Source organism: Pseudomonas sp. FW305-25 (genome assembly GCF_017351415.1).
Lineage (GTDB): Bacteria > Pseudomonadota > Gammaproteobacteria > Pseudomonadales > Pseudomonadaceae > Aquipseudomonas > Aquipseudomonas chlororaphis.
In genome coordinates this window covers 1-57,671 of the sequence record NZ_JACNDE010000042.1, presented here as the reverse complement: position 1 = coordinate 57,671, position 57,671 = coordinate 1, and the positions used below count along the sequence as shown (strand labels likewise).

The window sequence follows — 57,671 nt, the reverse complement described above, 5'->3', positions numbered from 1 at the left end:
GTCACCGCTGCGTGACAGTGCTAAGGTTCGGCCCTAGCTTTTGCATTTTCCAAGGAAGCCCTTATGCCGGACGCCACGTCCCTCAGCGCTGGTTTTATGGTGGTTCACGGTAACCGCCTGGACGAGTTGCGCAGCCTGGTGGTCAGCTGGATGCGGCGTTACCCCTTGGCGCCGCTGGAGAATGAGATCGCCCTGGTCCAGAGCAACGGCATCGCCCAATGGCTGAAGCTGGCCCTGGCTGAGGACTCCGAGGATGACGACATGGGCGGCTGTGGCATCGCTGCTGCCATCGATGTGCAGCTCCCCGGCAGTTTCATGTGGCAGCTTTATCGCATGGTGCTGGGACGCGATGAGATCCCGCCCAAATCCCTGCTGGATAAAGCGCCGCTGACCTGGCGCCTGATGCGGCTTTTGCCCGAACTGATCGATCAGCCGCACTTCGAGCCCCTACGCCGTTTCCTTACTCACGACACGGATCTGCGCAAGCGCTATCAATTGGCCGAGCGCCTGGCTGACCTGTTCGACCAATATCAGGTTTATCGCGCCGACTGGCTGGAAGACTGGGCTGCAGGCAGGCATCAACTACGCAGCGCTCGAGGTGAGCCCAAGACCCTGACCCCCGCCAACTGCTGGCAGGCCGAACTGTGGCGGGCGTTGTTGCTGGATGTGGGGGAGGAGGGCATGGCGCAAAGTCGCGCCGGCGTTCACCAACGTTTCATCGAACGAATCCTCAACCTGGAAAAGGCGCCACAAGGGTTGCCCTCACGAGTGATCGTTTTCGGGATTTCCTCTTTGCCGGCGCAAGCCCTGGAAGCCCTGGCCGGACTGGCCCGCTTCAGCCAGGTCCTGCTGTGTGTACACAACCCTTGTCGTCACCATTGGGCGGATATCGTCGCCGACAAGGACCTGCTGCGCCATCAATACAAACGTCAGGCGCGCAAGGCGGGAATGCCCGCGGTGCTCGACCCGCAGACCCTGCATCAACATGCCCACCCGCTGCTCGCCGCCTGGGGTAAACAGGGCCGTGACTACATCAACCTGCTCGACAGCTATGACGATCCCAACAGCTATCGCTCGGCCTTTCGCGACGGCCGTATCGACCTGTTCAGCGAGAGTCAGCCGCAGACCCTGCTGAATCAGCTGCAGGACGATATCCTCGAATTGCGCCCGCTGGAGGAGACCCGCCAGTTGTGGCCGGCGGTCGATCTGCACCAGGACAAGTCGATCCGTTTTCACATTGCCCACAGTGCCCAGCGCGAAGTGGAAATTCTCCATGACCAGCTGCTTGCGCGCTTTAGTGAGGACCCTGAATTGCGTCCGCGGGATGTGATCGTGATGGTTCCGGATATCGACAGTTACGCACCGCATATTCGCGCGGTCTTCGGCCAGTTGGAGCGTGACGATCGGCGTTTTATTCCGTTCACCCTGACGGACCAGGGCCAACGTGGCCGCGACCCACTGTTGATTGCCGTGGAGCATCTGCTCAAGCTGCCGGACAGCCGGTTCCCCGTCAGCGAAATCCTCGACCTGCTGGATGTTCCGGCATTACGCGCACGTTTTGGCGTTGATGAGGCCGATCTGCCGACCTTGCATCGCTGGATCGAAGGCGCCGGCATCCGCTGGGGCATGAATGCCGAACAACGGGCCGACCTGGGATTGCCCGAGGAACTGGAGCAGAACAGCTGGCGTTTCGGCCTGCGCCGCATGTTGCTGGGTTACGCCGTGGGACGTTCCGATGCCTGCGAGGGGATCGAGCCTTACGATGAGATCGGCGGCCTGGATGCGGCCCTGATCGGGCCGCTGGTGGCTCTGCTCGATGCCCTGGAGATGGCGTATCAGAACCTCACTTTGCCGGCTTCGCCGCCACAGTGGGGCGAGCGCCTGCAAGCACTCACGCAGCAGTTCTTCCTGGCCAGTACCGAGCATGACGACTACCTGCTGAGCCAACTCGAAGACTTGCGCGAAACCTGGCTGGAAACCTGCGAGTCGGTTGGCCTGCATGATGAGCTGCCGCTGACCGTGGTCCGCGAAGCCTGGCTGGCTGGCCTGGACCAGGGCCGCTTGTCCCAGCGTTTCCTGGCCGGTGCGGTGAACTTCTGCACACTGATGCCGATGCGCGCGATTCCCTTCAAGCTGGTATGCCTGCTGGGGATGAACGACGGCGACTACCCGCGGGCGCAGCCGCCGCTGGATTTCGACCTGATGGGCAGCGACTACCGGCCCGGTGACCGTTCGCGGCGCGAAGACGACCGTTACCTGCTGCTGGAGGCGCTGCTTTCGGCGCGGGATCAGCTGTACGTCAGTTGGGTCGGTCGCAGCATTCGCGACAACAGCGAGCGCCCGGCCTCGGTGCTGATCGGCCAGTTGCGCGATCACCTGGCCAGTGGCTGGAAGCTGGCGAATGACCAGGACAATCCGCTCGACGCCATGACCCAGGAGCATCCACTGCAACCGTTCAGTGCCCGCTACTTCCATGAAGGCCATGGGCTGTTCAGCTATGCCCGAGAGTGGCAGCTGTTGCACCAGACCCAAGCGGCCGCTCAAGCGCTTGAGCCTCTGGCGCCCTATGTCCAGGAGGAACCGTTGAGCCTGGGGCAGTTGCAGGACTTCCTGCGCAACCCGGTGCGACATTTCTTCAGTCAGCGCCTCAAGGTGTTCTTCGAGGCGGCCGACGCGCCATTGGCCGACGAGGAACCCTTTGTACTCGACGCGCTGCAACGCTACAGCCTGAGCGACAGCCTGCTGGAGGCGGCGTTGAACTGCGCCGATGATCCGGACCAGGCCCTGCAGGCCCAGGCGCAACGGCTACAGGCCAGCGGCTTGTTACCCATGGCCGGTTTTGGCGAGAGCCTGCAACGAGAGCTGATCGAGCCCTTGCCGGATCTTTTGATGCGCTATCGGCAATTGCTGGAGTTATGGCCTGCGCCGGTCACCAGCGCCTTGCCGATTACCCTTGAACTCAAGGACGTGAAGCTCGAAGGCTGGCTGAGCGGCCTGCACCAACGTAGCGACGGCGGGCTGCTGTCGGTCACCACCATCCCCAACAGCATTGGCTCACCCAAGACCCGCAAATGGCACCGCCTGACCCGGCCCTGGGTCAATCATCTGGTGGCCTGTGCCAGCGGCTATACCTTGACCACCGCGCTGGTGGCCAGCGACGACACCTTGTTGCTGCCGCCTTTGGACCGCGAATCGGCGCTGCAAAGCCTGGGCGATCTGTTGTTGGCCTGGCAGGCGGGCATGTGCCAGCCGTTGCCGGTAGCCGTGAAAACCGCTTTTGCCTGGTTGGGCCAGAGCGATCCGGGCAAGGCCGAAGCGGCGGCGCGCAAAGCTTATGAAGGCGACGGCCAGACCAGCGATGGCGAGCGTCGGGAAAGCCCGGCCCTGGCGCGCCAGTACCCGGACTACAACGCGTTGATCGCCGACGAAACCTTCAGCGGCTGGGTTGATGCGTTGTATCGCCCACTCTTACAGGCGCCCTGGCGCTCCGCGGCCAATGGGGAGGCTGACACATGACCCGGCAAGCACCTTTGGCCCTGGCGTTCCCGCTGCGGGGCAGCCAACTGATCGAAGCCAGCGCCGGTACGGGCAAGACCTTTACCATTTCGGCGCTTTACCTGCGCCTGGTGCTGGGGCACGGCGGCGAGCCGGCCGGGTTCGGTCGCGAGTTGCTGCCACCGCAGATTCTGGTGGTGACCTTCACTGATGCGGCGACCAAGGAACTGCGCGAGCGGATCCGCACCCGCCTGGCTGAAGCCGCACGCTTCTTCCGCGATGAAACCGCCGCGCCCGACGCGCTGATTGCCGAGCTGCGCGATCAGTTCGCTGCCGAGCAATGGCCGGGTTGCGCCAGCCGCCTGGACATCGCCGCGCAATGGATGGACGAGGCCGCGGTCTCGACCATCCACAGTTGGTGCCAGCGCATGCTGCGCGAGCATGCGTTCGACAGTGGCAGCCTGTTTACCCAGACCCTGGAAACCGACCACAGCGATCTGCTGGGCGAAGTGCTGCGCGACTACTGGCGGCTGTTTTGCTACCCGATGCAGGGTGATGCGCTGAACTGGGTGCGGGCCAACTGGGGTGGGCCCGCGGCCTTGCTGCCCAGGGTGCGCGCGCTGTTTGGCAGCGAGCGAGAAGTGGACGCGGAGCAGACGCCGGCGCAGTTGATCGAAGCCTGTTTGCTGGAGCGTCGCGCGGCGTTGGTGCAGCTCAAGGCGCCTTGGCGGCAATGGGCTGAGCAACTGCGGGAGATCTGCTTGCAAGGCGTCGCCAGCAAGACGGTCGATGGCCGCAAGATGCAGGCGCGTTACTTCGAGCCCTGGTTCGAAAAGATCACCGCCTGGGCCGAAGACGAGTCCATAGAACAACTGGATATCGGTACCGGCTTCAGCCGCCTGACCCCCGAAGGCATGGCCGAGGCCTGGAAAGGCGATGCGCCGGATCATCCCGCGCTGGACGCCATGGCCGGGCTCAAGGTCGCGCTCGATGCCCTGCCGAGCCCCGACGCTGCGGTGCTGCAACACGCCGCGCGTTGGGTCGGCGCGCGCTTCGAGGAGGAGAAGCGCCGCCGTGCCGAGATGGGCTTCGACGACATGCTGCTGCGCCTCGACGCCGCGTTGCAGGCCGAGGGTGGCGAGCGTCTGGTGACGCTGATTCGCGAGCAGTTCCCGGTGGCCCTGATCGACGAATTCCAGGACACCGACCCGGTGCAGTACCGGATCTTCGAAAGCATCTACCGCATCGAGGACAACAACCCCGAGACCGGGCTGTTCCTGATCGGCGACCCCAAGCAGGCGATCTACGCCTTCCGTGGGGCGGACATTTACACCTACCTGCGCGCTCGCCAGGCCACCAACGGCCGCCTGCATACCCTGGGCACCAACTTCCGTTCCAGCCACGCCATGGTCAAGGCGGTGAACCACGTATTCGAGCGTGCCGAGTCCCGTGAACAGGGACGCGGCGCGTTCCTGTTCCGGGAAAAGAACGGAGAGAACCCGGTGCCGTTCCTGTCGGTGGCCTCCCAGGGGCGCAAGGAGCAGCTACACAGAGACGGGCAGGTGGTGCCGGCGCTGAATATCTGGCACCTGTCCACGGAGCAAGCCATTTCCGGTGCGCTGTATCGGCAGCAACTGGCGGCGGCCTGCGCCAGCGAAATTGTCGCCTTGCTCAACGGCGGACAGCAGGCCAGCGCCGGCTTCGCCCGTGACGGCCAGCCCTTCAAGGGCCTGCTGCCGGCGGACATCGCCATCCTGGTGCGCGATGGCAAGGAGGCCCAGGCCGTGCGCGGCGAACTGGCCGCGCGCGGGGTGCGCAGCGTGTACCTGTCGGACAAGGACTCGGTGTTCGCCGCCCAGGAGGCCCACGACCTGCTGGCCTGGCTCAAGGCCTGTGCCGAACCGGATATCGAGCGTCCACTACGCGCCGCGCTGGCCTCCATCACCCTGAACCTGCCACTGGTTGAGCTGGAGCGCCTGAACCAGGACGAGCTGGCCTGGGAGAGCCGGGTCATGCAGTTTCGCGGTTATCGCCTGATCTGGCGTACCCAGGGTGTGCTGCCGATGTTGCGGCGCCTGCTGCATGACTTCCAGTTGCCCCAGGCCCTGATCGCCCGCAGCGATGGCGAACGGGTGCTGACCAACCTGCTGCACCTGTCCGAACTGTTGCAGCAGGCGGCCGCCGAGCTGGACGGCGAACAAGCGCTGATCCGCCACCTGGCCGAGCACCTGGCCTTGTCCGGGCAGGCTGGCGAAGAACAGATCCTGCGTCTGGAAAGCGACGAACAACTGGTCAAGGTGGTAACCATCCACAAATCCAAGGGCCTGGAGTACCCGCTGGTGTTCCTGCCGTTCATCTGTTCGGCCAAGCCGGTGGATGGCAGTCGCCTGCCGCTGCACTACCACGACGAGTCGGGCAAGGCCCAGGTGACGCTACGGCCAACCCCGGAGCTGATTGCCCAGGCCGACGACGAACGTCTGGCCGAAGACCTGCGCTTGCTCTATGTGGCGCTGACCCGTGCCCAGCATGCCTGCTGGCTGGGTGTCGCCGACCTCAAGCGCGGCAACCACAACAGCTCGGTGCTGCACCTCTCGGCCCTGGGCTACCTGTTGGGCGGCGGTGCGTTGTTGAACGAGTCCAGCGGCCTGGCGCGCTGGCTGCAAGACCAGCAGCAAGGCTGCGAGGCCATGAGTGTCAGCGAAATGCCCAGCGCCACCGACAGCCGTTTCCATCCACCGCGCAACGACGCCACCCTGTTGGCGCCCCTGGCTCCCAAGCGGCGCGCCGCGGAGAACTGGTGGATCGCGTCCTATAGTGCCCTGCGTATCAGCGACAGCCTGGGTGCCGGCAGTACCGAGGCGCCGGAAAGCCCGCAGGCGCAGAAACTCTTCGACGATGAACGCCTCGACCCCGATGCCCCGCGTGAAGTCGTGGCCAGCGGCGCGGACATCCATCGTTTCCCCCGTGGGCCGAACCCGGGGACCTTCCTCCACGGCCTGCTGGAGTGGGCCGGTGACGAGGGGTTCGCCGCCGACCCCGTCGCCATTGAGGACGCCATCGCTCGGCGCTGTAATCGCCGCGGTTGGCAAGGCTGGATCAAGACCCTGAGCGACTGGTTGCGGAATCTGTTGCAACTGCCTTTGCCAGCCGGGGCGGGGCGACCGCCGGTGGTGCTCGCGCAGTTGAGCCAATACCGGGTCGAGATGGAGTTCTGGTTCGCCAGCCACAAGGTCGATGTGCTCAAGCTCGACGAGCTGGTGCGCCAGTACACCCATCAAAGCGTGCCTCGGGTGACCGCCGAACCGGTACTGCTCAATGGCATGTTCAAGGGCTTCATCGACCTGACCTTCGAGCATCAAGGGCGCTATTACGTGGCCGACTACAAATCCAACTGGCTGGGCGTGGATGACGCCGCCTATACCGAGCAGGCCATGGAACAATCGATTCTCGACAACCGTTACGACCTGCAATACGTGCTGTACCTGCTGGCCCTGCATCGCCAGTTGCGGGCGCGCCTGGCGGACTACGATTACGACCGGCACATGGGCGGTGCCCTGTACCTGTTCTTGCGCGGCACGGGCTCGGCCAGCCGCGGCGTGTTTTTCACCCGGCCACCCCGTGAGCTGATCGAACGCCTGGACCGCTTGTTCCAGGGCAAACCCGAGCAGCCCAGGGCCGAGCCGGCGTGGGAACAGGGAGTATTGCTGTGATCGAGGATCTGCTGACGCCGCTGGAACCCCAGCCCGACCTGGCGCCCCTGGTTCGGGCCGGCGATTTGCTGCTGTTGCTCGATCGTTGGGTCGAGCGCGGATGGTTGCGCGCGCTGGACAAGGCTTTCGTAGGCTTCCTCCATGAACTGGAGTCACAAGGCGATCCACTGGTGCTGATGGCCGCGGCGCTGACCAGCCATCAACTGGGCCACGGGCATGTCTGCCTGGACCTGTTCGAAACCCTCAAGGAGCCGGACTTCGCCCTGTCCCTGCCGCCGGAAGGCGACCTGCAAAGCACGGCGGCGGTACTGCCGTCGCAGGTGCTGGCGACGCTGGACGGCGCGCACTGGTGCAAGGCCCTGGCGGCCAGTCGCCTGGTGGCGTTGGCGGCCGACCAGAGCGAGCAGGCCCGCCAGCGGCCGCTGGTGTTGTCGGGCAAGCGCCTGTATCTGCGCCGTTACTGGGCCTATGAGCGGCGCATCGACAATGCCTTGCGCCAGCGCCTGGCGGTGCAGGAGGAAACTCCCGCGGATTTGGCCGAGCGCCTCGGCGGCCTGTTCGGCGCGGCCAAGGCGGCGGGGCCGGTGGACTGGCAGAAGCTTGCCTGTGCGCTGGCCACCCGAGGTGCCTTCAGCATCATCACTGGTGGACCGGGAACCGGTAAAACCACCACCGTGGTGCGCCTGCTGGCCTTGCTCCAGGCCCCGGCTGTCGAAGCCGGCAAGCCTTTGCGCATCCGCCTCGCCGCGCCCACTGGCAAGGCGGCGGCGCGCCTCACCGAATCCATCAGCCTGCAAGTGCGCTCCCTGTCGGTCGACGACAGTGTGCGCGAGAAGATCCCCAGCGACGTGACCACGGTGCACCGGCTGCTGGGCAATCGTCCGGGCACCCGGCACTTCCGCCATCACGCCGGTAACCGCTTGCCGCTGGATGTGCTGGTGGTCGACGAAGCCTCGATGATCGATCTGGAGATGATGGCCAATCTGCTCGATGCGCTGCCGGTACACGCGCGCCTGGTGTTGCTCGGGGACAAGGATCAACTGGCCTCGGTGGAAGCCGGCGCGGTGCTTGGCGACCTGTGCCGCGATGCCGAGGCCGGCTGGTACAGCCCGCAGACCCGCAGCTGGCTCGAGGCCGTCAGCGGTGAACAACTGGCGGACAGCGGACTGCAGGAAGACAATGCCGGCACTCACCCGCTGGCCCAGCAGGTGGTGATGCTGCGCCACTCCCGGCGCTTCGGCGAAGGCAGCGGTATCGGCCAGCTGGCGCGCTGGGTCAACCAGCAGCAGGCCGAGGAAGCGCGCCGCCTGCTGGCCGCTCGCAGCCATGCCGACCTGTATGGCCTGAGCCTCAAGGGCGAGCAGGACCGCGCCCTGGAGCGCTTGCTGCTGGAAGGCCACGGCGACGGGCCGCAGGGTTACCGGCATTACCTGAGCCTGTTGCGCGGCCAGCGCCCGCCTGCCGATACAGCGCTGGAAGATCCGCGCTGGACCGCCTGGGCCCGCGATGTGCTGCTGGCCTTCGACCAGTTCCAGTTGCTCTGCGCGGTGCGCAAGGGGCCTTGGGGTGTCGAGGGGTTGAACCAGCGGATCACCGCCGCCCTGTTCAAGGCGCGGCTGATCGAAAGCGATCAACAGTGGTACGAAGGTCGTCCGGTGCTGATGACCCGCAACGATTACGGCCTGGGCTTGATGAACGGCGATATCGGCATTGCCTTGAAGTTGCCCGAGCACGAAGGCACGCAAGACGGACGCCTGGTGCTGCGGGTGGCCTTCCCGCGCAACGACGGCCAGGGTGGCGTGCGTTTCGTGTTGCCGAGCCGGCTCAACGATGTAGAAACCGTGTACGCCATGACCGTGCACAAATCCCAGGGCTCGGAATTCGCCCACACCGCGCTGATCCTGCCCGAGGCGCTGAACCCGGTGCTGACCAAGGAACTGATCTACACCGGTATCACCCGGGCCAAGGACTGGTTCAGCCTGATCGAGCCGCGGGCCGGGGTGTTCGAAGAGGCGGTGCGGCGCAAGGTCAAGCGCCTGAGCGGCTTGATGCTCGACCTGGGTTGAACGCCGGGTCGCTGGCGTTCGGCACTCGATCAGAGCGCCGCCGCCAGTGCCGTCGCGCTTGGCTGCTCCAGCCCCATGAAGCGTCTGACCCGTTCCCCCGCCGCTGCTTCGCGGATTGCTTGCGGGCTGGCGTCCAGCTGGATATTGCCGCCCTCCATGAAGATCACCCGATCGGAAATCGACAGGGCGAAGTCCATCTCGTGGGTGACGATCAACATGGTCATGCCCTCTCGGGCCAGGTCGCGGATCACATTCAACACATCGCCCACCAGCTCGGGATCGAGGGCCGAGGTCGGCTCGTCGAAAAGCATGATCTGCGGCTCCATCGCCAGGGCCCGGGCAATCGCCACGCGCTGCTGCTGGCCGCCGGACAGCTGGTGCGGGTACTTGTGGGCGTGGGCCAGCAGGCCGACCTTGTCCAGCAAGGCGTAGGCCTGCTGCTCGCTTAGGGCCTTGCTGCTGCCGTGGTAACGCGGCGCCAGGCAGATGTTGTCGAGGATGTTGCGATGGGGGAACAGGTTGAAGTTCTGAAAGACCATGCCGATGTGCCGCACCCCCTCGCGCACCTGCGGGCTGTTGAGGTTGTCGCCAGCGCTGATGAAGCTGTTGCCGAACAGCACGATCTCGCCCTGGTCGATGCGCTCCAGGCCGTTGATGGTGCGGATCAGCGAGGTCTTGCCCGAGCCGGACGGACCGATGATGGAAATCACCTGGCCACTGGCGACGTTCAGGTCGACGCCCTTGAGCACCTGATGATCGCCGTAGCGCTTGTGGATGTTTTGCAGTTGCAGGGCTGGGGCGCTGCCGGCTACCGGTCGTGGGCGAGGGCGGCTGTGCTGCGGTTGTGCCTGTTGCCGGAGCCGCTCGGTGCCGGCGTCATCCAGGGTTTGCGGGGTGCGCAGGTTCAGGTCCAGGTGGCGCTCCAGGCGCTGCAGCAGCCAGGCGAACAGGGTGACGATCAGCACGTAGTACACCGCCACCGCGGCCAGGGTCTCCATCACCAGGAAGTTCTGCGCATACAGGCGCTGGCCGACGGTGAGCAGTTCGGTCAGGGAGATCACCGAGATCAGAGAGGTCAGCTTGACCACGGTGATGTACTCGTTGATCAGGGTCGGCAGGGAAATGCGGAAGGCCTGGGGGATGACGATCAGCCGTTGCAGACCGATCAGGCCGATGCCCAGCGCGCGGCCGGCTTCCTTCTGCCCCTTGGCCACCGAGATCAGCCCGCCGCGATGGATTTCCGCCATGTACGCCGCTTCGGTCACCACCAGGGCGAGCAGCCCCGAGTAGAAGGGGTTGGACAGCACCGAACCGGTGGCCGGAAACAGCTGGGGCAGGTTGTAGACGAAGACCACCAGCACCAGCAGCGGAATGCTGCGAAAGAACCAGATGTACAGCGCTGCCGGGGTTCTGATCCAGGCGGCCGTGGAGAGTTTGGCCGAGGCCAGGAGAAAGCCCAGCAGCATGCCGATGAACCAGGCCAGCGCGCTGAGCTGGACCACGGTGACGCAGGCGTGCCAGAAGCTGGGCAGGGAGAACAGGGAGATGAAGTAGGACCAGTCAAATTGCATAAACACCTCGGGCGGCTTCGGATCGCAGGCATCAGGACGGGCGCTGCGCGCTCGATCGGGGGCCGGTCACGGGCGCATCCCTGCGCCGCAGTGGCTTGTCAGTCAGTCACCGGTTCCAGGTTGTATTTGCCGAGGATCGCGGCGTACTCGCCGTTCTTGCGGCTCTCGGCGAAGGCTTCCTGCAGCGCCTTGTAGGTGGCGTCGTTGCCTTTCTTGACGAAGATGCCGAGGGTTTGCTGATAGATCAGGTGCTGGCTGGTGACCACCACCCGACCCTGGGTGCGTTCGGCGATCATCTTCGCCGCGCCGGCGATTTCCACCTGGGCCTGGATGTTCTTCGACAGCAGGGCCTGGGTCACCTCAGGTGCCGAGGGGTATTCGCTGACACTGATCGCGCCCTTGTTGTTCGGCACGCAGTAGTCGCTGGAGAGCTTCTGCAACTGGCTGACCCAGGTGGTGCCCTGTTCCAGCCCGACCTTCAGGCCGCACAGGTCTTCAGGGGTTTGCGGATTCAGGCCGCTGTCCTTGGACGTCATGATCGCCGCGCCGGTTTTCGCATAGGCGATGGTCATGGCTTGGGTCTGCCGTTCCGGAGTGATGTACATGCCGGAAATGATCGCGTCGTAGCGACCGGCGTTGAGGCCGAGGATCAGGCTGGGAAACTTGGTGTCGACGAACTCGGCCTTGGCGTTCATGTGCCTGGCCAGGGCATGGGCCAGTTCCGGGTCGGAGCCGACCACGTTCTTCTCGCTGTCATAGGACTCGAACGGTGGGTAGGTGATTTCCATGCCGATCTTCAGCTGTCCGGGTGTCGCGGTCGAGGCCAGGCCGGCGGTGGCGCACAACAGGCCGGCGGTGAGCAGGGTCAGGCGAGCAACGTTGTTTTTGTTAAGCATCGTGGGTCTCTCCAGGGGATGGAAGCAAAGGGCAAAAGGGTGGTCAGGACGCTTGCGACTGGTGTTTCAGGTGTCCGAAGCTCGAAGGCTTGCGGGCCTTTTCCGGCAGGCGGATCTCGCCGTTCTCCACGCGCTTGCGCAGGTACTGGTAGGTCTGCAGGGCCTGGCCATACATGTGCTCGCCGATGGTGATCTGCTCATAGTCGTCCGAGGCCTTGGCGAACTGTGGCAAAGGCTTGATCTGGGTATGGAAGTCGCAGGCGTAGAACAGCGGGAACGAGTAGCGCTCCTCGCTGACGCTGCGCACCCGGTGGGCGGTGGCGACAAAGGCGCCGGCGGTCATCACCTCCAGCATGTCGCCGATGTTCACCACGAAGGCGTCGGCAATGGGCGGGGCGTCGATCCACTGGCCCAGGTTGTTCATCACCTCCAGGCCCGGCTTGTCGGCCAGCAGGATGGTGAAGCACTCGTAGTCGGTGTGGGCGCCGATGCCGGGGGCATCCTGGGCCACGTCGTCGAACGGGTAGTGAATCAGGCGCAGCTTGGAAGGCGGGCGGGTGACCAGGGCGTCGAAATAGTTTTCCTCCAGGCCCAGGGCCAGGGCGAACCCGCCGAACAGGCGCCTGCCGAGGGCGAAGACGGCCGCGTAATAGGCTTGCACCGCCTCCTTGAAGCCGGGCAGTTCTGGCCACTCGTTCGGCCCCAGCAGCGGCGTGTTGGCCAGGACCAGAGGATCGTCGGCCGCGACTTCGAAGCCGATGTCGAAGGCTTCCTTGTGATCCGGCTTGCCCTTGGAATACACCTCCTCGCCCTCGGGGACGAAACCCTTGTGGCTTTTCGAGGTGCCGATGTAGTGCTGCATCTTGCTGTCCAGGGGCTGGGCGAAATAGTCCCTGGCGGCCTGGCGCAGGCCGGCGATCAACTGCGGGTCGATACCATGGCTGGTGATGTAGAGAAAGCCCACTTCGCTGGCGGCCGCTCCCAGCTGCTCGGCAACGGCCAGCCGGTGCTCCAGCTCGATGCTGAACAGGCCGGCGATGTCCACCACCGGAATGTGCTTGAAGTTGGCCTTGGCCGGGGTTTTATCGATTTTATCGGGCATGACGCAAGAACCTCACGGACGGGTTGAGTGGGCGAAGTGGTCGAAGTGTTCGCGCTCGGTCCTGGCCATCCACTGGTTCAGCGACCAGAGGTCGGCCACCGGCACGTTGGTGAAGGGCAGGTGATGCAGGTAGCCGTCGGCGCCGAACTCCGGGGTCAGGGTGCTGACCTGGTAACCACGGGCCTTTTGCGAATGCCAGATGGCTTCCCAGTGCTGCTGGTGGAACGCCAGTTCACGGGCATATTCCGGGGCGGCGGGGTGCGGGACTTGTGGCCCCTGGTCATAGCCGACCCGGGCCTGGATATGGTGAACGCGCTCGACGAAGGCGCTCAGGTCATCGAAGGGGTCATCCAGCAGGCGTTCGCAGGTGACGACCCAGTGGCTGATATCGCTGGTGAACCGCAGGTCGGGCAATTGCCGGATCAGCTCCAGGGTGACCCAGGGATTGAACAGCGAGCGGGCGCGGTGAGTCTCGAAGCTGCAGAACTGGCCATGCTTGCGCGCCAGCTCCATGGCCTGGCCGAAGAACTCCACTTGCTGGGCCAGGGGCCAGCGGTCGTTGCCGGCCAGCAGATTGACGAAGCGCGGCGCCAGTTCGGCGGCCCAGGCGAGCTTGCGCTCCAGGTCCAGCAGGTGTTCCTGGAACGCGGCCGACTGTTTTGGCAGGACGTCGTAGGCGGTGAAAACCGTGCAGATGTAGGCGAGGCGATTGTCCCGCAGGAAAGTGCCGAATTCGCCGCGTTCGCGGGCTTGCAAAGGCAGGCGGGCTTCCATACCGTCGAAGCCGGCGGCCAGCAGCTCGTCGAGGGCCTGGGCCGGGCTGGCGGTATAGCCCCAGAGTGTGCGGAATATTTCCAGTTGCATCGGCTAACCTCAAAGATGTCTTGGGCTACTCATGGCACCGCAAAGGCACTGGGCCGAAGCGGCGATACTGGGCAGTAGCAAAAGACATTCCTTGAGCCGGGTCTCTGCGGATCCGGTCTCACCGAGGGCGGTCTGGACGGCTCGCTCTCTGGCGCCGATCTTAAGCAGGCGATGCAGGCATGAAGAATAGGAAGGCTCAAATCGTTACTTCATTTTTTTCTAAACCAATAGCCTGCTACCCATGCCTGGGAACCTCGCGGCGGTTTCACCGGCTGTGCTATCGTTGCGGCATCATTGTATGAAGATCAAAGAGAATCCCTGCATGAACGTGGCTGTCTCGGCGACAGAGCGCTTTTCGGGCTGGAGGCAGATACTGCTGTCCGCCCTGGTCTGTCTGCTGAGCACTTTTGCCGTCGCGCAACCCGAGCCTGCCGCTACCAGCCTGGCAGACCAGCGCGCCAAGGCGGTGACTCAAGTGGTGCTGGGGATTCTCAGTTATGCGCGCTGGCCGGTGGAGCCGGCGCAATTGCGTCTGTGCGTGGTGGGGCCGACCGAATACACCGATGACCTGGTCAAGGGCACGACCCAGGCCACGGGCCGCCCGGTTTTGGTGCGGCGCTTGCTGGCCGACAACCCGGCCATCGTCAGCGAGTGCGATGCGGTGTACATCGGCAAGCTGACCGACGACCAGCGCGCCCGCCTGTTCACTTCCCTGGTCGGTCATCCGGTATTGAGCATCAGCGAGGGTGGCGACCAGTGCACGGTCGGCAGCCTGTTCTGCCTGCGCGTCAGTGACAATCAGGTGTCATTCGAGGTCAACCTGGATTCGGTGGCCCGCAGTGGCGTGCGGATTCATCCAAGTGTGCTGCAACTCTCTCGTCGTCGACCGGCGGCGCCATGAGCTTCTTCAAATCTCCTGCTCGCCCTACATTGCGTTCGGTCATTGGCCGCGGGCACCTGATTGTCGCCCTGCTGGCCATTTCCATGGCCAGCCTGTCCCTGACATTGCTCGGGGTGCTGGCGTTGCGGGTGTATGCCGATCACAACCTGCATCTGATCGCGCGTTCGATCAATTACACGGTCGAAGCGGCGGTGGTGTTCAACGACAGCGCCGCGGCGACCGAAGCCCTGGCCCTGATTGCCTCCACCGAAGAGGTGGCCGATGCCCAGGTGCTCGATGCCCGGGGGCGCGTGCTGGCCCATTGGGAGCGGCCGGAAATCGGTTTGCTGACCGATCTGGAAATGCAGATCGCCCGGGCCTTTCTCGAGAAGCCCATCACCGTGCCGATCATGCATCAGGGCCAGGAAATCGGCAGCATCGCCCTGACCGGGCACGGCGGCAGCCTGCTGCGCTTCCTGCTCAGCGGGCTGGTGGGGATTGTCCTGTGTATCGCGGTGAGCGCCTGGGTGGCGCTGTACCTGGCGCGCCGGCAGTTGCGCGGCATTACCGGGCCGCTGCGCAGCCTGGCCGATGTGGCCCATGCCGCGCGCCGCGAGCGGGCATTCGACGTCCGGGTGCCGCCGGCGGAAATTGCCGAACTGGACAACCTGGGCAACGACTTCAATGCCCTGCTTGATGAGCTGGAAGCCTGGCAAACCCACTTGCAGAGCGAAAACGAAACCCTGGCCCACCAGGCCAGCCATGACAGCCTGACCGGGTTGCCGAACCGGGCGTTTTTCGAGGGCCGGCTGATCCGTGCGCTGCGCAGCGCCAGCAAGCTCAACGAACGGGTGGCGGTGCTGTTTCTCGACAGTGACCGTTTCAAGGGCATCAACGACAACTTCGGTCACGCCGCCGGCGACGCGGTGCTGATGGCGGTGGCGTCGCGGGTGCGCGCGCAGTTGCGCGAGGAAGACCTGGTGGCACGCCTGGGGGGCGACGAGTTCGCCATTCTGTTGACCCCGCTGCACCGCATCGAGGATGCCGAGCGTATCGCCGAAAAAATCATCGCCAGCATGGCGATGCCGATTGCCTTGCCGGGCAGTACTTCGGTACTGACTTCACTCAGTATCGGTATTGCCGTCTACCCTGATCATGGCACCACCCCGGGAGCTCTGCTCAATGCCGCCGATGCGGCGATGTATCAGGCCAAGCGTGTCTCTCGAGGCGGGCAACACACCGCGGGGTCGGAGCCCCCCGTCGTTCACGTTCAATCCAGGAGCTAATTCTTTGTTTTCACTGACTCGACCTTTCTTGCGACTTTTCACCACCGGCCTGTTGCTGGCGCTGCTTTCATTGACCGGTTGCCAGAGCGTGCCGCCCAAGGGACTGACCCCGCAGCAAGTGGCGGTGCTCAAGCAGGAGGGCTTTGAGCTGACGGACGAGGGCTGGGCCTTCGGCCTGTCCGGCAAGGTGCTGTTCGGCAGCGACATCGATAGGTTGAATGCCGCCAGCACCGGCATCGTTGAGCATATCGGCAAGGCGCTGGTCAGCGTGCACATCGACAAGGTCCGGGTCGATGGCCACACCGATGGCTCCGGCAGGGAAAGCTACAACCAGCAACTGTCCCTGCGCCGGGCGAAAAGCGTGAGCAAGGTACTGGTGGCCACGGGCATGCGCGAAGAAAACATCCAGCTGCGCGGCCTGGGCAGCAGCGAACCGGTGGCCTCCAACAGCACGGTGGCCGGACGCACCGAAAACCGTCGCGTCTCGATCGTGGTCATCGCCGACTGATCGGCGAAGACCATCATGCCAGCAGGCCCTGATTCTTCCTTTACACTGCGGTTCCCACAGCGGGGTGATTCGCTAGGTCTTCGCGATAGCAGGACCAGGCTGTGCCGAGTGGATTTTGCAGTGCTGCTGGCAGGGTGACCTCATAGTGGTGATGCTTGGAGTTCTTAAGGATCAGCAGGGTCCGTAGTGCACTTCTTCAAGCGATCCGTATCCGTGCCGCTCTCTGGGCTGGTATCAATATTGCCATTTAGGTCGAGGTAAATATCCGTTCTTCGCCATTTAGGGGTGATATTGACGCAATGATTACGGCCCGTATCACTCCACCAATAGAACTCCATGAAGAACCCGGCATCTGGAAAAATATGACCAAAATCAGATGTCGCCTCTCCTGGAAATAGGCCCCCGCGTCCACTCCGATAAATTCGGTGTTCGGTATTCCAGGTCATAGAGAGCTTCTCTTTTCCTTCCTTGGAGTAGTGAACCGTGACCACTGGGGTCGCTACCCTCCAAAACACAAAGGGGGACAGCAGTAGCAGAAAGAGAATGCCAAAAATGTACCTGTATTTAATGGGCCTTACATTTGTGGACACGGATACCTTCCCCCCATTCCTTCGGTTGTACTGCAAGAACTTCGTCCATGATCATCTTTGCTGTTATGCCTCCGTTGGGGCGTTGTCGATAGAGTTTCACGCCGATACTAATGGATATTCGGTCAGGTGCATCATCCCAGGCCCTCATGCCCTCGATATCAGCAGAGCGATGCGGGCCGGGCCGTTCCCATTCTGCTTTAGGTTTTTCAAAAATCTCTTCAACCTTCCGAGCAGCGTCCGAGCCTATCTGCTCTATACCTGCGCCGTCCAAGAGGACACTTTCAGAGAGTCCACCAGCCAGTCCAACATAGCCATAGTGGATGTTCGACCAGATGTCATAGAAGTAGTCGTAGCCCCCTTGTTTGTTCCAAACATCCTTGAACATCGCTTGTAGCTTCGGCTTGTGGTCCCAGGGTCGGCCCTGACCGACTCGCTCAGTCCAGATAGCCAAAGCTTTCGCTTTCTTTCCCAGCGCTAAGCTATAGAAGTCAGGGCTTTGGCCAAGACGAAGATAGAAAGGAAGCTCCTTATACTTCTTTGTTTCAGCTGTTGGACTAAAGCTGTTGAGGTCTTTCATTTGTCGCACAGGCGGGCTGTTGATATTGGTATTCATCTCGCCCGCAATGTAGCTCGCCAGTTCTTCCATCTGGTCTGGGTCATTACAGACCTTTTCTTCTGGCTTCTCTTCAGGCGTCTTAGAGGCCACATTGGGATCGACTAAAGCATTTGCAGCGGTGGCCTTCTCGGTCAGCCTCGGGTCGGCCAGCAAGGTCGCCATCTTTTCATCGTCTACCGAGCCATCTGAGCGGAACACTCCGAGCGCCGCGAAGTTAATGATTGCCGCGCCAGGAGTGGGCCCCATGACAAAGCCACCGAAGGTATCGCCTGACCCGGTGATGATTGTCCCGCCGTGACTGGTGGGGCTCCCTAAGTGGGCCATAGGACGACCATTCAGGATGATCGTTGGAAACCCCGTGGTGATGACCGCGCCACAACCGCAAGTGTCACCGACTCGGGCTGCTCCCATGAAGTTGATGTTGATGTCACCAGAAGCGCAAGCAATAGGTGTCGTGCCGTGACCGGGAAGCGGGCAGAGGTGTTTGTCGCCCAGGCGAGCAGAAGAAAGCATTTATCGTCCTTGCATTAGCTGATCCGTGAGGCTCTTTGTCGAGCTTCGCGAACCTAGCAAGTGGCGATGGCTAAGGCTTTAGGACGATTCTGAACTTGGATGGAGAGTTTGTCGGGGGCCGGCAATTACGATCAATCCCTGCCACAAAGCCTTGGCAGGGCCTGCTGATCTTCCTGCAGGACTATGAGTCGGCAAACACCATCTCCCGGCTCTGCCCCATCAGCAGGCCCTGATTCTGTTCGGTCACGCTGCGGATGTAATCCCACAACAGGGTGATCCGCTTGAGCTTGCGCAGGTCCTCGCGGCAGTACATCCAGAACTGCCGGGTGATGTCTATTTCCTCCGGCAGCACTGGCAGCAGGCGCGGGTCCTGGGCTGCGAGGAAGCAGGGCAGGATCGCCAGCGAGCGTCCTTGCTGGGCCGCCACGTATTGGGCGATGACGCTGGTGCTGCGCAGGTTGGCGCTGGCGCCGGGCAGCACGTTGGCCAGGTACAACAGCTCCGAGCTGAACGCCAGGTCGTCCACGTAGCTGATGAATTGATGCTCGCTCAAGTCCGCCGGGCGGCGGATCGGTGGGTGCTGGTCGAGGTATTCCTGGGTCGCATAGAGCTGCAGGCGGTAGTCGCAGAGCTTGCAGCAGACGTAGGGGCCATGCTCCGGGCGTTCCAGGGCGATGACGATATCGGCCTCGCGCTTGGACAGGCTGATGAAGTGCGGCAGCGGCAGGATATCCACCGAGATCGCCGGGTAGGCGTCGACGAAATGGCTCAGCTGCGGGGTGATGAAAAAGCTGCCGAAACCTTCGGTACAGCCCATGCGCACATGCCCGGACAGGGCCACGCCCGAGCCCGAGACCTGTTCGCAGGCCATGTGCAGAGTGCTTTCGATCGACTCGGCATAACCCAGCAGGCGCTGGCCCTCGGCGGTCAGGACAAAGCCGTTGGTCCGGGACTTTTCGAACAGCAGGGTACCTAGCGCGCCCTCCAGCGAACCGATGCGCCGCGACACCGTGGTGTAGTCCACCGCCAGGCGCTTGGCCGCGCTGCTGGCCTTGCGGGTACGCGCGACTTCGAGGAAAAACTTCAGGTCGTCCCAGTTCAGCGAGCCGAGGGAGGTGATGTTTTTTTGCATGATGGACCGGCTTTTATGTGCGTTCTTATTAGAAGTTTGCACATCTATACTCCAAAAACAGTCCGACAACCAACTCGCGACGCACGCCTCATTTCAAGGCGGTCCCACGCCTTGGCTCCCTGCATAAGAACCTCAAGAAGTCAGGAGACCCGTATGAACGCATCCCTCAAGTCCGACGGCACTACCTTGCAGCAGGTCAAGCTGCTGATCGACGGCCAGTGGGTCGAATCCCAGACCCGCGAGTGGCACGACATCACCAACCCGGCCACCCAGCAGGTGCTGGCCAAGGTACCTTTCGCCACGGCGGATGAAGTCGACGCCGCCATCGAAGCCGCGCATCGCGCCTTCCAGACCTGGAAGCTGACCCCGATCGGCGCGCGGATGCGTATCATGCTCAAGCTGCAGGCGCTGATCCGCGAACACTCCAAGCGTATTGCCCAGGTACTCAGCGCCGAACAGGGCAAGACCATCGCCGATGCCGAAGGCGACATTTTCCGCGGCCTGGAAGTGGTCGAGCATGCCTGCTCGATCGGCAGCCTGCAGATGGGCGAGTTCGCCGAGAACGTCGCCGGTGGCGTCGATACCTACACCCTGCGCCAGCCGATCGGTGTCTGCGCCGGGATCACCCCGTTCAACTTCCCGGCGATGATTCCGCTGTGGATGTTCCCGATGGCCATCGCCTGCGGCAACACCTTCGTCCTCAAGCCTTCGGAACAGGACCCGCTGTCGACCATGCTGCTGGTGGAGCTGGCACTGGAAGCCGGCGTTCCGCCTGGCGTGCTCAACGTGGTGCATGGCGGCAAGGACGTGGTGGACAAGCTGTGCACCCACCCACACATCAAGGCGGTGTCGTTCGTCGGCTCCACCGCGGTGGGCACCCACGTCTATGACCTGGCGGGCAAACACGGCAAGCGTGTGCAGTCGATGATGGGCGCGAAGAACCATGCCGTGGTGCTGCCCGACGCCAACCGCGAACAGGCGCTCAATGCCCTGGTCGGTGCCGGGTTCGGCGCGGCCGGCCAGCGTTGCATGGCCACCTCGGTGGTGGTCCTGGTGGGCGCGGCGAAACAATGGCTGCCGGACCTCAAGGCGCTGGCGCAGAAACTCAAGGTAAATGCCGGCAGCGAGCCGGGCACCGATGTCGGGCCGCTGATTTCCAAGCGCGCCAAGGAGCGTGTGCTGAGCCTGATCGAAAGCGGCATCAAGGAAGGCGCCAAGCTGGAGCTGGACGGTCGCGACGTCAAGGTGCCAGGTTTCGAGCAGGGCAACTTCGTCGGCCCGACCCTGTTCTCCGGGGTGACCACCGACATGCAGATCTACACCCAGGAAATCTTCGGCCCGGTGCTGGTGGTGCTGGAAGTGGACACCCTCGACCAGGCCATCGCCCTGGTCAACAGCAACCCCTTCGGCAACGGCACCGGCCTGTTCACCCAGAGCGGCGCGGCGGCGCGCAAGTTCCAGACTGAAATCGATGTCGGCCAGGTCGGGATCAACATCCCGATCCCGGTGCCTGTACCGTTCTTCAGCTTCACCGGTTCCCGTGGTTCCAAGCTGGGCGATCTGGGGCCCTATGGCAAACAAGTGGTGCAGTTCTATACCCAGACCAAGACCGTCACCAGTCGCTGGTTCGACGATGACAGCGTCAACGATGGCGTGAACACCACCATCCATTTGCGTTGAGGAGTCCGCTCATGAAAATCGCATTCATCGGTCTGGGCAACATGGGCGCGCCCATGGCGCGCAACCTGCTCAAGGCCGGGCATCAGTTGAACCTGTTCGACCTGAACCAGGCCGTGCTCAAGGAACTGGCCGAACTGGGTGGCAGCATCAGTACCTCGCCGCGTGCCGCCGCCGCAGACAGCGAGCTGGTGATCACCATGCTGCCGGCCGCGCCCCATGTGCGCAGCGTCTGGCTGGGTGACGACGGGGTGCTGGCGGGTATCGCCCGTGGTACGCCGGCGGTGGATTGCAGCACCATCGACCCGCAGACCGCCCGCGACGTGGCCGCGGCGGCCGCCAAGCAAGGCGTGGCCGTGGCCGATGCGCCGGTATCCGGCGGTACCGGCGGCGCGGCGGCGGGCACCCTGACCTTCATGGTCGGCGCCAGCGCCGAACTGTTCGCCACCCTGCAGCCGGTGCTGGCGCAGATGGGTCGCAATATCGTGCACTGCGGTGAAGTGGGCACCGGGCAGATCGCCAAGATCTGCAACAACCTGCTGCTGGGCATCTCGATGATCGGTGTCAGCGAAGCCATGGCCCTGGGCGATGCCCTGGGGATCGACACCAAGGTGCTGGCGGGCATCATCAACAGCTCCACCGGGCGTTGCTGGAGTTCCGACACCTACAACCCCTGGCCCGGCGTAATCGAAACCGCGCCGGCCGCCCGTGGCTACACCGGCGGCTTCGGCGCCGAGCTGATGCTCAAGGACCTGGGCCTGGCCACCGAGGCCGCCCGCCAGGCACACCAGCCGGTGGTGCTGGGCGCCGTGGCGCAGCAGCTGTACCAGGCCATGAGCCAGCGCGGGGAAGGGGGCATGGACTTCTCGGCTATCGTCAACAGCTATCGCAAGCCGACCTAGGCACTGTGCAGCCTGCGCTCACTAAAGAGCGCGGGCCTCGCCAACCGCTGTGAACGCTGCAAACTTTCCGGGACTCACGTCGGGTGGGCTCCCGGTTTTTTGTTTGCGGCGTCGGAGTATCAGCCGCAGAAATAACTCGTAGGAGCAAGGCTTGCCCGCGATGCAGGCAATGCGCTGCGTTTGACATACCGCTATCGCGAGCAAGGACTAGGCGTCCCCCTACTCCTACAGAGGCAGAGTGATGTGGTGCGGTGGATCAGGCGAACACGAAATACTTGCGCACGGTCTCGACTACTTCCCAGGTGCCTTTCATCCCCGGCTCGACCACGAAGATATCGCCGGCGCGCAGGTGGATCGGGTCCATGCCGTCCGGGGTGATCACGCAGTAGCCTTCCTGGAAATGGCAGTACTCCCATTTCACATAGTCCACGCGCCATTTGCCGGGCGTGCAGATCCAGGTACCCATGATCTTGCTGCCGTCTTCGCTGGTGTAGGCGTTGAGGTTGACGGTGTGCGGGTCGCCTTCGAGCTTTTCCCATTTGCAGGCATCGAGAACCGGCAGCGGGTGGGTGTCGCGCAGAACGGTGATGGGGGCAGTCGCGGTCATGAGGACTCCGGGGTCTTGGCTGATAACTGAAGTCGCACCCTATAGCGCCCGGCGCCCGGCCAGTTGTCTGTACTCGACATCGGGGTGCCCAGAAACGCAGTACCCGCCCGTGAAGTGTTGCCGCGGTTTGCATTGAAATTTCCGAGCGCGAATCAGTGATTTCCTGGCAGTTCATGCGAAAGATTTCGCGGTCGCCGGAGCATTTCGCAAGAATCTTCACGGGCATCGCTCGTATGATTCAGGTCGAAATGGCCGAGAGCAGCGCTATGAGCACAACCCCAAGCTGGTGGGACATCAGCCCGCCCCTGAGTACCGCGACCCCGACCTGGCCCGGCGATACGCCGTTCCAGGAAGAGCGGGTGTGGCAATACGGGCCCGAATGCCCGGTGAACGTCGGGCGCATCACCCTGTCGCCGCACACCGGTGCCCATGTCGATGCGCCGCTGCACTACAGCGCCGATGGCGCGCCGATCGGCGAGGTGCCGCTGGATGTCTACCTCGGCCCGTGCCGGGTCGTGCATTGCCTGGGTTGCGGGCCGCTGGTATTGCCCCGGCACCTGGAGGGGCACCTGGACAACCTGCCCGAGCGGGTGCTGTTGCGTACCTATCGACAGGCGCCGTTGAGCACCTGGGACCCGGATTTCAGCGCCGTGGCCAAGGAGACCGTCGAGCTGCTGGCCAGCCACGGCGTGCGCCTGATCGGCATCGACACCCCGTCCCTCGACCCGCAGCAATCGAAAACCATGGAGGCCCATAACGCCGTGGCCCGCCATGGCCTGGCGATTCTCGAAGGCATCGTGCTCGACGAGGTGGCCGAAGGCGACTACGAACTGATCGCGCTGCCTCTGCGTTTCGCTCATCTGGATGCGAGCCCGGTGCGCGCCATCCTGCGGCCTTTGCCGCGATAATTCCTACAATAGTATTTACAACAACGAAGCTTCGACCCCGCGCGCCCTCGATCAAGGTCGGCGCCGGGTGATCGACCGGCCGCGACCTGACATGAGGAGCCCACGCGATGAGTCAATGTCCCTATTCGAACAACCCGCCGCCCGACAACTGGCATAACGCCGAGCTGAATTTTTCCGACTCCATGAGCTACGGCGACTACCTGGACCTGGGGCGCATCCTCAATGCCCAGCACCCCTTGTCGCCGGACCACAACGAAATGCTCTTCATCATCCAGCACCAGACTTCGGAGCTGTGGATGAAACTGATGCTGCACGAGCTCAAGGCGGCTCGCGAGCACGTGCATCAGGGGCAGCTGCCACCGGCGTTCAAGATGCTGGCGCGGGTGTCGCGGATCTTCGACCAGCTGGTGCATGCCTGGGCGGTGCTGGCGACCATGACCCCGTCCGAGTACAAGTCGATCCGCCCGTACCTGGGACATTCGTCGGGTTTCCAGTCGTTCCAGTACCGCGAGATCGAGTTCATCCTCGGCAACAAGAGCGCGACCCTGCTGCGCCCCCATGCCCATCGGCCGGAACTGCTCAAGGAGCTGGAGCTGGCGATCGCCACGCCGTCGCTGTACGACGAAGCCATCGGCCTGATGGCCAAGGCCGGGCTGGCCATCGACCCCGAGCGCCTGGCCCTGAACAGCCAGGCGCCGACCCAGCATGACCCGTCGGTGGAAGCCGCCTGGCGCGAGGTCTACACCGACCCGTCGCGCTACTGGGATCTGTACCAGTTGGCGGAGAAGTTTATCGACCTGGAAGACTCCTTCCGCCAGTGGCGCTTCCGCCATGTGACCACGGTGGAGCGCATCATCGGCTTCCAGCCCGGCACCGGCGGCACCGAAGGCGTCGGTTACCTGCGCAAGATGCTCGACACCGTACTGTTCCCCGAGCTGTGGCGCGTACGTTCGACGCTGTAAGCGGCAAGCCAACAAAAAGGCCCGGCATTCATCGAATGCCGGGCCTTTTTGTTTATGCCAATCCCTGTAGCCGCTGCCGCAGGCTGCGATAGGTCCGCAGGACCTCCGGCGTCCTCAAGATCGCTGCGACCGTACCGGTCGATCGCAGCCTGCGGCAGCGGCTACAGGGTCATGTGCCGCCGTTGTCAGGCCACCGCGCGAGCGCCGGACCTGGCCACCCGCAGGCGGTAGAACACCCAGATCAGCGCAACCCACACCGGGATGGCGTAGACCGACACCCGTATGCCGGGAATCATCAGCATCACGCTGACGATCATCAGCATGAAGGCCAGGCACAGGTAGTTGCTGAACGGGAACCAGAAGGTCTTGAACGACGGCACTATGCCTTGCTGGCCCATGGACTTGCGGAACTTCAGGTGGGTCAGGCTGATCAGCGCCCAGTTGATCATCAGCGAGGCAACGACCAGTGCCATCAGCAGCTCCAGGGCTTCTTGCGGCGCCAGGTAGTTGACCACCACACAGAGCAGGGTGATCAGCGCCGAAACGCCCAGGGCCAGCAGCGGCACGCCCTGTTTGTTCAGCTTCATCATCGCCTTGGGCGCGTCGCCCTGTTCGGCCAGGCCGTAGAGCATGCGGCTGTTGCAGTACACGCCGCTGTTGTACACCGACAGCGCCGCGGTCAGGACCACGAAGTTGAGGATGTGCGCGGCGGTGTCGCTGCCGATCAGGGCAAAGATCTGCACGAACGGGCTGCCGCTGTAGGAGTCGCCGGAAGCGTTGAGGGTCTGCAGCAACTGGTCCCAGGGGTACAGCGACAGCAGCACGGTGAGGGCGCCGACGTAGAAGATCAGCACCCGGTACACCACCTGGTTGATCGCCTTGGGGATTACCTTGCGCGGCTCGCTGGCCTCGGCGGCGGTGATGCCCACCAGTTCCAGGCCGCCGAAGGAGAACATGATGAAGGCCATGGCCATCAGCAGGCCGGTGCCGCCATTGGGGAAGAAGCCGCCGTGGCTCCACAGGTTGCTCACCGCCGCCTGCGGGCCGCCGCTACCGCTGGCCAGCATGTAGCAGCCCAGGGCGATCATGCCGATGATAGCCACCACCTTGATGATGGCGAACCAGAACTCGGCTTCGCCGAAGAACTTCACGTTCATCATGTTGATCAGGTTGACCAGCACGAAGAACACCGCGGCGCTGACCCAGGACGGGATTTCCGGCCACCAGAACTGCACGTACTTGCCCACGGCCGTGAGTTCGGCCATGCCCACCAGCACGTACAGCACCCAATAGTTCCAGCCGGCGAGAAAGCCGAAGTAACCGCCCCAGTATTTGTGCGCGAAGTGGCTGAAGGACCCGGCCACCGGTTCCTCGACGATCATTTCGCCGAGCTGGCGCATGATCAGGAAGGCGATGAATCCGGCTATCGCATAACCGAGGATCATCGAAGGGCCGGCGGACTTGAGCACGCCGGCGGAGCCCAGGAACAGTCCGGTGCCGATCGCCCCGCCCAGGGCAATCAGCTGAATATGGCGGTTCTTCAAGCCACGCTTGAGTTCGCCGGGTTTCAGGATGTCATCCACTAATCACGCTCTCTTCTCATTGTTATCGGATCTGTCCGTATTCGCGGCCAGATCGCGGCTGACGGCGGACGGATCAGATATTACTCTCGGTGAACTTCTCGTAATACAGCTGAACGCTCTCAAGTTGCTGATCTTGCAACCAGTTCTTGATCGACTCGACCATCGGTGGCGGTCCGCAGACGTACATGTCCACCGGAGCATCGCGCAGTTTGCTGCAATCGAAATGCTCAGCGATATAACCGCGCTTGCCCGGCCAGTCCGCCGTCGGCTCGCTGATCACCGGAGTGTAGCGAAAGCCCGGCAGTTGGCCGGCATAAGCCTCGATACGCGCGGTTTCGCACAGGTCGGCGACGTTGCGCACCCCGTAGTACAGGTGCACCGGCTGGGTGCAGCCGTCGGCGACCAGTTGCTCGAGCATCGCCAGCAGCGCCGACAGCCCGGTGCCGCCGGCCACCAGCACCAGCGGCCGGACGATATGGCGCAGGTAGAAGGCGCCCAGCGGTGCCTCCAGCTCGATACGGTCGCCGACCTGGCAGCGTTCGCGGATGTAATTGCTCATCGCCCCGTCGGGCAGCAGGCGCAGGAGGAATTGCAGTTGCTGGCTACCCGAACGGTTGGCGAACGAGTAGGAGCGTTTGCTCGACGTACCGGGGACCGACAGCCGGGCGTATTGCCCCGGCAGGAAGTCCAGCGCCGCCTGACCCTCGTCGAGCTGCAGTTGCAGGATCGCCGTGCTGTCGGAGACCTGGCGCACTGCGCTAACCGTGCCGCCCAGCTGTGCAGGCCCCGCGGCGCTGCACAGGCTGGAGTCGAAGTCGAAGTAGAAGGTGGCATCGGACTGCACCCGGGTCTGGCAACTGAGCATCTTGCGCTGCTCCAGGTCGGCGCTGGAGAGCGCTTCCTCGTCCACATAGTCCTGGCTGTAGTTGCCCGATTCGCAGCGGCCCTGGCAGGTGCCGCAGACGCCTTCGCGGCAGTCGAGGGGGATCTTGATGCCGTTGCGCAGGGCGGCGTCGAGCAGTATTTCATTGGCGTTTACAGGGAAGAACAGCGTCTTGCCGTCGGCAAAGCTGAACGCGACCTTGTGGTTCATGCCCGGTCTCCGTCAGAGGTGGTAGAAATCGAGCACCGAGTTGATGGTGTCGTTGAGCAGCAGCACATGCTTGCGAGTGATCAGCCAGCTGTCGCCGTGGGCCTTGAGGTTGTAGGTGGCATGGCCGAAGAACTGCTCGGCGGTGGCCAGGCGATAGAACAGCGTGTGCCAGTTCAGCCGCACTTGCAGGCTGCCGTCGGCCAACTCGGCGATCCGCACGTTGCTGATGTTGTGCAGGGTGCGCGGCATCGGAATGGTCGAGGCGGCCTTGCCGGTGCGGATACGGAACACCCGATCTTCCAGGCCCGAGCGGTTGGCGTAGTAGATCAGCGACATGCCGCGTTTGGGGTCGGTGGTGTAGACATGCTCGGAGTCCCACTGCGGCAGGTGGAACTCGCTCTGCGGGTCGAAGAGTTCGAGGTAGGCATCCCAGTCCTGGGCGTCGCACAGCTCGGACTTGCGGTAGAAAAACTGCTCGATACGGTATTGCAGTTGCGCACTCATGTTCACACCTCACGCAGTTTCAGGGATTGCCGGGCCAGCCCGTCGAGGAGGAATTTCTGCCAGTTGCGGTGCTGGTTGACGTACAGCCCTTCGTGGGTGAACTCAGTGCCGGTCATGGCCGGCTGGATGCCGATAGCCTCGCTGTTGTGGGTCGGCCCGGTTGCCCAGCGGTGGCTGCCGCGGGAGATATCGCTCCAGCGTTCCAGGCGGCCCTGGAAACCGCGCTGGGCTTCGCGGAATTCCACCAGGTCGTCGGGGGTGCCCATGCCCGAGACGTTGAAGAAGTCCTCGAACTGGCGGATGCGGTTTTCCCGGTCGGCGTCGGACTCGCCCTTGACCCCGATGCACTGGCTGATGATCTCGGTCTTGTTCCAGGCCAGCGGGCGGATGATCCGCAGCTGCGAGCTGATCTGGTCGAGGAAGAACAGGCTCGGGTAGACGTTGAGGTTGCGCAGGCGGTGCATCATCCATTCGGCCTTTTCCTGGCCGTACTCTTCCACCAGCCGCGGCATGATGGTGGCGTAGCCGGAGCGCACCGCAGGGTTGGGCATGTCGCTGAACAGCACGCTGTGGCCGTTGTTGAAGGCGAACCAGCCGTCGTCGGTGTTGGCGTCGCCGGCGCCGAGCTTGCTGTAGTCGAGGGTGGCGCTGGCGCCGCCGTTCTCGCTGTTGACCTGCTGGCGGTGCTGCACCGTGGCCACGTAGTTGTAGTGCACGGTGCTCACGTGATAACCGTCGAGGCCGTTCTCGTTCTGCAGTTTCCAGTTGCCGTCGTAGGTGTAGGCGGACTTGCCGGGCAGGACTTCCAGCTCACCGGTGGGCGACTGGGCGACCATCATGTCGAAGAACACCTTGGCGTCGCCGAGGAAGTCCTCCAGGGAGTTGTCGGCGTGGACATCGAGGCTGATGAAGACGAAGCCCTTGTAGCTGTCGATGCGGGCTTTCTTCAGGCCGCGGGTGGCCTTGTCGAAGCCTTCGGGGTATTCCCCCGGCGCCTTGACCTTCACCAGGCGCCCGTCGCTCTTGTAGCACCAGGCGTGGAACGGGCAGGTGAAGGTGGACTGGTTGCCTTTGCCGACCCGGGTCAGGGTGGTGCCGCGGTGCTGGCAGGCGTTGATCAGCGCGTTGAGCCGGCCTTCGCCGTCGCGGGTGATGATCATCGGCTGGCGCCCGGCGCGCATAGTGACGAAGTCGTGGTTGTTGGCCAGCTCGCTTTCGTGGCAGGCGTAGATCCAGTTCTTCTCGAAGATCAGTTCCATCTCCAGGTCGAACAGCTCGGGCTCGGTGAACATGTCCCGGGCGATGCGGAATACGCCGTCGTCCGGACGAAAATCCAGGCAGCCGTCGATGAAGCTTTTCCATTGTTCTGTGTTTCTTGCACCACTCATGAGTGAGTACCTTTCTTGTTCAGGCCAATCGGTGCATGCATTAGAGAGAGTGCGGGGCAGGGGTGGCTATCCGCTTAGTCGGCCAAGGCCATCCACAAAATTGAACGGTCCTGCGGGCTTGTGTAGGAGCGAAGCTTGCTCGCGATAAACGATCATGCGGTGCATCTGCCAAAACGCGCCGTACCCATCGCGGGCAAGCCTCGCTCCTACGGGCGCGTGGGGTAACACCTGGGGGCTGAATACCCAGGTCCTGGGTGGCAGGCGATCAACGGCTGCACCGCGATGTCGCGATGAGCTACTGTTTGGCGCAGTCTTGCGTGGGTTTTGCGCACCGGGTGGACGGGTTCTATCCACTTAGTCGGCGATTGCTATCCAGTCGGTTGGCAGTGCCGGACGGTGGCGCAAAACTTGCTGTTGGCTGTTGCAAGCAAGCCAGTACTTCAAGCCAGACGCGCCGTCAGAGCGCGCAAAAAAAATATTGCCGTGGGTGCGCCGTGATGAATAGCAAGGCTGATTCGCAGTTTCGCGATATTCGTATCGATCGCTACGACCTCGAGGGGGCGAGAAGCTGGATGTCTGGCATTTGCGGGCCGCATCGGCTCGAGACCGCGACCCCCGAGCGCATCCGCTTTCACCACAGCGCCAACGTGTTCAAGTCGCGGGCCACGACCCTGGGCACCATCGAATACGGCACCGACGTCACCATCGATATCGAAGACGCCGAGCGCTTCAGCAGCTACAGCCTGAGCCTGCCGCTGAGCGGCGATCAGGAACTGAGCAAGGACGGCCGGCTGCTGCGCTCCAACCGCGACCAAGGGGTGATCATCGCGCCCAATGAAAGCCAGATGCTGGCGATCTCCGGCGACTGCCGCAAAGTCCAGGTGGTGATTACCCGGGCGGCCATGAGCGAGGCCCTCGAAGCCTTGCTGCAACGCCCGCCACAAGAGCCGCTGCGCTTCGAGGCGGTGATGGATGCGGTGGAGGGGGCGTCGGCGTCCTGGTGGCGCATGGCGCGGTATTTCATCGCCGAGCTGGAGCGCAGCAGCGAGCTGTACGAACAGCTGGCCTTCACCCGGGACCTGGAAAACTCCTTGATCAAGGGCCTGATCCTGGCCCAGCCGAACAACTACTCGGCGGAGCTGCGCGAGGTGCTGGAGGTCAAGTTGCCCCACTACCTGGTCCGTGCCCGCCAGTACATTCACGCCAACGCCCGCGAACCGCTGGGCCTGGAAGACCTGGAAGCCGCCGCCGGGGTTTCGCGCTTCAAGCTGTTCGAGGCCTTCAAGAAGTACTTCGCCCTGTCGCCAATGGTCTACCTGAAGAAGTACCGGCTCAACGCGGTGCGCCAGGAGATCCTCGAACACGGCTCGGCGCGGACCATTTCCGAGATCGCCCTGGGCTGGGGCTTCTGCCATCTGGGGCGGTTCTCCGCCGAATACCGCAAGCTGTTCGGCGAGTCGCCCAGCGTCACCCTGCAGCGCCACGACGCGCGGCGCCTGGGTGGTTTCTAGGCAAGCCTACTTGCGCAGCACCAGGTCCAGCAGGCCGTCCTGTTCCTTGATTTTCTGCAGGACGATTTCCGAGCGGATGTCGGTGACCCCGGACGTGCGGTTCAGGTGATTGACGATGAAATCCGAGAAGTGCTTGAGGTTGCGCGCCTGGACCCGCAGCACATAGTTGCTGGCGCCGGTGACCACATAGGCGGTCACCACTTCCGGCCACTGCTGGACCTTCTTGATAAAGGTCTCGTGCCAGTCCGCCACGTCCTGGCGCAGCGACACATGAACGATGGCCTCCAACTCGATCCCCAAACGCTCGGCATTCAGTACCGCGCGATAGCCGCTGATGATGCCTTCGCCCTCCAGCAGGCGCAGGCGACGCAGGCAGGCCGAGGGCGAGAGGGCGACTTTCTCCGCCAGCTCCTGGTTGCTGATACGGCCGTCCTGTTGCAGGAAGTGCAGGATTCGCAGGTCTGTAGAGTCGAGAATCATGGTTGGCATTTATCCGCGTTTTTTTAAGTTGTAGTCGAATAATCTTCGAGACTGTGCCGCTCTCATAGCGCATTTTGCACGAAAATTCTCCAGGGCTTCGTTCATTATTTCTTCACCGCGCAGCCACCGATGCCGCCCCTGGCATGGCGTGTGCCGCCGCATGCCTTAGTGAAAACAGGACTTCCCATGACAACAAGAAACCACTGCCTGGCCCTCGACGCACAGGACCCGCTGGCACCGCTGCGCAACCAGTTCGCGCTGCCCGACGGGGTGATCTATCTCGACGGCAACTCCCTCGGCGCCCGCCCGGTCGCGGCCCTGCAACGGGCGCAACAGGTGATTGCCGAGGAATGGGGCAATGGCCTGATCCGCAGCTGGAACACTGCCGGCTGGCGCGACCTGTCGCAGCGCCTGGGCGACCGCCTGGCCAAACTGATCGGCGCCGATGCCAACGAAGTGGTGATCACCGACACCACCTCGATCAACCTGTTCAAGGTGCTCAGCGCCGCCTTGCGGGTGCAGGCGCTCAAGGCACCGCAGCGGCGGGTGATCGTCAGCGAGAGCAGCAACTTTCCCAGCGACCTGTACATCGCCGAAGGCCTGACCGAGATGCTGCAGCAGGGCTATTCCCTGCGCCTGGTGGACAGCCCCGAGGCGCTGCCCCAGGCCATTGGCGAAGACACCGCGGTGGTCATGCTGACCCACGTCAACTACAAGACCGGCTACATGCACGACATGCAGGCGGTGACCGCGCTGACCCACGAATGCGGCGCGCTGAGCCTGTGGGACCTGGCCCACTCCGCCGGCGCGGTGCCGGTGGACCTGAAGCAGGCCGGTGCCGACTACGCCATCGGCTGCACCTACAAATACCTCAACGGCGGCCCGGGCTCGCAAGCCTTCGCCTGGGTCTCGCCGGCCGTCTGCGATCTGGTCAGGCAGCCGCTGTCCGGCTGGTTCGGCCATGCGCGGCAGTTCGACATGGACGTGCAATATCAGCCGAGCAGCGGCATCGCCCGCTACCTGTGCGGCACCCAGCCGATCACGTCGCTGGCCATGGTCGAGTGCGGTCTGGAGATCTTCGAGCAGACCGACATGGCCAGCCTGCGGCGCAAGTCCCTGGCCCTGACCGACCTGTTCATCGAACTGGTGGAACAGCGCTGCGCGGCCCATGGCCTGAAGCTGGTCACCCCACGCGAACACGACAAGCGCGGCAGCCATGTCAGCTTTGAACACCCCGAAGGTTATGCGGTGATCCAGGCCCTGATCGCCCGGGGCGTGATCGGCGATTACCGCGAACCGCGGATCATGCGCTTCGGCTTCACGCCGCTGTACACCCGCTTCAGCGAAGTCTGGGACGCGGTGCAGATCCTCGGTGAAATCCTCGACCAGAAAACCTGGTCCCAAGCGCAGTTCCAGGTGCGCCACAGCGTCACCTGATACCCCTGGCCTCGTTGTCCTGCCGTTGCGATTTTTTCGGCGGCGGGGCTTCGGTCGCCTCCAATAAAGCGTTCTGAGAAAACATAATAATAAGGAACATGCAGAATGAAACCGCCCCTCTGGTCAGTCTTGCCGCTTGCCATCAGTACTTGTCTCGGCCAACTGGCGTATGCCGCCTCCGACCATGGATTCGTCGAAGACAGCAGCCTGACCCTGACTAACCGCAACTTCTATTTCTATCGCAACAACCTCAACAACCCCGGCGCCCAGAACTATCGGAACGAGTGGGCTCATGGGGTCCTGCTGGATTACCGATCCGGCTATACCCAGGGAACCGTGGGCTTCGGCATCGACGCCTTCACGCAGGTGGGGATTAAACTCGACAGCGGCAAGGGGCGTAGCGGTACGGGTTTGTTGCCACTCGACTCCGACGGTCGCGCCGAGGATGAATACTCCGAAGCGGGCGGTGCGCTCAAGATGCGGATCTCGAAAACCGAACTCAAATACGGCAACCTGACACCGCTCAACCCGGTGTTCGGTACGGGCAACGCGCGACTGTTCACTCAACAGGCTAACGGCTTTCAGCTGACCAGCAGCGAGTTGAACGGTCTGCTGCTTGACGCCGGGCACTTCACTTCAGGCAACGACAGTGCATCGACCAATGACGACGGTGCCCTTAAAGCCTTGTATGCCGGTGTGGAAACCCGCAGCGTCGATTATCTGGGTGGCGTCTATAGCCTGAACGAGCAGTTAAGCGTCAGCCTGTACGGCTCGCAGTTCACCGATATCTGGCGGCAGTACTATGCCAATGCCAGCTACACCTACCCAGTAAGCGCAAGCCAGTCGCTGAACCTTGACTTCAATATCTATCGCACCAACGACACCGGCCAGAGCCTGGCCGGGAAGATCGACAATACCACCTGGTCGCTGGCCGGTTCCTACAAGGTCGGCGCACATCGCTTGACCCTGGCCTATCAACGCGTCGATGGCGATGAACCGTTCGATTATCTGGGTTTCGATCAGCAGCCGGGCACCTCGATTTTTCTCGCCAACTCAATACAGATCGTTGATTTCAATGCACCCAACGAACGTTCCTGGCAGCTGCGATATGACTTGGACATGGCGCCTTTCGGTGTGCCGGGGCTGAGTTTCATGTCTCGGTATGTCAGCGGCGATCATATCGACGACAGCCACTATGACGGTGGCGTCAATGGCGCCTATGGACGTTACGGTAGCGACGGAAAGCGTTGGGAACGGGACATTGAAGCGCGCTACATCGTGCAGTCCGGCAAGGCCAAGGACCTGTCGGTGCGAGTGCGCCAGGGCTCGCTGCGTTCAACCAGACAGGTGACTAGAGCGGATACCACCGACAACAATGAAGTTCGACTCATTATCGAATATCCGCTGAGTATTTTCTGATCCATTCGCTGCCGTATATGACGGCCCCAGGCATCACCCCCAACGATGTGCTCTCTTCAAGAAAGACAATATTCAGAGGACAGAAACATGAACGATAACACCGGCTTTGAAGCCATATCCAAGCGTGAGCATGGCCTCAGGCGCCAGCTCACAGCCGGGCAGATGAGCATGATCGCCATCGGCGGGGCGATTGGCACCGGCCTGTTCATGGGCAGCGCCTACGCCATCGGTTACGCCGGGCCCAGCGTGCTGCTCAGCTACGCCATCGGCGCGCTGATCACCCTGCTGCTGATGGGCTGCCTGGCGGAAATGACCGTGGCCCATTCCACCTCCGGCTCCTTCGGCGCCTACGCCGAGTTCTACATCAGCCCGCTGGCCGGGTTCCTGGTGCGCTATGCCTATTGGGCGGCCATCGTGCTGGCGGTCGGCGCCGAGGTCACGGCCATCGCCATGTACATGAAGTACTGGTTCGCCCACGTGCCGGAATGGGTGTGGATCGTCTCGTTCTCCAGCGTGCTGATCCTGCTCAACGCCATCAGCGTGAAAACCTTCGGCAACTTCGAGTACTGGTTCTCCACCATCAAGATTGCCGCCATCGTCGGCTTTATCATCCTCGCGGTGTACGTGGTGTTCGGCTCTGGCAATGCCGACTACGGGCTGCACAATTACACCGCCCACGGCGGCTTTTTCCCCCACGGTGTGCAGGGCATGTGGATCGCGGTGATCGTCTCGATCTTCAGCTACCTGAGCGTGGAGATGATCGCGGTGGCCGCCGGCGAAGCCGAGGATCCGCAGCGGGCGGTGAAAAAGGCCTTTCGCGCGACCATGGTGCGGCTGGTGGTGTTCTACCTGCTGACCCTGGCGCTGATGCTGGCCATCGTGCCCTGGGTCCAGGCCGGCAAGGCGCAGAGCCCGTTCGTCACGGTGATGCAGACCATCGGCATTCCCGGCGCCACCGGGGTGATGAACTTCGTGATCCTGATCGCCGCGCTGTCGGCGATGAACAGCCAGCTGTACATCACCACACGCATGATGTTCAGCCTGTCCCGCGGCGGTTATGCGCCCAAGTCCATGGGCGCCCTGAGCAAGAGCGGCATCCCGTTGAACGCCTTGCTGCTGTCCAGCTCGGGCATCGGCCTGGCGACGCTGATCAACGTGCTGTACCCGGAAAGCTCGTTCACCCTGATGATGGCGATCTCGATGTTCGGCGCGATCTTCACCTGGTTCATGATCTTCCTCACGCACTACTGCTTCCGCCGTTACCACCAGCGCCATGGCGAGCAACAGCTGTCGTTCCGCATGCGGCTGTTCCCCTGGAGTACGTTGCTGGGCCTGGTGCTGATGGGCGCGGTGATGATCACCACCTACTTCACCGAGGCCTTCAAGATGACCCTGGTGTTCGGCGTGCCGTTCCTGCTGATCCTGACGGCGGTCTACTTCGCCTGCTTCAGAAAAACCCGGGCCGCCGCCGAGCTGAACCCGTCCAAGGTCTGACCCAAAACCTGTAGGAGCGAAGCTTGCTCGCGATAGCGTTCGTCGTGACGCCGTAGTGGATGGCCGCTGCGCGGATCGCGAGCAATCGAGCGTCGACCGGCTGCTCCTACAGTTGGCCCAGGGTTTCCAGGAGGGCCTTGGCGTAGGGCGGCAGGGCGTTGAAGTCGCGGGCGCAGAGCAGCAACTTGCGTTGCGCCCAGGCCTCCACCAGCGGCAGCACGTTGAGCGACGCATCCGGCCCCCGGCGTTCGATGGCGGCGCGGGGCACCACGGCCAATCCGGCGCCCCGGGCGACCATGCGCATGACTCCGTCGAAGCCGTCGGCGCGGATGCGGATCGCCATCCGCAGCCCCAGGTGCAGGGCCTGTTCTTCCAGGTACACGGCCAGGGCGCTGTGGGCGGCGAGGCCGACATAGTCGTGGTGCAGGCTGTCGCTGAAACTCACCGCCCGGCCGTCCGCCAGCGGGTGGTGGGCGGGCAGGACCAGCACCAGCGGGTCGTCGCGAAACACCAGGGTCTGCAGGTCCTGGGTATCCACCGCGTCGGAGACTATTCCCAGGTCCGCCGCGCCCTGGCGCAGGGCGTGGGTGATGCGCAGGCTGGGCAGTTCCTGCAGGTCGATGTCGAGGTTGGGGTGGGCGTAGAGAAAGTCCGCCAGCGGCTCCGGCAGGTATTCGGTGATCGCCGTGGTGTTGCACAACAGGCGCACCTGGCCTTTGACGCCCCGGGCATATTCGGCCAGGTCCTGGCGCAGGTGCTCGGCCTGTTGCAGCAGGCCGCGCGCGTGCTGGGCCAGGGCCTTGCCGGCGGGCGTCGGGCTCACGCCTCGGCGGCCGCGCTGCAGGAACTCGGTGCCCAGGGACGCTTCCATGGCGCGGATTCGTGCACTGGCCGCGGCCAGGGACAAATGGCTGCGGCTGGCGCCGGCGGTGATATTGCCGGCGTCGAGGATGTTCAAGTACAGGCGCAGGTCGGTCAGGTCGAAGTGCATGAGGGTGTCCTTGATAACGCCGCTGTGCGGCTATCGCGAGCAAGCTCGCTCCTACAGGGGCAACACCCTTCGATGTAGGAGCGAGCTTGCTCGCGATAGGGTCATCACAGCCGCTGAAAATCCAAAGCCTCTCGCCAGAAAAGAGGCTGCCTCAGTATATGGCAGATTTTCAGCCCACCGCCGCGGGCGCAGGATAGCGCCATGAACACTTCCCTCGCGTTTTACCAGAACCTCGGTTTGCTCCTGTCCCTGCTGGTGATCGGCACCTTTATCCTGGCCGGCATGATCAAGGGTGTGATCGGCCTCGGCCTGCCGACCATTGCCATGGGCCTGCTCGGCCTGGCTATGGCGCCAACGCAGGCTGCGGCGCTATTGATCATCCCGGCGACCCTGACCAATGTCTGGCAGCTGGCGTTCGGCGGGCATCTGTGGACGTTGCTCAAGCGCTTATGGCCGCTGTTGCTGGCGATCTTTATCGGCACCGGCCTGGGCAGCCTGTGGCTGGGCATCGATGGTGGGTATTGGGTGGTGCGGGCGCTGGGGGCGGCGTTATTGCTCTATGCCCTGAGCGGGTTGTTGCTGCCGACCCTGCGGCTGCGGCCGACAATGGAAGCCTGGCTGGGCCCGGCCTGTGGCCTGGTGACGGGCGTCATCACCTCGGCGACCGGGGTGTTCGTGATTCCGGCGGTGCCTTATCTACAGGCGTTGGGGCTGCACAAGGACGAACTGGTGCAGGCCCTGGGGCTGTCGTTCACCGTCTCGACCCTGGCCCTGGCGGCCGGCCTGTACTGGCGCGGCGCCCTGGGCGGCGGCGAACTCAGCGCTTCGCTGCTGGCCCTGATCCCGGCCCTGCTCGGCATGTGGCTGGGCCAGGCACTGCGCCAGCGCATCAGCGCCGTGTTGTTCAAGCGGGTGTTTTTCAGCGGCCTGGTCCTGCTTGGTGCCCATCTACTAATCAGCGGCTAGCGGACGACGGGCTGAGCATGTCGATGCGGCGGATATCGAAGTCGCGCTCCAGGTAATCCATGCGCTTGTCGAAGAACGCCTTCATGTGCGGCAGGTTGGAGTGCACGTCCAGGTGCGCCTGGGATTTCCATATCTCATAGAAGATGAACAGGCTCGGGTCCTGCTGGTCGCGCAGCATGTGGTATTCGATGCAGCCGGGTTCGGCGCGGCTCGGCTCGACATAGGCGCGAAACAGCGCCTCGAAGGCCTCGGACATTTCCGGGCGGGTCTTGGCGTGGAGGATAAAACCGTGCTGTTCGGACATGCTGCGTTCCTGGGTAAAGGGAGTTATAAAAATTCTACGACACGAACCCGCCACCTATTCGTGCGCATTGGTCAAATGCTTTTTGCCTGGACTGCACTTATTCATATCGTCTTTCAACGATATTCTCCGCCCCATCGTTTTTTAATCTTCTCGACCCGGCCCTGCAGCGCAGCGCCAAAGGGTTGTTCCTGATGAGGCTGGATCATGAAAAAAGTACTGTTGCTCAACGGTGGCAAGAAGTTCGCCCACTCCGACGGCCGCTATAACGCGACCCTGCATGAAGCCGCGGTGTCGGTGCTGGACCGTGGCGGCGTGGACGTCAAAGTCACTCACATCGACGAGGGCTACGACATCCAGGAAGAAGTGGCCAAGTTCCTCTGGGCCGACGTGATCGTCTACCAGATGCCGGGCTGGTGGATGGGCGCGCCGTGGATCGTGAAAAAGTACATCGACGAAGTCTTCACCGAGGGCCACGGCAGCCTCTACGCCAGCGATGGCCGCACCCGTTCCGATGCCTCGCAGAAGTACGGCAGCGGCGGCCTGATCCACGACAAGCAGTACATGCTGTCGCTGACTTGGAACGCTCCGCAGCAAGCCTTCGACGACCCGACCGACTTCTTCGAAGCCAAGGGTGTGGACGCGGTGTACTTCCCGTTCCACAAGGCCAACCAGTTCCTCGGCATGCGCGGCCTGCCGACTTTCCTCTGCGTCGACGTGATGAAGCGCCCGAACATCGAGGCCGACGTGCAGCGCTACGAAGAACACCTCAAGGCGGTGTTCAACCTCCCCGCGTAAATCCGGCTACTATCGGTGGCGTGCCACAAGCCTGACACAGGATGTAGCCGCTGCCGCAGGCTGCGATCGCCACCGAAGGGGCGCAAGGTCGTGAGATCGCTGAAGGCCTTCGGCCTTATCGCAGCCTGCGGCAGCGGCTACAGGCGCCCAACCGAGATAGAGGACTTACGTGAAAGCCAGATCCGACGAACTCCAGATCTTCGTCTGCGTCATCGAGTGCGGTTCGATTTCCGCGGCGGCCGAGCAGGTCGGGCAGACGCCGTCGGCGGTCAGCCGCACCCTGTCGCGCCTGGAAGCCAAGCTCGACACCACGCTGATCAACCGCACCACGCGGCGCATGGACCTGACCGAAGAGGGCAAGTATTTCTTCGAGCAGGCCAAGCTGATCCTCGACCAGATGGACGAACTCGAAGAGCGCCTGTCGTCCCGCCAGCAGACGCCGTCCGGGCGCCTGCGCATCAACGCCGCCTCGCCGTTCATGCTGCATGCCATCGTGCCCTACATCGCCGAATTCCGTAGCCTGTACCCGGACATCCAGCTGGAGCTCAACAGCAACGACCTGATCATCGACCTGCTGGAGCAGAGCACCGATATCGCGATCCGCATCGGCACCCTGGCGGACTCGACCCTGCATGCGCGCGCGCTCGGTTGCAGTCCGCTGCACATCCTCGCCAGCCCCGACTACCTGAAGCGGCACGGCACACCCGCCAGCGTGGCCGAGCTGAGCGACCATACCCTGCTGGGCTTCACCCAGACCGAAACCCTCAACCACTGGCCGCTGCGCCATGTGCACGGCGACCGCTGGCCGATCCAACCGGGCATCAGCGCCTCCAGCGGCGAGACGGTGCGCCACTTGGCGCTGGCAGGGCAGGGCATCGCTTGCCTGTCGCACTTCATGACCATCGACGACATCCGCGCCGGGCGCCTCACGCCGCTCCTCGCCCAGTTCAACAGCGGCTATCGCCAGCCGATCAACGCCGTGTACTACCGCAACTCGCAGCTGGCCCTGCGCATCCAGTGCTTCCTCGACTTTATCCAGGGCAAGCTGGCCGAGTACGCCAACCCGCAGTTCGAAGGCTGAACCGGGCTCCTGTCGCCGCCTGCCGGTGCGCCATCGCGGTTGCGACCTGACTGATCCATCCACGACAAACGGCTGCCTGCGGGCGGCCGTTTTGCGCTTGCCGTTTGCTCGAATCGCACCAATACGCCTAAGGTTCGTCTGGCCTGATAACAACTAAAAAGGACGGACTCCATGCGTATCCTGCTGTGCAAAACCCTGGCCCTGAGCGTGGCCATCGCCGCCAGCTCGCCGACCTTCGCCGCGCTGCTGGAAGGTGGCGCGGTCGCCGCGCCGAACCAATATGGCGCCGACGTCGCGGCGCAGGTTCTGAAGAAGGGCGGCAACGCGGTGGACGCCGCGGTCGCCACCGCGTTCACCCTGGCGGTGACCTACCCCGAGGCCGGCAACATTGGCGGCGGCGGTTTCATGACCCTGTTCATCGACGGCAAACCCTACTTCCTCGACTACCGCGAAACCGCGCCCAAGGCCGCGACCCGCGACATGTACCTGAACGAAAAAGGCGAGGTCATCGAAAACCTCAGCCTGGTCGGCGCGCGCGCCGCCGGGGTGCCGGGCACGGTGATGGGCCTGTGGGAGGCGCACAAGAAGTTCGGCAAGTTGCCCTGGAGCGAGTTGATCACCCCGGCGGTGGGCTATGCGAAAAACGGTTTCAAGGTCGCCGACAAGCAGTACCAGTACCGCGAGGACGCGCTGAAGCTGTTCAAGGACAGCACCAATTTCGGCGACTATTTCGGCAGCATGAAAGTCGGCGAAACCTTCCGCCAGCCGGAGCTGGCCGCGACCCTGGAACGCATCGCCGACCAGGGCGCCAAGGAGTTCTACGAGGGCAAGACCGCCGACCTGCTGGTGGCGCAGATGCAGGCCGACAAAGGCCTGATCACCAAGCAGGACCTGCAGGACTACAAGGTCGCCTGGCGTGAGCCGCTGCAGGTCAACTGGCGCGGCAACACCCTGTACACCGCGCCGCCGCCCAGCTCCGGCGGCGTCGCCCTGGCGCAACTGATGACCATCAAGGAAGAACGCACGGCGGACTTCAAGGGCGTCGCGCTGAACTCGGCCAAGTACATTCACCTGCTGGCGGAAATCGAAAAACGCGTGTTCGCCGACCGCGCCGACTACCTCGGCGACCCGGCGTTCTCCGAGGTGCCGGTCAAGCAACTGACCGACCCGGCCTACCTGAAAAAACGCGCCGCCGAGATCAACCCGACGGCCATCTCGCCCACCGAAAAAGTCCGTCCGGGTCTGGAGCGGCACCAGACCACGCACTTCTCCATCGTCGATGCCGACGGCAACGCGGTGAGCAATACCTACACCCTCAACTGGGACTACGGCAGCGGCGTGGTGGTCAAGGGCGCGGGCTTCCTGCTCAACGATGAAATGGACGATTTCAGCGCCAAGCCCGGGGTGGCCAACGCCTTTGGCGTGGTCGGCGGCGACGCCAACGCCATCGCGCCGGGCAAGCGCATGCTGTCGTCCATGAGCCCTAGCCTGGTGACCCGCGACGGCAAGGTCACCCTGGTGCTGGGCACGCCGGGCGGGTCGCGGATCTTCACCTCGATCTTCCAGGTGCTGAACAACCTCTACGACTTCAACCTGCCGCTGGAAAAAGCCGTGGCCGCGCAGCGCGTGCATCACCAGTTGCTGCCCAAGGACACCATCTACTACGACGCCTACGCACCACTCACCGGCAAGGTCGCCGACGAGCTGAAAGCCCTGGGCTACACCCTGGAAGACCAGGGCTGGGAGATGGGCGATATCCAAGCGATCCGGGTCACCGGCAGCCAACTGGAAACGGCCTCCGACCCACGCGGGCGTGGTGTGGGCAAAGTCGTCAAATAACCTGCACCTGTAGGAGCGAGCTTGCTCGCGATGGCGTCCTGCCTGACCCACCGCGTGGTCTTGATCGCGAGCAAGCTCGCTCCTACAGAAAGCCATTCCTCCCCGTGGCCACTGGCTACGGGGTTCTGCTCCTTGCGCTACAGCGGATGAAAATACCCCTCGCCGATTTTCATTATTCGCGACACGACTTATCTGTCCGCGACAAAGCGTGTCTCTGTGCGAAAGTTACTTTCGTGTGGTTTGAAAATCCGGTCGCAAAATGATTTATGAGTTTCATAAGCATTCGACGTGACCCTTTTTCGAGGAGTACCGCATGACACCTGCATCGGGCTACTGGCTGCTGGGCTATGCCGCCATCGCCATCATCGCGCTGATCGTCCTGATCGCGCGTTACCGGATCAATCCGTTCATTGTCATCACCCTGGTCTCGGTGGGCCTGGCGTTGATGGCCGGGATGCCGCCGTCCGGCGTGGTCGGGGCCTACGAGGCGGGTGTCGGCAAGACCCTCGGGCACATCGCCCTGGTGGTGGCCCTGGGCACCATGCTCGGCAAGATGATGGCCGAGTCCGGCGGCGCGGAGCAGGTGGCGCGGACCCTGATCGACCGTTTCGGCGAGCGCAACGCGCACTGGGCGATGGTCTGCATCGCCTTCCTGGTGGGCCTGCCGCTGTTCTTCGAGGTCGGTTTCGTGTTGCTGGTGCCGATCGCCTTCACCGTGGCGAAGCGTGTCGGTGTGTCGATCCTGATGGTCGGCCTGCCGATGGTCGCCGGCCTGTCGGTGGTGCATGCCCTGGTGCCGCCGCACCCGGCGGCGATGCTGGCGGTGCAGGCCTATCAGGCGCCGGTGGGGCAGACCCTGCTGTACGCGATCCTGATCGGCATTCCCACGGCGATCATCGCCGGCCCCCTGTACGCCAAGTTCATCGTGCCGCGCATCCAACTGCCGGCGGAAAACCCGCTGGCGCGCCAGTTCATCGAGCGTGAGCCGCGCACCCGCCTGCCCAGTTTTTCGATCACCATGGCCACCATCCTGTTGCCGGTGGTGCTGATGCTGATCGGCGGCTGGGCCAACCTGATCTCCACCCCGGGCAGCGGCCTCAACCAGTTCCTGCTGTTTATCGGCAACTCGGTGATCGCCCTGTTGCTGGCGACCCTGCTGAGCTTCTGGACCCTCGGCCTGGCCCAGGGCTTCAACCGCGAATCGATCCTCAGGTTCACCAACGAATGCCTGGCGCCGACCGCCAGCATCACCCTGCTGGTGGGCGCCGGCGGCGGCCTGAACCGGATCCTGGTGGACGCCGGGGTCACCGACCAGATCGTCGGCCTGGCCCATGAATTCCAGCTGTCGCCGCTGCTGATGGGCTGGCTGTTCGCCGCGCTGATGCGCATCGCCACCGGCTCGGCCACCGTGGCCATGACCACCGCCTCGGGCGTGGTGGCGCCGGTGGCCATCGGCCTGGGGTATCCGCACCCGGAACTGCTGGTGCTGGCCACCGGCGCCGGCTCGGTGATCTTCTCCCACGTCAACGACGGCGGCTTTTGGCTGATCAAGGAATACTTCAATATGACCGTGACCCAGACCTTCAAGACCTGGACGGTGCTGGAGACCCTGATCTCGGTGGTCGCCTTCGCCCTGACCGCCGGTCTTGCCCAATTGCTTTGAGCCCAGGTGCCGTCCATGGACATCCTCTACCAGATCCGTTCCCGCCAGGACTCCTTCAGCGCCGGCGAAGGCCGCATCGCGCGCTTGATGCTGGATGACGTCGGCTTCGCCGCCTCGGCCAGCCTGGAACAGCTGGCGCAGCAGGCGGAAGTCAGCGCCGCCACCCTGTCGCGTTTTGCCCGCAGCGTGGGCTGTCGCGACCTGCGCGACCTGCGCCTGCAACTGGCCCAGGCCAGCGGTGTCGGCAGCCGCTTTCTCGACCCGGCGGGTACCCCGGAGCAGTCGGGTTTCTACCGGCAGATCGTCGGTGACATCGAGTCGACCCTGCACCAGCACCTGGCGGGGTTCGACGAGTCGCGCTTCAGGGATGCGATGCGCTTGCTGGGCAAGGCGCAGATGATTCACGCCTTCGGCATGGGCGGCTGTTCCACCTTGTGCAGCGACGAATTGCAGGTGCGCCTGGTGCGCCTCGGTTACCCCATCGCCGCCTGCCACGACCCGGTGATGATGCGGGTGACCGCCGCGGCCCTGGGCCCGCAACACGCGCTGATCGCCTGCTCCCTGACCGGCATCACCCCCGAATTGCTGGAGACCGTCGAGCTGGCCCGCAGCTACGGCGCCAGCGTGCTCGCCATCACCCTGGCCGACTCGCCGTTGGCGGAGCTGGCGGATGTGCTGCTGCCGCTGCAGAGCGCCGAGACCTCCTTCATCTACAAACCCACGGCCGCGCGCTACGGCATGCTGTTGGCCATCGATGTGCTGGCCACCGAGCTGGCGCTGGCCCTGCCCGAAGACAACCAGGAACGCCTGCGCCGGATCAAGCTGGCCCTGGACGATTACCGCGGCGGCGACGATTGCCTGCCGCTGGGAGACTGACATGCTTTACGACACCCTGATCCGCAACGCCCTGGTGATCGACGGCAGCGACCGCCCGGCTTACCCCGCCGATGTCGCCCTGCTCGAGGGCCGCATCGCCCGCATCGGCGACCTGCAAGGCGCCCGCGCCAGCGAAGAAATCGACGCCGCCGGGCGGGTGCTGGCCCCCGGTTTTATCGACGTGCACACCCACGACGACACCGTGGTGATCCGCCAGCCGCAGATGCTGCCCAAGCTCAGCCAGGGCGTGACCACGGTGATCGTCGGCAACTGCGGTATCAGTGCCTCGCCGGTGAGTTTGCGCGGCGAGCCACCGGACCCGATGAACCTGCTGGGCAGCCAGGCGGCCTTCGTCTACCCGCGTTTTCGCGACTACCGCGACGCCGTGGTCGCCGCGCAGCCGGCGGTCAATGTGGCGGCGTTGATCGGCCACACGGCGCTGCGCAGCAACCACCTGGACGACCTGTATCGCACCGCCACGGCCGAGGAAATCGCCGCCATGCGCGAGCAGTTGCGGGCCAGCCTGGAAGACGGTGCCCTCGGCTTATCCACAGGCCTGGCCTACGCCAGCGCCTTCTCGGCCGAGACCGACGAGGTGCTGCAACTGGCCGCGGAACTGAGCGCCTTCGGCGCGGTGTACACCACCCACCTGCGCAGCGAATTCGAGCCGGTGCTGGAGGCCATGGACGAGGCGTTCCTGATCGGCCGCCAGGCCAAGGCGCCGGTGATCATTTCCCACCTCAAATGCGCGGGGGCGGGCAATTGGGGCCGCAGCCCACAGTTGCTGGCGTCCCTGGAGCAGGCGGCGAAGGACCATCCGGTGGGCTGCGACTGCTACCCCTACGCGGCCAGTTCCTCGACCCTCGACCTCAAGCAGGTCACCGACGCTTTTCGCATCACCATCACCTGGTCCACCCCGCACCCGGAACTGGGTGGCCGCGACCTGATGGACATCGCCGCCGAGTGGGGCACGACCCTGCTGGACGCCGCGCGGCGCCTGCAACCGGCCGGCGCGGTGTACTACGGCATGGACGAGGCCGATGTGCGGCGCATCCTTGCCCACCCGCTGTCGATGATCGGTTCCGACGGCCTGCCGGAAGACCCGTTTCCCCATCCACGGCTGTGGGGCGCCTTTCCACGGGTACTCGGGCACTTCAGCCGCGACCTCGGCCTGTTCCCGCTGCACACCGCGGTGCACAAGATGACCGGGCTGTCGGCGGCGCGTTTCGGCCTCAAGCAGCGTGGCGAAATCCGCGAAGGGCACTGGGCCGACCTGGTGCTGTTCGACCCGGCGCGGGTCCGTGATGTGGCCGACTTCAAAAGCCCGCAACAGGCGGCCGAGGGGATCGACGGCGTGTGGGTCAACGGCGTGCGCAGCTATGCCGAAGGCCAGGCCAATGGCCGCCGGCATGGGCGCTTCCTGGCGCGGCAAGGGGATTTGCGTGAAGGGTTCAACGGCTGAAGGCGTGCGGCGTCGAATAGGTGAACGTCGTCACAATGATGGCCTGATGATATTAAAGAAAGCCTTGGCCTAGCCGAAGTGCTGACATCCACCTGCTATACCGTGGACATCTTTCATCAGGGAGTCGCGCAATGAGCTTTGGCAAAACCACCCCCATCCTGCGGATCTTCGACGAGGCCAAGGCGCGGGAGTTTTATATCGACTTCCTGGGCTTCACGCTCGACTGGCAGCACCGCTTCGAAGACAACTTCCCGCTGTATATGCAGGTGTCGCGTGGGGAGTGCGTGCTGCACCTGTCGGAGCACCATGGCGACAGCACGCCGGGCTCTGCGTTGCGCATCGAGACCGACGAGCTGGAAGCCTTCCAGCAGCAGTTGCTGGCCAAGGATTACCGCTTCGCCCACCCACAGATCCAGGCCATGCCCTGGGGTAGCCAGGACCTGACGGTGCTCGATCCGTTCGGCAATCGGCTGGTGTTTACCAACGCCATCAGCGTCTGAGCCCGATCGGTGCATCTGATGCACCACGTCCCTGTGTAGGAGCGAGCTTGCTCGCGATGGCGTCCTGCCTGATGCACCACGCCGCCTGGATCGCCAGCAAGCTGGCTCCTACAGGGATGGCGTGGCTAGCGGGTCCGTTGGGTCTGCCGGAATTCTCCCGGGGTCATGCCGGTGCGGCTTTTGAAGGTGCGGTGAAAGGAGCGCTGTTCGGTAAAGCCCAGGTATTGGGAAATATCGTGAATCGCCAGATCGCTGTGCAGCAGGTAATGCTCGGCGAGCTCCTGGCGCAGGTCATCGAGAATCTGCTGGTAGCCGGTGCCGGCCTGTTGCAGCTGGCGCTGCAGGGTGCGCACGGAGGTGGCCAGTTGTTTCGCCACCTGCTCCTTGCGTGGCAGGCCTTCCTTGAGCAACTGGCGCAGAACGTTTTTCACCTGCTGCGGCAGCGGCGCATCGCTTAGCGAGGCCATCAGGCCCAGGGCATGTTCCTCCAGGGTACGCAGCAACTGGGCATCGGCCTGGCGCAGGGGCAACTGCATGTATTGCGCAGGCGCGATCAGCGCCGAATAGGCTTGGTCGAACAGCACCGGGCTGCCGAAAAATGCCTCGTACTGGGCCAGCTCGGCCCCCGCCGGCAGCGAATGCTCGAACCACACGGCGATGGGGCTCAACCGGGTATCGGCGATCCACTGTGCGTACAGCAGCCACGACGCCAGCACGTTCTCCACCATGTGCCGGCGCGAGGTGGGGCGCTGGTGGCGGCAGCTCCAGGTCAAGTGGATTTGCCCGTCGACCTGCTCGGCGCGGCTGACGCCCATGTCGCCCACCAGCTTCTCGAACGGCATGATCCGGTTCATCGCGTCGCCCAGGGTCGCGCAGTTCATGGTGATGTAGCCCAGTACGTTCCACGAGTTGGGCAGCACGAACCGCGCCGAGTTGAGCCCGAACAACGGGTCTGCCGAATGCTCGCAGAAATAGTCCAGCAAACGCTCATGGGCCTCGCCGGGCAGGCGCAGGCTGTTGTCGCTCAATTGCCCGTCCTGCAAGCCCGCGGCCGCCAGCGCAGGTTCAATGGCGATACCCAGCTGCTCGGCATAGCGCAGGTACTTGAGCAGCGGTGGGACCGAGGTGTAGCCGAGGCTGTGCATGGTGGGTTTCCTGGCGCCGGGACGTGGATGGACGCGCGCGGGAACCGAGTGGGAGGCTGTTCCAGCAGGCGTCGGCGCCCTGAAAGGTAATTTGAAAGCGGGACTAAAGTAAATGCTTCGGGCCCCTTGTCCCCGGCTGACCCAATTGGCTACTCGAACTGGCCTGATGCGACCGTGACACCCGTGCGCCGCGAACTAGTATGGGGGCCTTGAAAACCAACACTTACAAGCACGACACAAGGGGCACAGGCATGCGACGCTGGAACGGCTGGGGCGAACAAAGCACGGTGGTCGAATTGCCCGCCCAGGGCGCGGGGTTTCTTGCGCAGCGTATCGGCGCGGGGAGCCGGCTGGCGGATGCTTCGCTGGAAACCGCGTTGGCCCGGGTGCCGCCGTCGCGCCTGATGCCCCATGCGCTGTACAGCATCGAGGCCCATGACCGGCTGCTGCATGCCCGCGGCCAGAGCCTGCCGGACTGGCTGGCCCTGCGCGAAGGCACGCTGGAGCGCTACCCGGACGGCGTGGCCTTTCCCGATAGCGCCGAGCAGGTTCGCCAGCTGCTGGCCCTGGCCGAACAGCAGGACCTGTGCCTGATCCCCTACGGCGGCGGCACCTCGGTGGCCGGCCACATCAACCCGCCCGTTTCGACGCGGCCGGTACTGACCGTGTCCATGGCGCGGATGAATCGCCTGCTGGAGCTGGACGAAAGCAGCCTGATCGCCACCTTCGGCCCCGGCGCCAGCGGCCCGCAGGTGGAAAGCCAACTGCGCGCCCGCGGCTACACCCTGGGGCACTTCCCGCAGTCCTGGGAGCTGTCGACCCTGGGCGGTTGGGTCGCCAGCCGCTCCAGCGGCCAGCAGTCCCTGCGCTACGGGCGCATCGAGCAGTTGTTCGCCGGCGGCACCCTGGAAACCTTCGCCGGCCCCTTGCAGATTCCCGCGTTCCCGGCGTCGGCCGCGGGGCCGGACCTGCGCGAGGTGGTGCTGGGCTGCGAGGGGCGCTTCGGGATCATTTCTTCGGTCAAGGTGCGGGTCAGCGCGCTGGTCGAGGACGAGCGCTTCTACGGCGTGTTCCTGCCGGACTGGCCCAAGGCGCTGCAGGCCATCCGCCAACTGGCCCAGGCCCGGGTGCCGCTGTCCATGCTGCGGCTGTCGAACGCGGTGGAAACCGAGACCCAGCTGGCCCTGGCCGGCCATCCGCGGCAGATCGCCTGGCTGGAGAAATACCTGAAGCTGCGCGGGGCGGGGCAGGGCAAGTGCCTGCTGACCTTCGGCGTGACCGGCAACCGCCAGCAGAACGCCCTGTCCCTGCGCCAGGCCAGGCAGCACCTGAAAGCCTTCGGCGGGGTGTTCACCGGCACCTTGCTGGGCAACAAGTGGGCGCATAACCGCTTTCGTTTTCCCTACCTGCGCGAGAGCCTCTGGCATGCCGGCTATGTGGTCGACACCCTGGAGACCGCCACCGACTGGAGCAATGTCGACAACCTGTTGCAGCGCATCGAGGCCAGCCTGCGCGATTGCCTGGCGGCCGAAGGCGAACAGGTCCATGTCTTCACCCACCTGTCGCATGTCTACGGCGAAGGCTCGAGCATCTACACCAGCTACGTGTTCCGTCCGGCCGCGGATTATCCGGCCACCCTGGCCCGCTGGAAGGCGCTCAAGCATGCGGCCAGCCAGACCATCGTCGAGCACGGCGGCACCATCAGCCACCAGCACGGCGTGGGCAAGGACCACGCACCCTACCTGCCGCACGAAAAAGGCGAACTGGCGATCGCCGCCCTGCGCAGCCTCAGCCGGCACTTCGACCCTGCCGGGCGTCTCAACCCCGGCACCCTGCTGGAGGAGTAAGGCCCATGAGCTCGGATTGGAATGCCCAATGGCGCCAGGCACAGCTGCCGACCCTGGCGGGCCAGAGCTGGGACCTGATCGTGATCGGCGGCGGCATCAGCGGGGCCGGGATCCTGCGTGAGGCGGCGCGGCGTGGCTGGCGCTGCCTGCTGCTGGAACAGCGCGATTTTGCCTGGGGCACTTCCAGCCGCTCCTCGAAAATGGTCCATGGCGGCCTGCGCTACATCGCCAAGGGCCAATGGCGCCTGACCCGCGATTCGGTGCGCGAACGCCAGCGCCTGCTCGACGAAGCGCCCGGGCTGGTGGAGCCCATGAGCTTTCTGATGCCGCACTATCGCGGTGTGTTTCCCGGGCCGCGGGTGTTCGGTGGCCTGCTGGCGGTGTACGACGCCCTGGCCGGGCGGCGCAACCATTGTTTCCACGACGTCGAGCAGATGCGTTACCTGGCGCCCGGCATCAAGGCCGAAGGCTTGCTGGGCGGCTCGTGTTTTCTCGATGCCCTGACCGACGATGCCCGGCTGGTGATGCGGGTGCTGGCCGAGGCGCGGGCCGATGGCGCCCAGGCGTTCAATGGCCTGCGCGTGCAGCAGGTGCTGCGCGAGCACGGGCGAGTGTGCGGAGTGTCGGTCGAGGACGTGGAAAGCGGCCAGTCGCTGACCCTGCGTTGCGCGGTGCTGGCGGTGGCGAGCGGGGCCTGGGCCGGGCGTTTTGCGCCGCCTGGCGAGAACCGCCACTTGCGGCCCCTGCGCGGCAGCCACCTGTTGCTGCCCGGCTGGCGCCTGCCGGTGGCCCAGGCATTCAGCTTCCTGCATGACAGCGATCGGCGCCCGGTGTTCGTGTTTCCCTGGGAAGGCGCCACCGTGGTCGGCACCACCGACCTCGATCACCGCGAAGACCTCGACCAGAGCGCGCGCATCAGTGCCGAGGAGCTGGCCTATCTGCTGGCGGCCTGCGAGCAGCAATTTCCCGAGGCGCGCATCGGCGCCGCCGATGTGCTGTCGACCTGGTCCGGTGTGCGCCCGGTGGTGGGCAGCGCCGACGCGGCGGGCAAGCCTTCCAATGAAACCCGCGAGCATGCGCTGTGGTGCGAGCCGGGCTGCGTGACCCTGGCCGGCGGCAAGCTGACCACCTTTCGTACCCAGGCCATCGAGGTGTTGCAGGCCTGTGCGGCGATGCTCGGACGCCCTCTGGACGCTGCCGACGTGGCGGTGTTCGCGGCCGTGCCGGCGGTGGAGGTCGCGGGCCTGAGCAGCGGCCAGCTGCGCCGCCTGGCCGGGCGCCATGGGCGCGACCTGCCGCGACTGGCGCAATGGCTGGCGCAGCTGGGATGCGCTTGCGTCGGCAGCAGCGACACCTTGTGGGCCGAGCTGGCGTTTGCCGCCCAAAGCGAGATGGTCCTGCACCTGGACGACCTGCTGCTGCGCCGCACCCGCCTGGGCCTGTTGCTGGCCAACGGCGCGGCGGCCGAACTGCCGGCGATCCGCGCCCTGTGCCAGCCCCTGCTCGGTTGGGACGACGCGCGCTGGGAACAGGAACAACAGCGTTATCACGACCTGTGGCTGCGTTATCACAGCCTGCCCGAGGTTGCCTATAGAAGCCTACCCAAGAGCCATCCATGAACAACGACAAGCCCTATCTGCTGGCGATCGACAATGGCACCCAGAGCGTGCGGGCCCTGTTGTTCGACCTGCAAGGCAACCTGCTGGGCAAGGGCAAGGTCGAGTTGCAGGCCTACTATTCCAGCCAGCCCGGCTGGGCCGAACAGGACCCCGATTACTACTGGCGCAAACTCGGCGAGGCCTGCCAGCAGTTGTGGCAGCAGACCGGCATCGATCGCCGGCAGATCCGCGGTGTGTCGCTGACGACCCAGCGCGGCACCCTGATCAACGTCGATGCCGACGGCAAGCCCTTGCGTCCGGCGATCCTCTGGCTCGACCAGCGCCAGACCGAAGTCGAGGGCGACATCAAGGGCCCCTGGAGCTGGCTGTTCAAGCTGATCGGGGCCCAGGCCACGGTGGATTACTTTCGCGCCCAGGCCGAGGTCAACTGGATCGCCCGGCACCAGCCCGACGTCTGGGCGGCCACCGACAAGCTGTTGCTGCTGTCGGGCTTTCTCACCCATCGGCTGACCGGGAACTTTGTCGACTCGGTCGGCTGTTGCGTGGCCTTTTTGCCCTTCGACTACAAGCGCCTGCGCTGGGCCGCGCCCCGTGACTGGAAATGGCAGGCCCTGGCGGTGCGCCCCGAGCAACTGCCGAGCCTGCGCAAACCGGGCGAGGTCCTGGGGCATATCAGCGCCGCGGCCAGCCAGTTGACCGGGATTCCCGAAGGCCTGCCGCTGATTGCCGCGGGGGCCGACAAGGCCTGTGAAGTGCTGGGTTCGGGGGTGCAGGACAGCAGCACTGCCTGCCTGTCCTACGGCACCACGGCGACCATCACCACCACCCGGTCCCGCTACCGGGAAATCATCCCGCTGATCCCGCCTTACCCCTCGGCGATGCCCGACCATTACAACTGCGAAGTGATGATCTATCGCGGCTACTGGATGGTCAGCTGGTTCAAGCAGGAGTTCGGCCTGCGGGAAATGCAGCAGGCCCGCGAGCAGGGGCTGGAGCCGGAGGTGTTGTTCGATGCGTTGGTCAACGCGGTGCCGCCCGGCTCCATGGGGCTGATGCTGCAACCTTACTGGTCGCCCGGAATCCGCGAGCCGGGCGTCGAGGCCAAGGGCGCGATGATCGGCTTTGGCGATGTGCACACCCGGGCGCATATCTACCGGGCGATTCTCGAGGGCCTGGCCTACGCCCTGCGCCAGGGCAAGGAACGCATCGAGCAGCGCACCCGCACCCCGATTACCTGCTTGCGGGTGGCCGGCGGCGGTTCTCAGAGCGACGCGGCCATGCAATTGACGGCGGACATTTTCGGCCTGCCCGCCGAGCGTCCGCATGTGTACGAAGCCTCCGGGCTCGGCGCGGCGATTGCCTGTGCGGTCGGGCTGGGGCTGTACCCGGATTTCCCCACGGCCATCGCCGGCATGACCCGCGTCGCCGAGGTCTTCCAGCCGCAACCCCAGGCGCAGCAGCTCTATCAGCGGCTGTACCGCGAGGTGTATGTGCGCATGTACCGCCAGCTCAGCCCGCTGTACCGCAGCATCCGCGAGATCACCGGTTACCCGGCCTGAACCCGGCCGCACGCCAGCGGTTGTCGCGCCCGGGTTTGCCGGCGCGCGGCGTTGGCGGCTGCGTGGGTTCGCGGGCAACGGCGTGGCGCTATCGGAGAGTTTTTTTGGCCAGATTGGACAGTGTCAGGCCCGGGGTCGGTTGTTAGGCTCGATCCCCACTGCCGATTGATCCAATAAGAGCGAAAAGCCGATGAAGTTGTCTGTAGCGCTGTGGTGGGGGCTGGCGTGGGGAACCTGCGCGATGGCGCCCGATGCCCAGGCCTGGTCCAACCACACCGTGGGCAGCTACCTGGCCCTGCAGGCGTTGCCGCAACTGCGTGACGCGCCCGAAGTCGAGGTCGAAGCCCTGGAGCCGTTCCTCGTGCAGGAGCATGCGGGGCTGGTGGTCCTGCTCGAGCGGCAGGAGCAGTTTGCCCGTGAACACTTCGCGCATTATCCGCCGCGCCCGGACGAGCTGAAGCTGGGCGAGCAGCCGGGGGACAATCCGCGCCAGGCATTCCTCCAGGCGCTGCGGCTCAACCCGAAGATCCACCTGGCGCTGGCGATCCAGCCGATGGCCGGGCAAGACCAGCCCCGGCGCCAGCACCTGGCGGCGGACCAGGTGATGGTCGAGCAAACCCTTTCGCCCTGGAACATCCAGCGCTTCATTGCCCTGGCTCCCGCCGAGCGCGCCGCGCCGCTGGCGGTGCTGGCCAGTGCCGCCGACGAGCCGGACTACGGCCACGACATCAACCTGTTCAGCGACAACCCCGGCGATGTCGGCGCGCGCTATGGCTTCGGCCCGCAGCCCTTTGGCGATGCGCGGTTCCAGTACAGCTCCCAGGCGCCGTTCCACATGGGGTTCTTCCACGAAAACCCGGTGGTGTATGCCGCCGCGCCGTTCTTGCAACGCAACTGGCCGCACTGGCGGGCCTATCAGTTTCTCGACCTGGCGCGCTTCGCCTTCGCCAAGGGGCATCCCTATTGGGGTTACCGCTTTCTCGGCTGGGGCCTGCATTACATCCAGGACCTGACCCAGCCCTATCACGCCACGGCGCTGCCGGGCGTCGACCTGGCCGACATGCTGCTGATGGAGAGCAAGGCCCTGGCCGGTTATGGCGCGGACAAGAAAGCCGCGATCGAACGCGCGGCCACCCGCCACACGGAAGTGGAGAAATACCAGTTCAACTGGCTGCACGGCCTGCTGCTGGCCGGGCAGCCGCACCCGATGCTGGCGGCCTATGCCGACACCGAGCGGGACGCGAGCTACCCGCCCTATTCGGTGGACTACCCGCGCGAGGTGATCAGCGCCGAATCCAGCGCCCAGGCCGCGGCCTTCGACGAGGCCATCGGCCAGTGGCTGCAGACCCCGGCAGCCAACCAGAGCTTCAGCGCCGGCAACGCGCTGGCCCGGGAACCTCATGAGCATGGGGCGCTGAACGGGCAACTGTTGCAACTGATCCGGAACCTGGGCGCCCACAGCCGCAATTTTGTGCGCGCCGGGATCGAGGCAGATGCCGGGCCGGGCACCGAGTAGTGCAGCGCAAGCGGACAGAAAAATAACAAGAGTCAGTCAGGGGGATGCAAGCGATGGCGATCAGCGTGTGGAGTCGGCACCCGGGAGCACCGGGCAAATGGTACGCGGCACCCAGCTATGCCGGGGTCGGGCTGCTGGGCGTGTTGCAATGGTGCGCGGTCGATGCGGTGCAGGCCATGGAGTTCAGCGTGCTGGACAACCAGGTCACCGGCTCGTTCGACAGCACCTTGTCCTACGGCCGCCTGTGGCGGGTCCAGGGGCGGGACAAGAGCAACGATGACGTCAACACCAACGACGGCAATCGCAATTTCGACACCGGGCTGGCTTCGGAAGTCTACAAGATCACTTCGGAGCTGGAGGCCAACTACCAGAACTACGGCATGTTCGTGCGCGGCACGGCGTTCTATGACACCCAGATCATGGACAAGCGCAACGACTACTACAAAAACAACCAGCCCTCGCAGCCGAGCCAGAGCAACCCCCGGGACGATCACTTCAGCAGCCAGACCCGCGACATCGCCGGCAGCCGCGTGGAGATGCTCGACGCCTATGTCTACGGCAACTGGGATGTGGCGCAGATGCCGCTGTCGGTGCGGCTCGGGCGCCAGGTGTTCAACTGGGGCGAGGGGATTTTCTATCGCGGCGGGGTCAACACCACCAACCCGGTGGACGCCGCCAAGTACCGTCTGCCCGGCGCCGAGGTCAAGGAAGTGCTGATGCCGGTGGAGGCCATCAGTTTCAACATCGGCCTGAGCGACAACCTGACCCTGGAAAGCTTCTACCAGTGGAACTGGAAGGAGACGCGCATCGACCCGGTCGGCACCTTCTACTCACAGACCGATCTGTTCGCCGACGGCGGCCGCACGGCCTACAACAACTTCAGCGGCACCGCGCTGGACAGCCCGGTGCCGGGCTTCGGCAACGTCATCGGGCTGTATGAGTCCCTGGGCAACAACCCGGTGCTGGGCAACGTGCTGCGCAGCACCGGCCTGTACGCCAACGGCATCACCCCGGCATTCGGCAACACCCTCAAGGTGGCCTCGGTGGGCAAGGACATCAATGCGCGCAACGACGGCCAATACGGCTTCGCCTTTCGCTACATGGCCGAGTCGCTCAACAGCACCGAGTTCGGCCTGTATCTGGTCAACTATCACGCCAAGGAGCCCACCATTGCCGCCGACCTGGGCGGGTACCAGGGTGTCGACATGGACGCCCTGACCAATCTGCTGCGCCCGGTGGCCGGCAGCCAGGCCGAGGCGCTGGCCAACGGCCTGGCCACGGCCGACGTGATGGGCAATATCCAGGCTCACCGCCGGTACGCCGAAGACATCCGCATGTATGGCTTCAGTTTCAACACCACCCTGGGGCCGGCGTCGGTGTTCGGCGAACTGGCTTACCGGCCGAACCTGCCGATCGGCATCGCGGCCACCAACGACCTGGTCGGCGACCTGGCCAATGGCGCGGCGGCCGCGGCGGCCGGCCGGACCGTGAATGTCGGCGGGCAAATGGTCCGGCTCGACAGCGAGATCAATAACGCCGAACGGATCGAAGCCTTCAACGCCTCCCTGGGCAGCATCTACAACTTCGGCCCAAGCCTGTCGTTCGACTCGTTGTTCGGGGTGTTCGAACTGGCCTCCGAACACCTGCGCGGCAGCAGCCTGAAATACACGGCCCATGACGGCAGCACCCGCTATTACGCCGGCACCGGCAACTTTTCCTACGTCTCCGGGGGCGAGCGCGACGATCAGGTCAACCGCAACGCCTACAGCTACACGCTGATGTTCAACGGCACCTGGAACGACGTGTACGCCGGGGTCAACGTGTCGCCCTACGTGGTCTACAAGGACGACTTCGAGGGCAACTCCTACCAGGCCGGCAACTTCATCGAGGGACGCAAGGCCTACACCCTGGGGGTCAAGGCCAACTACCAGAACAAGCTGGAAGCCGAGTTGCAGTACACCGAGTTTTTCGGCGGTGGCCAGAACAACGGCGTGCGTGACCGCGACAACATCGGTTTCAACCTCAAGTACTTCCTGTGAGCCATCAGCCTGCGGCACCTGTCGAGCCGCTTCGGAGAGCATCCATGTTGCACAAGCACCGATTGATCCACGCCGGCCTGGCGCTGGCCCTGGGCGTGGCCGCCGCCAGCGCCCTGGCAGCGAACGGCGATGAGGCGCAAACACTCAAGGGCAAGCTGACGCCGCTGGGCGCCGAGCGTGCCGGCAACGCGGCCGGCACCATTCCAGCCTGGGATGGCGGCATCACCCAGGCGCCCCAGGGCTATCAATCCGGCAAGCACCATGTCGACCCGTTCGCCGGCGACACGCCGTTGTTCACCATCACCAAGGCCAACCTGGAACAGTACAAGGCCAACCTCACCGCCGGTGAAATCGCCCTGTTCAACAACTACCCGGACACCTTCCAGATGCCGGTGTACAAGAGCCGCCGCTCCGGCTCGGCGCCGCAATGGGTGTATGACAACACTTACAGGAACGCCACCAGCGCCAAGCTGCTCGACGGTGGCAACGGCTTTGCCGACGCCTACGGCGGGGTGCCGTTCCCGATCCCGAAAAGCGGGGTCGAGGCGTTGTGGAACCACATCACACGCTACCGCGGCACCTATGTGGTACGCCGCGCTTCCGAGGCGCCGGTGCAGCGCAATGGCAGCTTCGCGCTGGTGACCTCGCAGCAGGAAGGGCTGTTCAACTACTACCGCAAGGACGGGCAATTCGCCGGTTTGAAGAACGTCCTGTTCTATTACCTGGCCTTCGTGAAAAGCCCGGCGCGCCTGGCCGGTGGCGCCGCCCTGGTGCATGAGACCCTGGACCAGATCAAGGAGGCCCGCCAGGCCTGGATCTACGACGCCGGCCAGCGTCGGGTGCGGCGTGCGCCGAACCTGGCGTACGACACGCCGATCGCGGCGTCCGACGGTTTGCGCACGGCCGACGACACCGACATGTTCAACGGCTCGCCCGACCGCTACGACTGGAAGCTGCTGGGCAAGCGGGAAATCTACATTCCGTACAACAACTACAAGGTGTCCAGCCCGGCGGTGAAGTACGCCGATTTGCTCAAGGCCGGGCATCTCAACCCGCAGTACAGCCGTTATGAGTTGCATCGGGTGTGGGTGGTGGAAGGCACCTTGAAGCCCAATGCCCGGCACATCTATTCCAAGCGAGTGCTGTTTCTCGACGAGGACAGCTGGGGTGCGGCGGTGGTGGACCAATACGATGGCCGCGGGGATCTGTGGCGGGTGTCGATGGCCTATCTGAAGAACTTCTATGACCTGCCGACGACCTGGAGCGCGCTGGACGTGTTCCATGATCTGCAGGCGCGCCGTTACTACGTGCAGAACCTGGATAACGAGGAAGCGCAGACCGTGGACTTTGCCCAGCCCGTGCCGGAAGACGCTTACTTCATGCCGTCGGCGTTGCGCTTGCGCGGGACCCGGTAAGGGGCGGCTTTGTCTTGCCTCGGGCTGGCTGGCGCGGCGGCGCAGGGTTCAAGACGCTGCCGCGGGTGCCGATACGCAAGAGGCAGGCACGCTTGGGGGAGCGCGAAAGCCCCCCCTGACCCTTTCAGGAACGGAGTCCAAAAAAATGAACACAGCCATTGCATGGCCGGAGGTTTTTCTCGGGGCGTTTGATGCGATCAGCGAGCGCATGGCGCAGGTGCTGGAGCTGAGCGATTGTCGGGAGCACTGGATTCAGGCGGAGCTCAGCCTGTATGCCTGGCAGCACGATTATCCGGATATCTGGACCAGCGGTAAGGCCGGAGGACGTACGAAAGTCGACCTGTACACGGAAGATCTCGACATGGCGGCCGAGGTGAAATGCCTGGGAGATGTGTCGTTTCCCAAGTGCCTGATGGGCAAGGGGATGGCCGAGACCCGGTCCGTGCTGCGAGAGGATGGGGATGGGCGGCTCTGGTTTCCGCAGGTTGATCCGGGGGAGTCTCTGGTCTGGTCGGTGTTTGCCGATCTGCATCGGTTGCGACGGATGGAGGGGGTTCGGAATAAGTTTCTGATTCTGGTGATTGCCAAGGACTATGTGGCAGAGACGCAGATGGGGGAGACGCTGCGGCGGCTTCGTTTGTCGCAAGAGGAGTGGTCGTTGGAGTTGAAGAATGCCACGGTGCGGATTTGGCGGATCGAGTAGCGCGTAGGAGCGAGGCTTGCCCGCGATGGCGTTCGTTCTGGCGCTGTATTTCTTGGATGGGGTGCATATCCATTTCTGCGGTCACGGCTACTTATGGTTCCGCCCTTACGGCGGGTCACTTTTGGCAAACGCCCCAAAAGTAACCAAAAAGTCTTGC

Annotated in this window: 45 protein-coding genes; 29 read left to right on the top strand and 16 right to left on the bottom strand. The window is 64.0% G+C overall.

Features of this window, described 5'->3' with window-relative positions; genetic code table 11:
- Nucleotides 1-63 precede the first annotated feature (63 nt).
- From recC to recD, 3 genes are read left to right on the top strand one after another with little or no spacing between them, the layout of a single operon-like run.
- Entirely contained in the window at nt 64-3,516 is a 3,453-nt protein-coding gene (gene recC / locus J4E58_RS27575) for an exodeoxyribonuclease V subunit gamma (RefSeq protein WP_087092582.1), read from the top strand.
- Nucleotides 3,513-7,205 (top strand): exodeoxyribonuclease V subunit beta, encoded by a 3,693-nt coding sequence (gene recB, locus J4E58_RS27570; RefSeq protein ID WP_087092581.1) that lies wholly within the window; start codon nt 3,513-3,515, stop codon nt 7,203-7,205. The genes recC and recB overlap by 4 nt, the downstream gene beginning before the upstream one ends.
- Nucleotides 7,202-9,271, top strand: coding sequence for an exodeoxyribonuclease V subunit alpha (recD, locus tag J4E58_RS27565; RefSeq protein ID WP_087092580.1), 2,070 nt, complete (start codon nt 7,202-7,204; stop codon nt 9,269-9,271). The genes recB and recD overlap by 4 nt, the downstream gene beginning before the upstream one ends.
- A gap of 29 nt (nt 9,272-9,300) precedes the next feature.
- On the opposite strand, the gene J4E58_RS27560 is transcribed toward recD, so the two are convergent.
- From J4E58_RS27560 to J4E58_RS27545, 4 genes are all read right to left on the bottom strand, one after another.
- On the bottom strand, nt 9,301-10,842 hold the full coding sequence (locus J4E58_RS27560) for an amino acid ABC transporter permease/ATP-binding protein (protein ID WP_087092579.1): 1,542 nt from the start codon (nt 10,840-10,842) through the stop codon (nt 9,301-9,303).
- A 98-nt stretch (nt 10,843-10,940) separates the two neighbouring features.
- Nucleotides 10,941-11,738 (bottom strand): ABC transporter substrate-binding protein, encoded by a 798-nt coding sequence (locus J4E58_RS27555; protein WP_053259545.1) that lies wholly within the window; start codon nt 11,736-11,738, stop codon nt 10,941-10,943.
- 43 nt (nt 11,739-11,781) lie between these two features.
- Nucleotides 11,782-12,840, bottom strand: coding sequence for an isopenicillin N synthase family oxygenase (locus J4E58_RS27550; protein ID WP_087092578.1), 1,059 nt, complete (start codon nt 12,838-12,840; stop codon nt 11,782-11,784).
- A gap of 12 nt (nt 12,841-12,852) precedes the next feature.
- Nucleotides 12,853-13,704, bottom strand: a complete 852-nt coding sequence (locus J4E58_RS27545) for a sugar phosphate isomerase/epimerase (protein WP_087092577.1) — start codon at nt 13,702-13,704, stop codon at nt 12,853-12,855.
- 322 nt (nt 13,705-14,026) lie between these two features.
- Between J4E58_RS27545 and J4E58_RS27540 the strand changes: the two genes are divergently transcribed.
- The 3 genes from J4E58_RS27540 to J4E58_RS27530 are packed head-to-tail and all read left to right on the top strand — an operon-like array spanning nt 14,027 to nt 16,378.
- Entirely contained in the window at nt 14,027-14,605 is a 579-nt protein-coding gene (locus tag J4E58_RS27540) for a YfiR family protein (RefSeq protein WP_087092576.1), read from the top strand.
- Entirely contained in the window at nt 14,602-15,870 is a 1,269-nt protein-coding gene (locus J4E58_RS27535; protein ID WP_087092575.1) for a diguanylate cyclase domain-containing protein, read from the top strand. Before J4E58_RS27540 ends, J4E58_RS27535 begins: the two co-directional genes overlap by 4 nt.
- 4 nt (nt 15,871-15,874) lie before the next feature.
- Entirely contained in the window at nt 15,875-16,378 is a 504-nt protein-coding gene (locus tag J4E58_RS27530; protein WP_007922157.1) for an OmpA family protein, read from the top strand.
- Nucleotides 16,379-16,542: 164 nt separating this feature from the next.
- On the opposite strand, the gene J4E58_RS27525 is transcribed toward J4E58_RS27530, so the two are convergent.
- From J4E58_RS27525 to J4E58_RS27515, 3 genes are all read right to left on the bottom strand, one after another.
- A complete protein-coding gene (locus J4E58_RS27525) occupies nt 16,543-16,824 on the bottom strand; it encodes a hypothetical protein (protein ID WP_223815824.1) in 282 nt (93 codons plus the stop codon).
- A 118-nt stretch (nt 16,825-16,942) separates the two neighbouring features.
- Complete coding sequence (locus J4E58_RS27520) at nt 16,943-18,097, bottom strand: polymorphic toxin type 44 domain-containing protein (protein ID WP_087092574.1); 1,155 nt, start codon at nt 18,095-18,097, stop codon at nt 16,943-16,945.
- 181 nt (nt 18,098-18,278) lie between these two features.
- Complete coding sequence (locus J4E58_RS27515; protein ID WP_009042050.1) at nt 18,279-19,229, bottom strand: LysR family transcriptional regulator; 951 nt, start codon at nt 19,227-19,229, stop codon at nt 18,279-18,281.
- Nucleotides 19,230-19,382: 153 nt separating this feature from the next.
- Between J4E58_RS27515 and J4E58_RS27510 the strand changes: the two genes are divergently transcribed.
- Both J4E58_RS27510 and mmsB read left to right on the top strand, forming a co-directional pair.
- Complete coding sequence (locus J4E58_RS27510; protein ID WP_007922163.1) at nt 19,383-20,909, top strand: CoA-acylating methylmalonate-semialdehyde dehydrogenase; 1,527 nt, start codon at nt 19,383-19,385, stop codon at nt 20,907-20,909.
- An 11-nt stretch (nt 20,910-20,920) separates the two neighbouring features.
- Complete coding sequence (mmsB, locus tag J4E58_RS27505; protein WP_007922164.1) at nt 20,921-21,808, top strand: 3-hydroxyisobutyrate dehydrogenase; 888 nt, start codon at nt 20,921-20,923, stop codon at nt 21,806-21,808.
- Between the two features lie 256 nt (nt 21,809-22,064).
- Here mmsB and J4E58_RS27500 read toward each other — a convergent pair whose 3' ends face one another.
- A complete protein-coding gene (locus tag J4E58_RS27500; protein ID WP_007922165.1) occupies nt 22,065-22,415 on the bottom strand; it encodes a cupin domain-containing protein in 351 nt (116 codons plus the stop codon).
- A 266-nt stretch (nt 22,416-22,681) separates the two neighbouring features.
- Here J4E58_RS27500 and kynB point away from each other — a divergent pair, with 266 nt between their 5' ends.
- Both kynB and kynA read left to right on the top strand, forming a co-directional pair.
- On the top strand, nt 22,682-23,323 hold the full coding sequence (gene kynB, locus J4E58_RS27495; RefSeq protein ID WP_037033901.1) for an arylformamidase: 642 nt from the start codon (nt 22,682-22,684) through the stop codon (nt 23,321-23,323).
- A 107-nt stretch (nt 23,324-23,430) separates the two neighbouring features.
- Nucleotides 23,431-24,285, top strand: coding sequence for a tryptophan 2,3-dioxygenase (gene kynA, locus J4E58_RS27490; protein WP_053259555.1), 855 nt, complete (start codon nt 23,431-23,433; stop codon nt 24,283-24,285).
- 185 nt (nt 24,286-24,470) lie between these two features.
- Here the strand turns inward: kynA and J4E58_RS27485 are convergent, their stop codons facing one another.
- From J4E58_RS27485 to antA, 4 genes are all read right to left on the bottom strand, one after another.
- On the bottom strand, nt 24,471-25,868 hold the full coding sequence (locus J4E58_RS27485) for an amino acid permease (RefSeq protein WP_087092573.1): 1,398 nt from the start codon (nt 25,866-25,868) through the stop codon (nt 24,471-24,473).
- 73 nt (nt 25,869-25,941) lie between these two features.
- On the bottom strand, nt 25,942-26,961 hold the full coding sequence (antC, locus tag J4E58_RS27480; RefSeq protein WP_087092572.1) for an anthranilate 1,2-dioxygenase electron transfer component AntC: 1,020 nt from the start codon (nt 26,959-26,961) through the stop codon (nt 25,942-25,944).
- 12 nt (nt 26,962-26,973) lie between these two features.
- Nucleotides 26,974-27,465: an anthranilate 1,2-dioxygenase small subunit gene (gene antB, locus J4E58_RS27475; RefSeq protein ID WP_087092571.1), complete on the bottom strand. Its 492-nt coding sequence runs from the start codon at nt 27,463-27,465 to the stop codon at nt 26,974-26,976.
- Between the two features lie 2 nt (nt 27,466-27,467).
- On the bottom strand, nt 27,468-28,853 hold the full coding sequence (antA, locus tag J4E58_RS27470; RefSeq protein ID WP_087092570.1) for an anthranilate 1,2-dioxygenase large subunit: 1,386 nt from the start codon (nt 28,851-28,853) through the stop codon (nt 27,468-27,470).
- 497 nt (nt 28,854-29,350) lie between these two features.
- Here antA and J4E58_RS27465 point away from each other — a divergent pair, with 497 nt between their 5' ends.
- Complete coding sequence (locus J4E58_RS27465) at nt 29,351-30,364, top strand: helix-turn-helix domain-containing protein (protein ID WP_087092569.1); 1,014 nt, start codon at nt 29,351-29,353, stop codon at nt 30,362-30,364.
- A 6-nt stretch (nt 30,365-30,370) separates the two neighbouring features.
- On the opposite strand, the gene J4E58_RS27460 is transcribed toward J4E58_RS27465, so the two are convergent.
- Complete coding sequence (locus J4E58_RS27460; RefSeq protein WP_007927404.1) at nt 30,371-30,844, bottom strand: Lrp/AsnC family transcriptional regulator; 474 nt, start codon at nt 30,842-30,844, stop codon at nt 30,371-30,373.
- Nucleotides 30,845-31,030: 186 nt separating this feature from the next.
- Here J4E58_RS27460 and kynU point away from each other — a divergent pair, with 186 nt between their 5' ends.
- From kynU to J4E58_RS27445, 3 genes are all read left to right on the top strand, one after another.
- A complete protein-coding gene (kynU, locus tag J4E58_RS27455; protein WP_087092568.1) occupies nt 31,031-32,281 on the top strand; it encodes a kynureninase in 1,251 nt (416 codons plus the stop codon).
- Nucleotides 32,282-32,386: 105 nt separating this feature from the next.
- Nucleotides 32,387-33,700 carry an OprD family porin gene (locus J4E58_RS27450; protein WP_087092567.1) on the top strand — a complete coding sequence of 438 codons (1,314 nt, stop codon included), beginning with the start codon at nt 32,387-32,389 and terminating at the stop codon, nt 33,698-33,700.
- Nucleotides 33,701-33,787: 87 nt separating this feature from the next.
- Nucleotides 33,788-35,194: an amino acid permease gene (locus J4E58_RS27445; RefSeq protein ID WP_053259562.1), complete on the top strand. Its 1,407-nt coding sequence runs from the start codon at nt 33,788-33,790 to the stop codon at nt 35,192-35,194.
- Between the two features lie 106 nt (nt 35,195-35,300).
- Here the strand turns inward: J4E58_RS27445 and J4E58_RS27440 are convergent, their stop codons facing one another.
- Nucleotides 35,301-36,185 carry a LysR family transcriptional regulator gene (locus tag J4E58_RS27440; protein WP_087092566.1) on the bottom strand — a complete coding sequence of 295 codons (885 nt, stop codon included), beginning with the start codon at nt 36,183-36,185 and terminating at the stop codon, nt 35,301-35,303.
- A 201-nt stretch (nt 36,186-36,386) separates the two neighbouring features.
- Here J4E58_RS27440 and J4E58_RS27435 point away from each other — a divergent pair, with 201 nt between their 5' ends.
- Nucleotides 36,387-37,151 (top strand): sulfite exporter TauE/SafE family protein, encoded by a 765-nt coding sequence (locus J4E58_RS27435; RefSeq protein WP_087092565.1) that lies wholly within the window; start codon nt 36,387-36,389, stop codon nt 37,149-37,151.
- Here J4E58_RS27435 and J4E58_RS27430 read toward each other — a convergent pair.
- A complete protein-coding gene (locus tag J4E58_RS27430; protein ID WP_087092564.1) occupies nt 37,141-37,455 on the bottom strand; it encodes a putative quinol monooxygenase in 315 nt (104 codons plus the stop codon). The two genes, J4E58_RS27435 and J4E58_RS27430, sit on opposite strands and share 11 nt — an antisense overlap.
- Before the next feature lie 204 nt (nt 37,456-37,659).
- On the opposite strand from J4E58_RS27430, the gene J4E58_RS27425 reads away from it, so the two are divergent.
- From J4E58_RS27425 to J4E58_RS27395, 7 genes are all read left to right on the top strand, one after another.
- Nucleotides 37,660-38,250 carry an NAD(P)H-dependent oxidoreductase gene (locus J4E58_RS27425; RefSeq protein ID WP_087092563.1) on the top strand — a complete coding sequence of 197 codons (591 nt, stop codon included), beginning with the start codon at nt 37,660-37,662 and terminating at the stop codon, nt 38,248-38,250.
- A gap of 169 nt (nt 38,251-38,419) precedes the next feature.
- Nucleotides 38,420-39,331 (top strand): LysR family transcriptional regulator, encoded by a 912-nt coding sequence (locus J4E58_RS27420; RefSeq protein ID WP_087092562.1) that lies wholly within the window; start codon nt 38,420-38,422, stop codon nt 39,329-39,331.
- A gap of 171 nt (nt 39,332-39,502) precedes the next feature.
- A complete protein-coding gene (gene ggt / locus J4E58_RS27415) occupies nt 39,503-41,170 on the top strand; it encodes a gamma-glutamyltransferase (RefSeq protein ID WP_087092561.1) in 1,668 nt (555 codons plus the stop codon).
- Nucleotides 41,171-41,483: 313 nt separating this feature from the next.
- Entirely contained in the window at nt 41,484-42,833 is a 1,350-nt protein-coding gene (locus tag J4E58_RS27410) for a gluconate:H+ symporter (protein ID WP_087092560.1), read from the top strand.
- A gap of 15 nt (nt 42,834-42,848) precedes the next feature.
- Nucleotides 42,849-43,709, top strand: coding sequence for a MurR/RpiR family transcriptional regulator (locus tag J4E58_RS27405; RefSeq protein WP_087092559.1), 861 nt, complete (start codon nt 42,849-42,851; stop codon nt 43,707-43,709).
- 1 nt (nt 43,710) lies between these two features.
- Entirely contained in the window at nt 43,711-45,171 is a 1,461-nt protein-coding gene (locus J4E58_RS27400) for an amidohydrolase family protein (RefSeq protein WP_087092558.1), read from the top strand.
- Between the two features lie 131 nt (nt 45,172-45,302).
- Nucleotides 45,303-45,671 (top strand): glyoxalase superfamily protein, encoded by a 369-nt coding sequence (locus J4E58_RS27395; RefSeq protein ID WP_053259571.1) that lies wholly within the window; start codon nt 45,303-45,305, stop codon nt 45,669-45,671.
- 125 nt (nt 45,672-45,796) lie between these two features.
- On the opposite strand, the gene J4E58_RS27390 is transcribed toward J4E58_RS27395, so the two are convergent.
- Entirely contained in the window at nt 45,797-46,816 is a 1,020-nt protein-coding gene (locus J4E58_RS27390) for an AraC family transcriptional regulator (RefSeq protein ID WP_087092557.1), read from the bottom strand.
- Nucleotides 46,817-47,067: 251 nt separating this feature from the next.
- Here J4E58_RS27390 and J4E58_RS27385 point away from each other — a divergent pair, with 251 nt between their 5' ends.
- The 7 genes from J4E58_RS27385 (at nt 47,068) to J4E58_RS27355 (ending at nt 57,514) form a co-directional block, all read left to right on the top strand.
- On the top strand, nt 47,068-48,663 hold the full coding sequence (locus tag J4E58_RS27385) for an FAD-binding oxidoreductase (protein WP_053259573.1): 1,596 nt from the start codon (nt 47,068-47,070) through the stop codon (nt 48,661-48,663).
- 5 nt (nt 48,664-48,668) lie between these two features.
- Complete coding sequence (locus J4E58_RS27380) at nt 48,669-50,282, top strand: glycerol-3-phosphate dehydrogenase/oxidase (protein WP_087092556.1); 1,614 nt, start codon at nt 48,669-48,671, stop codon at nt 50,280-50,282.
- A complete protein-coding gene (locus J4E58_RS27375; RefSeq protein WP_007932474.1) occupies nt 50,279-51,841 on the top strand; it encodes an FGGY-family carbohydrate kinase in 1,563 nt (520 codons plus the stop codon). Before J4E58_RS27380 ends, J4E58_RS27375 begins: the two co-directional genes overlap by 4 nt.
- A gap of 190 nt (nt 51,842-52,031) precedes the next feature.
- The gene (locus tag J4E58_RS27370; RefSeq protein WP_087092555.1) at nt 52,032-53,357 is read left to right on the top strand and encodes a phospholipase; all 1,326 of its coding nucleotides are present in this window, start codon (nt 52,032-52,034) and stop codon (nt 53,355-53,357) included.
- Nucleotides 53,358-53,410: 53 nt separating this feature from the next.
- The gene (locus tag J4E58_RS27365) at nt 53,411-55,396 is read left to right on the top strand and encodes a DUF1302 domain-containing protein (RefSeq protein ID WP_256583240.1); all 1,986 of its coding nucleotides are present in this window, start codon (nt 53,411-53,413) and stop codon (nt 55,394-55,396) included.
- 44 nt (nt 55,397-55,440) lie between these two features.
- Nucleotides 55,441-56,811 carry a DUF1329 domain-containing protein gene (locus tag J4E58_RS27360; protein WP_087092554.1) on the top strand — a complete coding sequence of 457 codons (1,371 nt, stop codon included), beginning with the start codon at nt 55,441-55,443 and terminating at the stop codon, nt 56,809-56,811.
- A 145-nt stretch (nt 56,812-56,956) separates the two neighbouring features.
- A complete protein-coding gene (locus tag J4E58_RS27355) occupies nt 56,957-57,514 on the top strand; it encodes a hypothetical protein (RefSeq protein ID WP_087092553.1) in 558 nt (185 codons plus the stop codon).
- The last annotated feature ends 157 nt before the right edge of the window (nt 57,515-57,671 follow it).

Excerpts from the sequence above, each read along its gene's own strand:
- J4E58_RS27445 (WP_053259562.1), top strand. The coding sequence starts at position 33,788 with ATGAACGATAACACCGGCTTTGAAGCCATATCCAAGCGTGAGCATGGC.
- J4E58_RS27430 (WP_087092564.1), bottom strand. The coding sequence starts at position 37,455 with ATGTCCGAACAGCACGGTTTTATCCTCCACGCCAAGACCCGCCCGGAA.
- J4E58_RS27460 (WP_007927404.1), bottom strand. The coding sequence starts at position 30,844 with ATGATTCTCGACTCTACAGACCTGCGAATCCTGCACTTCCTGCAACAG.
- J4E58_RS27395 (WP_053259571.1), top strand. The coding sequence starts at position 45,303 with ATGAGCTTTGGCAAAACCACCCCCATCCTGCGGATCTTCGACGAGGCC.
- recC (WP_087092582.1), top strand. The coding sequence starts at position 64 with ATGCCGGACGCCACGTCCCTCAGCGCTGGTTTTATGGTGGTTCACGGT.
- J4E58_RS27555 (WP_053259545.1), bottom strand. The coding sequence starts at position 11,738 with ATGCTTAACAAAAACAACGTTGCTCGCCTGACCCTGCTCACCGCCGGC.
- J4E58_RS27540 (WP_087092576.1), top strand. The coding sequence starts at position 14,027 with ATGAACGTGGCTGTCTCGGCGACAGAGCGCTTTTCGGGCTGGAGGCAG.
- J4E58_RS27380 (WP_087092556.1), top strand. The coding sequence starts at position 48,669 with ATGAGCTCGGATTGGAATGCCCAATGGCGCCAGGCACAGCTGCCGACC.
- antC (WP_087092572.1), bottom strand. The coding sequence starts at position 26,961 with ATGAACCACAAGGTCGCGTTCAGCTTTGCCGACGGCAAGACGCTGTTC.
- antA (WP_087092570.1), bottom strand. The coding sequence starts at position 28,853 with ATGAGTGGTGCAAGAAACACAGAACAATGGAAAAGCTTCATCGACGGC.
- J4E58_RS27385 (WP_053259573.1), top strand. The coding sequence starts at position 47,068 with ATGCGACGCTGGAACGGCTGGGGCGAACAAAGCACGGTGGTCGAATTG.
- kynU (WP_087092568.1), top strand. The coding sequence starts at position 31,031 with ATGACAACAAGAAACCACTGCCTGGCCCTCGACGCACAGGACCCGCTG.
- kynB (WP_037033901.1), top strand. The coding sequence starts at position 22,682 with ATGAGCACAACCCCAAGCTGGTGGGACATCAGCCCGCCCCTGAGTACC.
- antB (WP_087092571.1), bottom strand. The coding sequence starts at position 27,465 with ATGAGTGCGCAACTGCAATACCGTATCGAGCAGTTTTTCTACCGCAAG.
- J4E58_RS27360 (WP_087092554.1), top strand. The coding sequence starts at position 55,441 with ATGTTGCACAAGCACCGATTGATCCACGCCGGCCTGGCGCTGGCCCTG.
- J4E58_RS27405 (WP_087092559.1), top strand. The coding sequence starts at position 42,849 with ATGGACATCCTCTACCAGATCCGTTCCCGCCAGGACTCCTTCAGCGCC.
- J4E58_RS27500 (WP_007922165.1), bottom strand. The coding sequence starts at position 22,415 with ATGACCGCGACTGCCCCCATCACCGTTCTGCGCGACACCCACCCGCTG.
- J4E58_RS27550 (WP_087092578.1), bottom strand. The coding sequence starts at position 12,840 with ATGCCCGATAAAATCGATAAAACCCCGGCCAAGGCCAACTTCAAGCAC.
- J4E58_RS27535 (WP_087092575.1), top strand. The coding sequence starts at position 14,602 with ATGAGCTTCTTCAAATCTCCTGCTCGCCCTACATTGCGTTCGGTCATT.
- J4E58_RS27435 (WP_087092565.1), top strand. The coding sequence starts at position 36,387 with ATGAACACTTCCCTCGCGTTTTACCAGAACCTCGGTTTGCTCCTGTCC.
- J4E58_RS27520 (WP_087092574.1), bottom strand. The coding sequence starts at position 18,097 with ATGCTTTCTTCTGCTCGCCTGGGCGACAAACACCTCTGCCCGCTTCCC.
- recB (WP_087092581.1), top strand. The coding sequence starts at position 3,513 with ATGACCCGGCAAGCACCTTTGGCCCTGGCGTTCCCGCTGCGGGGCAGC.
- J4E58_RS27450 (WP_087092567.1), top strand. The coding sequence starts at position 32,387 with ATGAAACCGCCCCTCTGGTCAGTCTTGCCGCTTGCCATCAGTACTTGT.
- J4E58_RS27375 (WP_007932474.1), top strand. The coding sequence starts at position 50,279 with ATGAACAACGACAAGCCCTATCTGCTGGCGATCGACAATGGCACCCAG.
- J4E58_RS27365 (WP_256583240.1), top strand. The coding sequence starts at position 53,411 with ATGGCGATCAGCGTGTGGAGTCGGCACCCGGGAGCACCGGGCAAATGG.
- J4E58_RS27390 (WP_087092557.1), bottom strand. The coding sequence starts at position 46,816 with ATGCACAGCCTCGGCTACACCTCGGTCCCACCGCTGCTCAAGTACCTG.
- J4E58_RS27425 (WP_087092563.1), top strand. The coding sequence starts at position 37,660 with ATGAAAAAAGTACTGTTGCTCAACGGTGGCAAGAAGTTCGCCCACTCC.
- J4E58_RS27440 (WP_087092566.1), bottom strand. The coding sequence starts at position 36,185 with ATGCACTTCGACCTGACCGACCTGCGCCTGTACTTGAACATCCTCGAC.
- J4E58_RS27560 (WP_087092579.1), bottom strand. The coding sequence starts at position 10,842 with ATGCAATTTGACTGGTCCTACTTCATCTCCCTGTTCTCCCTGCCCAGC.
- J4E58_RS27545 (WP_087092577.1), bottom strand. The coding sequence starts at position 13,704 with ATGCAACTGGAAATATTCCGCACACTCTGGGGCTATACCGCCAGCCCG.
- J4E58_RS27525 (WP_223815824.1), bottom strand. The coding sequence starts at position 16,824 with ATGACCTGGAATACCGAACACCGAATTTATCGGAGTGGACGCGGGGGC.
- J4E58_RS27370 (WP_087092555.1), top strand. The coding sequence starts at position 52,032 with ATGAAGTTGTCTGTAGCGCTGTGGTGGGGGCTGGCGTGGGGAACCTGC.
- J4E58_RS27510 (WP_007922163.1), top strand. The coding sequence starts at position 19,383 with ATGAACGCATCCCTCAAGTCCGACGGCACTACCTTGCAGCAGGTCAAG.
- mmsB (WP_007922164.1), top strand. The coding sequence starts at position 20,921 with ATGAAAATCGCATTCATCGGTCTGGGCAACATGGGCGCGCCCATGGCG.
- J4E58_RS27410 (WP_087092560.1), top strand. The coding sequence starts at position 41,484 with ATGACACCTGCATCGGGCTACTGGCTGCTGGGCTATGCCGCCATCGCC.
- kynA (WP_053259555.1), top strand. The coding sequence starts at position 23,431 with ATGAGTCAATGTCCCTATTCGAACAACCCGCCGCCCGACAACTGGCAT.
- J4E58_RS27515 (WP_009042050.1), bottom strand. The coding sequence starts at position 19,229 with ATGCAAAAAAACATCACCTCCCTCGGCTCGCTGAACTGGGACGACCTG.
- J4E58_RS27355 (WP_087092553.1), top strand. The coding sequence starts at position 56,957 with ATGAACACAGCCATTGCATGGCCGGAGGTTTTTCTCGGGGCGTTTGAT.
- J4E58_RS27465 (WP_087092569.1), top strand. The coding sequence starts at position 29,351 with ATGAATAGCAAGGCTGATTCGCAGTTTCGCGATATTCGTATCGATCGC.
- J4E58_RS27400 (WP_087092558.1), top strand. The coding sequence starts at position 43,711 with ATGCTTTACGACACCCTGATCCGCAACGCCCTGGTGATCGACGGCAGC.
- ggt (WP_087092561.1), top strand. The coding sequence starts at position 39,503 with ATGCGTATCCTGCTGTGCAAAACCCTGGCCCTGAGCGTGGCCATCGCC.